59 protein-coding genes are annotated in these 55682 nt (G+C 71.6%); 23 read left to right on the top strand and 36 right to left on the bottom strand.

Translation table 11 applies throughout. The features are described 5' to 3' along the window. Nucleotides 1-11: 11 nt before the first annotated feature. The 4 genes from E1284_RS01180 to E1284_RS01195 all read right to left on the bottom strand — a co-directional run bounded on the left by E1284_RS01180 (nt 12) and on the right by E1284_RS01195 (nt 3344). The gene (locus tag E1284_RS01180; RefSeq protein WP_165965078.1) at nt 12-671 is read right to left on the bottom strand and encodes a DUF47 domain-containing protein; all 660 of its coding nucleotides are present in this window, start codon (nt 669-671) and stop codon (nt 12-14) included. Next, nucleotides 668-1648, bottom strand: a complete 981-nt coding sequence (locus tag E1284_RS01185) for an inorganic phosphate transporter (RefSeq protein ID WP_131936077.1) — start codon at nt 1646-1648, stop codon at nt 668-670. The genes E1284_RS01180 and E1284_RS01185 overlap by 4 nt, the downstream gene beginning before the upstream one ends. Beyond that, nucleotides 1645-2640 carry a Gfo/Idh/MocA family protein gene (locus E1284_RS01190; protein ID WP_131936079.1) on the bottom strand — a complete coding sequence of 332 codons (996 nt, stop codon included), beginning with the start codon at nt 2638-2640 and terminating at the stop codon, nt 1645-1647. Before E1284_RS01190 ends, E1284_RS01185 begins: the two co-directional genes overlap by 4 nt. Nucleotides 2641-2870: 230 nt before the next feature. Continuing rightward, complete coding sequence (locus E1284_RS01195; protein WP_131936081.1) at nt 2871-3344, bottom strand: CBS domain-containing protein; 474 nt, start codon at nt 3342-3344, stop codon at nt 2871-2873. Between the two features lie 115 nt (nt 3345-3459). On the opposite strand from E1284_RS01195, the gene E1284_RS01200 reads away from it, so the two are divergent. Together E1284_RS01200 and E1284_RS01205 are read left to right on the top strand one after the other, a co-directional pair. After that, nucleotides 3460-4485 (top strand): SDR family oxidoreductase, encoded by a 1026-nt coding sequence (locus E1284_RS01200; protein ID WP_131936083.1) that lies wholly within the window; start codon nt 3460-3462, stop codon nt 4483-4485. Nucleotides 4486-4519: 34 nt separating this feature from the next. Then, nucleotides 4520-6325: a thiamine pyrophosphate-requiring protein gene (locus tag E1284_RS01205; protein ID WP_131936085.1), complete on the top strand. Its 1806-nt coding sequence runs from the start codon at nt 4520-4522 to the stop codon at nt 6323-6325. 16 nt (nt 6326-6341) lie between these two features. On the opposite strand, the gene E1284_RS01210 is transcribed toward E1284_RS01205, so the two are convergent. From E1284_RS01210 to E1284_RS01230, 5 genes are all read right to left on the bottom strand, one after another. Beyond that, a complete protein-coding gene (locus E1284_RS01210) occupies nt 6342-6944 on the bottom strand; it encodes an LOG family protein (RefSeq protein ID WP_243714183.1) in 603 nt (200 codons plus the stop codon). Between the two features lie 16 nt (nt 6945-6960). Continuing rightward, on the bottom strand, nt 6961-8622 hold the full coding sequence (locus E1284_RS01215) for an ABC transporter permease (protein WP_131936087.1): 1662 nt from the start codon (nt 8620-8622) through the stop codon (nt 6961-6963). Beyond that, nucleotides 8619-9527 carry an ABC transporter ATP-binding protein gene (locus tag E1284_RS01220; protein ID WP_131936089.1) on the bottom strand — a complete coding sequence of 303 codons (909 nt, stop codon included), beginning with the start codon at nt 9525-9527 and terminating at the stop codon, nt 8619-8621. Before E1284_RS01220 ends, E1284_RS01215 begins: the two co-directional genes overlap by 4 nt. Then, entirely contained in the window at nt 9517-10182 is a 666-nt protein-coding gene (locus E1284_RS01225; RefSeq protein WP_131936091.1) for a TetR/AcrR family transcriptional regulator, read from the bottom strand. Before E1284_RS01225 ends, E1284_RS01220 begins: the two co-directional genes overlap by 11 nt. A gap of 93 nt (nt 10183-10275) precedes the next feature. Then, nucleotides 10276-11343, bottom strand: a complete 1068-nt coding sequence (locus tag E1284_RS01230) for a S1C family serine protease (protein ID WP_131936093.1) — start codon at nt 11341-11343, stop codon at nt 10276-10278. A 192-nt stretch (nt 11344-11535) separates the two neighbouring features. Between E1284_RS01230 and E1284_RS01235 the strand changes: the two genes are divergently transcribed. Then, a complete protein-coding gene (locus E1284_RS01235; protein ID WP_131936095.1) occupies nt 11536-12051 on the top strand; it encodes a nitroreductase family protein in 516 nt (171 codons plus the stop codon). A gap of 51 nt (nt 12052-12102) precedes the next feature. Here E1284_RS01235 and E1284_RS01240 read toward each other — a convergent pair whose 3' ends face one another. The 7 genes from E1284_RS01240 to E1284_RS01265 all read right to left on the bottom strand — a co-directional run bounded on the left by E1284_RS01240 (nt 12103) and on the right by E1284_RS01265 (nt 17682). Then, entirely contained in the window at nt 12103-13836 is a 1734-nt protein-coding gene (locus E1284_RS01240) for a heterodisulfide reductase-related iron-sulfur binding cluster (RefSeq protein WP_207923485.1), read from the bottom strand. A gap of 283 nt (nt 13837-14119) precedes the next feature. Next, complete coding sequence (locus E1284_RS01245; protein WP_131936099.1) at nt 14120-15253, bottom strand: enolase C-terminal domain-like protein; 1134 nt, start codon at nt 15251-15253, stop codon at nt 14120-14122. Between the two features lie 93 nt (nt 15254-15346). Then, nucleotides 15347-15718: a peptidoglycan-binding domain-containing protein gene (locus E1284_RS01250; protein WP_131936101.1), complete on the bottom strand. Its 372-nt coding sequence runs from the start codon at nt 15716-15718 to the stop codon at nt 15347-15349. Nucleotides 15719-15770: 52 nt separating this feature from the next. Next, on the bottom strand, nt 15771-15941 hold the full coding sequence (locus E1284_RS41135; protein WP_165965079.1) for a hypothetical protein: 171 nt from the start codon (nt 15939-15941) through the stop codon (nt 15771-15773). Nucleotides 15942-16116: 175 nt separating this feature from the next. Continuing rightward, nucleotides 16117-16464, bottom strand: coding sequence for a hypothetical protein (locus tag E1284_RS01255; protein WP_131936103.1), 348 nt, complete (start codon nt 16462-16464; stop codon nt 16117-16119). 10 nt (nt 16465-16474) lie between these two features. After that, nucleotides 16475-17422: a hypothetical protein gene (locus E1284_RS01260; protein ID WP_131936105.1), complete on the bottom strand. Its 948-nt coding sequence runs from the start codon at nt 17420-17422 to the stop codon at nt 16475-16477. Nucleotides 17423-17472: 50 nt separating this feature from the next. Beyond that, entirely contained in the window at nt 17473-17682 is a 210-nt protein-coding gene (locus E1284_RS01265) for a helix-turn-helix domain-containing protein (protein ID WP_165965080.1), read from the bottom strand. Between the two features lie 237 nt (nt 17683-17919). On the opposite strand from E1284_RS01265, the gene E1284_RS01270 reads away from it, so the two are divergent. Both E1284_RS01270 and E1284_RS01275 read left to right on the top strand, forming a co-directional pair. Then, nucleotides 17920-18432 carry a helix-turn-helix domain-containing protein gene (locus E1284_RS01270; RefSeq protein ID WP_131936109.1) on the top strand — a complete coding sequence of 171 codons (513 nt, stop codon included), beginning with the start codon at nt 17920-17922 and terminating at the stop codon, nt 18430-18432. Between the two features lie 108 nt (nt 18433-18540). Further along, nucleotides 18541-19284: a hypothetical protein gene (locus E1284_RS01275; RefSeq protein ID WP_131936111.1), complete on the top strand. Its 744-nt coding sequence runs from the start codon at nt 18541-18543 to the stop codon at nt 19282-19284. A 38-nt stretch (nt 19285-19322) separates the two neighbouring features. Here the strand turns inward: E1284_RS01275 and E1284_RS41140 are convergent, their stop codons facing one another. The 5 genes from E1284_RS41140 to dapE form a co-directional block, all read right to left on the bottom strand. Continuing rightward, nucleotides 19323-19496, bottom strand: a complete 174-nt coding sequence (locus E1284_RS41140; RefSeq protein WP_165965081.1) for a hypothetical protein — start codon at nt 19494-19496, stop codon at nt 19323-19325. Next, the gene (locus tag E1284_RS01280; protein WP_131936113.1) at nt 19493-19675 is read right to left on the bottom strand and encodes a hypothetical protein; all 183 of its coding nucleotides are present in this window, start codon (nt 19673-19675) and stop codon (nt 19493-19495) included. The genes E1284_RS41140 and E1284_RS01280 overlap by 4 nt, the downstream gene beginning before the upstream one ends. Before the next feature lie 301 nt (nt 19676-19976). Continuing rightward, nucleotides 19977-20543, bottom strand: a complete 567-nt coding sequence (locus E1284_RS01285; RefSeq protein WP_243714184.1) for a hemerythrin domain-containing protein — start codon at nt 20541-20543, stop codon at nt 19977-19979. A 127-nt stretch (nt 20544-20670) separates the two neighbouring features. After that, nucleotides 20671-21429, bottom strand: a complete 759-nt coding sequence (locus E1284_RS01290) for an LOG family protein (RefSeq protein ID WP_131936265.1) — start codon at nt 21427-21429, stop codon at nt 20671-20673. Between the two features lie 41 nt (nt 21430-21470). Beyond that, nucleotides 21471-22547, bottom strand: coding sequence for a succinyl-diaminopimelate desuccinylase (gene dapE / locus E1284_RS01295; RefSeq protein ID WP_131936117.1), 1077 nt, complete (start codon nt 22545-22547; stop codon nt 21471-21473). A 29-nt stretch (nt 22548-22576) separates the two neighbouring features. Here dapE and E1284_RS01300 point away from each other — a divergent pair, with 29 nt between their 5' ends. Beyond that, the gene (locus tag E1284_RS01300) at nt 22577-23251 is read left to right on the top strand and encodes a 4'-phosphopantetheinyl transferase family protein (protein WP_131936267.1); all 675 of its coding nucleotides are present in this window, start codon (nt 22577-22579) and stop codon (nt 23249-23251) included. Between the two features lie 93 nt (nt 23252-23344). Here E1284_RS01300 and E1284_RS01305 read toward each other — a convergent pair whose 3' ends face one another. Further along, nucleotides 23345-24181 carry a 2,3,4,5-tetrahydropyridine-2,6-dicarboxylate N-succinyltransferase gene (locus E1284_RS01305; RefSeq protein ID WP_131936119.1) on the bottom strand — a complete coding sequence of 279 codons (837 nt, stop codon included), beginning with the start codon at nt 24179-24181 and terminating at the stop codon, nt 23345-23347. A gap of 44 nt (nt 24182-24225) precedes the next feature. Here E1284_RS01305 and E1284_RS01310 point away from each other — a divergent pair, with 44 nt between their 5' ends. From E1284_RS01310 to E1284_RS01320, 3 genes are all read left to right on the top strand, one after another. Next, complete coding sequence (locus tag E1284_RS01310) at nt 24226-25143, top strand: hypothetical protein (protein ID WP_243714185.1); 918 nt, start codon at nt 24226-24228, stop codon at nt 25141-25143. A gap of 65 nt (nt 25144-25208) precedes the next feature. Beyond that, nucleotides 25209-26387 carry a glycosyltransferase family 4 protein gene (locus E1284_RS01315; RefSeq protein WP_207923487.1) on the top strand — a complete coding sequence of 393 codons (1179 nt, stop codon included), beginning with the start codon at nt 25209-25211 and terminating at the stop codon, nt 26385-26387. Then, complete coding sequence (locus E1284_RS01320) at nt 26366-27634, top strand: MFS transporter (RefSeq protein ID WP_131936121.1); 1269 nt, start codon at nt 26366-26368, stop codon at nt 27632-27634. The genes E1284_RS01315 and E1284_RS01320 overlap by 22 nt, the downstream gene beginning before the upstream one ends. Nucleotides 27635-27672: 38 nt before the next feature. Here E1284_RS01320 and E1284_RS01325 read toward each other — a convergent pair whose 3' ends face one another. Genes E1284_RS01325 through E1284_RS01340 form a run of 4 tightly spaced genes read right to left on the bottom strand, consistent with a single transcriptional unit; the run spans nt 27673 to nt 31282 of the window. Beyond that, on the bottom strand, nt 27673-28656 hold the full coding sequence (locus E1284_RS01325; RefSeq protein WP_131936123.1) for a sulfate/molybdate ABC transporter ATP-binding protein: 984 nt from the start codon (nt 28654-28656) through the stop codon (nt 27673-27675). After that, nucleotides 28656-29444 carry a sulfate ABC transporter permease subunit gene (locus E1284_RS01330; protein WP_131936125.1) on the bottom strand — a complete coding sequence of 263 codons (789 nt, stop codon included), beginning with the start codon at nt 29442-29444 and terminating at the stop codon, nt 28656-28658. Before E1284_RS01330 ends, E1284_RS01325 begins: the two co-directional genes overlap by 1 nt. Next, the gene (cysT, locus tag E1284_RS01335; RefSeq protein WP_207923488.1) at nt 29437-30273 is read right to left on the bottom strand and encodes a sulfate ABC transporter permease subunit CysT; all 837 of its coding nucleotides are present in this window, start codon (nt 30271-30273) and stop codon (nt 29437-29439) included. Before cysT ends, E1284_RS01330 begins: the two co-directional genes overlap by 8 nt. A 4-nt stretch (nt 30274-30277) precedes the next feature. Further along, nucleotides 30278-31282 (bottom strand): sulfate ABC transporter substrate-binding protein, encoded by a 1005-nt coding sequence (locus E1284_RS01340; protein WP_207923489.1) that lies wholly within the window; start codon nt 31280-31282, stop codon nt 30278-30280. 185 nt (nt 31283-31467) lie between these two features. On the opposite strand from E1284_RS01340, the gene E1284_RS01345 reads away from it, so the two are divergent. Beyond that, nucleotides 31468-32013 carry a pyridoxamine 5'-phosphate oxidase family protein gene (locus E1284_RS01345; protein ID WP_131936129.1) on the top strand — a complete coding sequence of 182 codons (546 nt, stop codon included), beginning with the start codon at nt 31468-31470 and terminating at the stop codon, nt 32011-32013. 62 nt (nt 32014-32075) lie between these two features. Here E1284_RS01345 and E1284_RS01350 read toward each other — a convergent pair whose 3' ends face one another. Together E1284_RS01350 and E1284_RS01355 are read right to left on the bottom strand one after the other, a co-directional pair. Then, on the bottom strand, nt 32076-32555 hold the full coding sequence (locus tag E1284_RS01350; protein ID WP_131936131.1) for a carboxymuconolactone decarboxylase family protein: 480 nt from the start codon (nt 32553-32555) through the stop codon (nt 32076-32078). Beyond that, the gene (locus E1284_RS01355; protein ID WP_131936133.1) at nt 32552-33631 is read right to left on the bottom strand and encodes an NAD(P)H-dependent amine dehydrogenase family protein; all 1080 of its coding nucleotides are present in this window, start codon (nt 33629-33631) and stop codon (nt 32552-32554) included. The genes E1284_RS01350 and E1284_RS01355 overlap by 4 nt, the downstream gene beginning before the upstream one ends. A 173-nt stretch (nt 33632-33804) precedes the next feature. On the opposite strand from E1284_RS01355, the gene E1284_RS01360 reads away from it, so the two are divergent. Continuing rightward, complete coding sequence (locus tag E1284_RS01360) at nt 33805-35436, top strand: GMC oxidoreductase (RefSeq protein WP_131936135.1); 1632 nt, start codon at nt 33805-33807, stop codon at nt 35434-35436. 60 nt (nt 35437-35496) lie between these two features. Here E1284_RS01360 and E1284_RS01365 read toward each other — a convergent pair whose 3' ends face one another. Beyond that, complete coding sequence (locus E1284_RS01365) at nt 35497-36843, bottom strand: hypothetical protein (protein WP_131936137.1); 1347 nt, start codon at nt 36841-36843, stop codon at nt 35497-35499. A gap of 180 nt (nt 36844-37023) precedes the next feature. Here E1284_RS01365 and E1284_RS01370 point away from each other — a divergent pair, with 180 nt between their 5' ends. After that, nucleotides 37024-37917 (top strand): DMT family transporter, encoded by an 894-nt coding sequence (locus tag E1284_RS01370; protein ID WP_131936139.1) that lies wholly within the window; start codon nt 37024-37026, stop codon nt 37915-37917. Next, nucleotides 37914-38783 (top strand): DMT family transporter, encoded by an 870-nt coding sequence (locus E1284_RS01375; RefSeq protein WP_131936141.1) that lies wholly within the window; start codon nt 37914-37916, stop codon nt 38781-38783. The genes E1284_RS01370 and E1284_RS01375 overlap by 4 nt, the downstream gene beginning before the upstream one ends. On the opposite strand, the gene E1284_RS01380 is transcribed toward E1284_RS01375, so the two are convergent. Then, nucleotides 38761-39792 carry an MGDG synthase family glycosyltransferase gene (locus E1284_RS01380; protein ID WP_243714186.1) on the bottom strand — a complete coding sequence of 344 codons (1032 nt, stop codon included), beginning with the start codon at nt 39790-39792 and terminating at the stop codon, nt 38761-38763. The two genes, E1284_RS01375 and E1284_RS01380, sit on opposite strands and share 23 nt — an antisense overlap. Nucleotides 39793-39856: 64 nt before the next feature. Here E1284_RS01380 and E1284_RS01385 point away from each other — a divergent pair, with 64 nt between their 5' ends. After that, nucleotides 39857-40567 carry a polysaccharide deacetylase family protein gene (locus tag E1284_RS01385; RefSeq protein ID WP_131936145.1) on the top strand — a complete coding sequence of 237 codons (711 nt, stop codon included), beginning with the start codon at nt 39857-39859 and terminating at the stop codon, nt 40565-40567. 76 nt (nt 40568-40643) lie between these two features. On the opposite strand, the gene E1284_RS01390 is transcribed toward E1284_RS01385, so the two are convergent. Continuing rightward, nucleotides 40644-41114 carry a GNAT family N-acetyltransferase gene (locus E1284_RS01390; RefSeq protein ID WP_131936147.1) on the bottom strand — a complete coding sequence of 157 codons (471 nt, stop codon included), beginning with the start codon at nt 41112-41114 and terminating at the stop codon, nt 40644-40646. A gap of 490 nt (nt 41115-41604) precedes the next feature. Here E1284_RS01390 and E1284_RS01395 point away from each other — a divergent pair, with 490 nt between their 5' ends. From E1284_RS01395 to E1284_RS41145, 7 genes are all read left to right on the top strand, one after another. After that, nucleotides 41605-42240: a sporulation delaying protein family toxin gene (locus E1284_RS01395; protein WP_131936149.1), complete on the top strand. Its 636-nt coding sequence runs from the start codon at nt 41605-41607 to the stop codon at nt 42238-42240. A gap of 91 nt (nt 42241-42331) precedes the next feature. Then, nucleotides 42332-42907: an SdpA family antimicrobial peptide system protein gene (locus E1284_RS01400; protein WP_131936151.1), complete on the top strand. Its 576-nt coding sequence runs from the start codon at nt 42332-42334 to the stop codon at nt 42905-42907. Next, the gene (locus E1284_RS01405) at nt 42901-43866 is read left to right on the top strand and encodes a sporulation-delaying protein SdpB family protein (protein ID WP_131936153.1); all 966 of its coding nucleotides are present in this window, start codon (nt 42901-42903) and stop codon (nt 43864-43866) included. The genes E1284_RS01400 and E1284_RS01405 overlap by 7 nt, the downstream gene beginning before the upstream one ends. A 22-nt stretch (nt 43867-43888) precedes the next feature. Beyond that, nucleotides 43889-44803, top strand: a complete 915-nt coding sequence (ccmA, locus tag E1284_RS01410) for a heme ABC exporter ATP-binding protein CcmA (RefSeq protein WP_131936155.1) — start codon at nt 43889-43891, stop codon at nt 44801-44803. A gap of 98 nt (nt 44804-44901) precedes the next feature. Further along, nucleotides 44902-45603, top strand: coding sequence for a hypothetical protein (locus tag E1284_RS01415; protein ID WP_131936157.1), 702 nt, complete (start codon nt 44902-44904; stop codon nt 45601-45603). Between the two features lie 28 nt (nt 45604-45631). Then, nucleotides 45632-45850: a hypothetical protein gene (locus E1284_RS01420; RefSeq protein ID WP_131936159.1), complete on the top strand. Its 219-nt coding sequence runs from the start codon at nt 45632-45634 to the stop codon at nt 45848-45850. 24 nt (nt 45851-45874) lie between these two features. Further along, nucleotides 45875-46150, top strand: a complete 276-nt coding sequence (locus E1284_RS41145) for a hypothetical protein (protein ID WP_165965082.1) — start codon at nt 45875-45877, stop codon at nt 46148-46150. Nucleotides 46151-46426: 276 nt separating this feature from the next. Here the strand turns inward: E1284_RS41145 and E1284_RS01425 are convergent, their stop codons facing one another. After that, entirely contained in the window at nt 46427-48010 is a 1584-nt protein-coding gene (locus E1284_RS01425) for a serine/threonine-protein kinase (protein WP_131936161.1), read from the bottom strand. A gap of 10 nt (nt 48011-48020) precedes the next feature. Continuing rightward, on the bottom strand, nt 48021-51140 hold the full coding sequence (locus tag E1284_RS01430; protein ID WP_131936163.1) for a type I restriction endonuclease subunit R: 3120 nt from the start codon (nt 51138-51140) through the stop codon (nt 48021-48023). A 481-nt stretch (nt 51141-51621) separates the two neighbouring features. Between E1284_RS01430 and E1284_RS01435 the strand changes: the two genes are divergently transcribed. Further along, nucleotides 51622-52347 carry a GNAT family N-acetyltransferase gene (locus tag E1284_RS01435; protein ID WP_165965083.1) on the top strand — a complete coding sequence of 242 codons (726 nt, stop codon included), beginning with the start codon at nt 51622-51624 and terminating at the stop codon, nt 52345-52347. 396 nt (nt 52348-52743) lie between these two features. After that, the gene (locus E1284_RS01440) at nt 52744-53601 is read left to right on the top strand and encodes an amidohydrolase family protein (protein ID WP_165965084.1); all 858 of its coding nucleotides are present in this window, start codon (nt 52744-52746) and stop codon (nt 53599-53601) included. Nucleotides 53602-53696: 95 nt separating this feature from the next. Here E1284_RS01440 and E1284_RS43905 read toward each other — a convergent pair whose 3' ends face one another. The 3 genes from E1284_RS43905 to E1284_RS01455 form a co-directional block, all read right to left on the bottom strand. Then, a complete protein-coding gene (locus E1284_RS43905; protein WP_207923491.1) occupies nt 53697-53804 on the bottom strand; it encodes a DUF397 domain-containing protein in 108 nt (35 codons plus the stop codon). 124 nt (nt 53805-53928) lie between these two features. Then, on the bottom strand, nt 53929-54135 hold the full coding sequence (locus E1284_RS01450; RefSeq protein ID WP_341770361.1) for a DUF397 domain-containing protein: 207 nt from the start codon (nt 54133-54135) through the stop codon (nt 53929-53931). After that, a complete protein-coding gene (locus E1284_RS01455) occupies nt 54132-54944 on the bottom strand; it encodes a helix-turn-helix domain-containing protein (protein WP_131936169.1) in 813 nt (270 codons plus the stop codon). The genes E1284_RS01450 and E1284_RS01455 overlap by 4 nt, the downstream gene beginning before the upstream one ends. Nucleotides 54945-55682 lie beyond the last annotated feature (738 nt).

Genomic DNA, 55682 nt, shown 5'->3' on the forward strand with positions numbered 1-55682 from the left:
GTGCGGGGTGGTCAGTGACTGCGTTTGAGCATCGCGTCCGAGAGCGCGTCGGCGGCGTCGCCCAGGCGCCGCCCCACCGCGTCCAGCCGGTCGAGCAGCTCGCGCCTGCGCAGGACGTCGATGTCGAGCGGGCCGGCGAACAGCCGCGCGAGCGCGGCCTGCCGGTTCTCCCGGACGCGGTTGCCGGCCTTGCGCGCGCCCAATGCCGCGATCGTGACGGCGGCGGGCTCGGCGAGGACCTTCCGGACGGCGGCGTCGAGGGCGGTCAGCCCCTCCAGCACCGCCTCCAGCGGCGGGACGGCGAAGCCGAGTCCGGGCGGCCCGAACATGTCGGCCTCGCGGACGAAGTCGCGGAGGTTGTCCAGGACGTCGTCGACGGAGCGGGAGAGCCGGTAGAGGTCCTCCCGGTCGATGGGGGTGGCGAGGACGCCGCGCAGCATCGCGGCGAGCGCGGCCCGCTCGGCGTCCCCGGCGTGCTCGATCTCGGCCATCCGGGCGCGGGCCGCCGCGGAGGGGACCCGCCCGGCGGCGAGCTCGCGGGCCAGCTCGGCGCCGTCGCGGGCGGCGCTGACCTGCCGGGCGACCTGCCCGATGACCCGGTCGCCGGACCGGCCGCGCAGGTCGTCCCAGACGAGCCTCAGCCGGCGCGCGGGGCGGACGGCGGCGCTCACAGCGTCCTCACCGCCAGGCCGCCGAGGACGCCCCCGGCGAACGCGAGCGGGAGGGTGAACACCCAGGCCGCGCCGATGCCGAGGACGTTCTGCCAGCGCACCCGTGCGGCGCCCTCGCTGGCGGCGACGCCGACGACCCCGGCCGTGACCGACTGGGTCATGCTGACCGGCGCGCCCGCGATCGAACTGGCCGCGACGGACGCGGCCGCCGCCGCCTCGGTGGAGACGACGTGCAGCGGCCGGGCGAGCACGAGCCCGCGGCCGAGCCGCTCCCCCACCCGGTGGACGGCGCTGAGCGCGCCGGCGCAGAACACGACGGCGATCGCGATGAGCACCACCGGGGTGGGCTGGACGGGCCCGATCGCGCCGAGCCGCCGGGTGGACACGACGTGCCGCGCCACGCTGACGACGGCGAGCATCTTCTGCCCGTCGTTGGCGGCGTAGGCGGCGCACTGGGCGCTGTAGGCGAGGACGTGCGCGGTCCGCACGGCGCCGGGCATGCCGGTGAAGGACGGGATCCGCCGGGAGGCGAGCCCGAGCGCGTAGCCGACGGACGTGCCGACGAGCGGGGCCGCCGCGCCGATGGCGAGGACGAGGGCGAGGCCGCGCCAGGAGACGTCCAGCCCCATGCCGAGCCCGGCGCCGCCGATGCCGCCGACGATCGCGAGGGTCAGGCTGGTCGGCAGCCCGCGCCGCGACAGCGCGGCGACGACGGCGAGCGCGACGGTCACGCCGAGCAGGAAGGCGAGCGCGCCGCGCCGGTCGCCGAGGTCGGTGAGCCCTTCGGTGAACGTCCGCGCGACCGCGACCGTCCACTGCGGGACGAGCACCAGCGGCACGAGCACCAGCGCCAGCAGCAGCGGCCCGGACGATCGGGGGTAGCGGCCGCTCAGCCCGAGCAGGGCCGCGCCGTCGTTGACCCCGGTGACCCAGACGAAGGCCAGCGCCACCGCGGCGAACGCCACCGCCCAGATCATCGCAGCTCCGCCAGCGCGACCCGGCGGCCCTCGTGCAGCGACAGCGTGGCGGCCTCGGCGACGAGGAACGCCTCCAGCGCCTCGTCCACGGTGCAGGGGCTCGGCGCGTTGCCCTTCGCCACCTCTAGGAACGTTCCAATCTCGTTCGCGTAGGCGGGGTCGAAGCGCTCCTGGAAGTCGGTCCACGGGTCGCCGGAGGGCCAGTCGACGCCGGGCTCGGCCGACCGGAGCGGCGCGCGCTCGTCCAGCCCGACCACCCAGGTGGCGTCGGTGCCGGCCAGCTCCATGCGGACGTCGTAGCCGGCCCCGTTGTACCGGGAGCCCTGCAGCGTGGCGATCGTCCCGTCGTCCATCTCCAGGACGGCGGCGCTCGTGTCCACGTCGCCGGCCGCCGCGAAGCACGCGTCGCCGCGGTTGGCGCCGACGGCGGTCACCGCCTCGACCTCGCGGCCGGTGACCCAGCGCAGGATGTCGAAGTCGTGGATGTGGCAGTCGCGGAAGATCCCGCCGGACGAGCGGACGTACTCGGCGGGCGGCGGCGCCGGGTCCGCGGTGACGAGGTGGACGCGGTGCAGCGCGCCGAGGCGCCCGTCGAGGACGGCCCGGCGCGCCGCCGTGTAGCCCGCGTCGAACCGGCGCTGGAAGCCGATGTGCACCGGGACGCCGGCCTTGGCGGCGCGGTCGCGGACGGCCAGCGTCGTGCTCAGGTCGGGGGCGACGGGCTTCTCGCAGAACGCGGGGACGCCCGCGTCGCAGGCGCGCCCGAGCAGCTCGGCGTGCGTGTCGGTGGGGGTGGCGATCACGACCGCGTCGAGCCCGGCGGCGAGCACGGCGTCCGGGTCGCCGGCACCGGCGCCCATCGGCCCGGCGAGCGCCGCGGCGCGCCGGACGTCGGCGTCGCCGATCAGGAGGGCGTCCACCTGGGGATGCCCGCCGAGGAACCGGGCGTGCCACGCCCCGATCCGCCCCGCGCCCAACAGTCCGACCCGCATGGTGCCTCCCAAGACCCGTCCGATCGGATGGCGAGTTCACCGGGTGGACCGATGGCGGACACCGGCCGTTCACCTTCTCGTCATCTTCATGTGGCTTGAGGCACATTTGTAGCCCGAGCCGGACGGGCAGTCAATACTTTGTTCTTACATCTAGACGTTCTGACTTGATGTCATCGCAACCTGAAACCGCGCCGGCGGCGCGGTGCGGGAGCGGGTCCGGCGGGTCGGGGTCAGTCGTCGCCGGGCGCGGGGAGGAGGCGGCTCAGCAGGTGGGAGGCGGTGACGACGCCGATCACGGCGCCCTTGCCGGGGTGCCGCGCGTCGTCGGTGACCGCGACCACGGGGCTGCGGGCGCCCGCCATGGCGCTCGCGATCTCCATCACGGTGGCGTCCGGGCCGACGACGGGGAGCGGCATCGGCTCGTCCTCCAGCAGCTCGGCGACGGTGCGGCCGGTGAGCCGGGCGGCCAGCCGGTCGGCGTGGCGCTCGTCGTAGACGCGGGCGAGCGTCGGGTCGTCGCGCACGTGCGGCGGGACGATCCGGGACAGCAGCCGCGAGCCGGGGACCACCGCGACCGCGCGCCGCCGCCCGTCCACCACGACGAGGCCGGGCAGCCCCTGCGCGGCCACGAGCCGGGCGGCGTCCAGCGCGGAGTCCGCGGGCGTCACGGTCGGGTACTCGGCGGCGAGGTCACGGGCGCGCACCCCACGACGGTAGCGGAGGCCGCCCGCAGGGCGCCCGGCGGCGGGCCGCCGCGTTACAGAGCCCTTGCTGCGGGCAGTGGGTCTCTGTACCGGATCCGGCCGCCGTGGGAGCGTGATGAAACACAAGATCGGCAAGGACAGCGTCGTCGTGCTCACCGGTGCCAGCGGCGGCATCGGCCGGGCCGCCGCGGTGGCGTTCGCCCGGCGCGGCGCGCGGATCGCGCTGCTGGCGCGCGGCGAGAAGGGCCTGGACGGCGCCGCCGCCGACGTGGCCGCGGCCGGCGGCCGGGCGCTCCCCATCAGCGTCGACATGGCCGACATGGACCAGGTGGAGGATGCCGCGCGGCGGGCCGAGTACGAGCTCGGCCCCATCGACGTGTGGGTGAACGTGGCGTTCTCCTCGGTGCTGGCACCGTTCTGGGAGATCGAGCCGGCGGAGTTCGAGCGCACCACCGAGGTCACCTACCTCGGGTACGTCAACGGCACCCGGACCGCGCTGCGCCGGATGATGCCGCGCGACCGCGGCGTCATCGTCCAGTGCGGGTCGGCGATGGCCTACCGCGGCATCCCCCTGCAGAGCGCCTACTGCGGCGCCAAGCACGCCATCAAGGGCTTCCACGAATCGCTGCGGACCGAGCTGATGCACGAGGGCAGCGGCGTGAAGGTGACGATGGTGCAGATGCCGGCGGTCAACACCCCGCAGTTCGACTGGGTCCTGTCGCGGCTGCGCAAGCGCCCGCAGCCCGTCCCGCCCATCTACCAGCCGGAGGTCGCGGCGGACGCGCTGCTGTACGCCGCCGAGCACCCCGCGCGCCGCGAGTACTGGGTCGGCGCCAGCTCGGTCGGCACCATCCTCGGCAACAAGCTCGCGGCCGGCCTGCTGGACCGCTACCTCGCGCGGACTGGCTTCGCGTCGCAGCACACCGACGAGGACGCGCGTCCAGGCCGCCCGGCGAACCTGTGGGAGCCCGCCGACGGCCCCTCCGGCGAGGACCACGGGAGCCACGGCCGGTTCGACGAGCGGGCGCACGGGACGAGTCCGCAGCTGTGGGCGGGGCAGCACAAGTACCTGGTGGGGGCCGCGACGGCCGGTGCCGCCGCTGGTGCGGCGGTCGGCGCGGCGAAGCTGCTGCGGCGCTGACGGGCACGACGACATCACGACGAAGGAGAGATCAATGGCGCAGCAAGTGGCCGACTACGTCCTCCAGCGGCTGACCGAGTGGGGCATCGAGCGGGTCTACGGGTACCCCGGCGACGGCATCAACGGGATGCTCGGCGCGTTCGACCGCGCCGAGGGCAGGCCCGAGTTCATCCAGACGCGGCACGAGGAGATGGCCGCGTTCATGGCCTGCGCGCACGCCAAGTTCACCGGCGAGGTCGGCGTCTGCACGGCGACGTCCGGTCCCGGCGCGATCCACCTGCTGAACGGGCTGTACGACGCCAAGCTGGACCACCAGCCGGTCGTCGCGATCATCGGGCAGCAGAAGCGGCTCTCCCAGGGCACCCACTACCAGCAGGAGGTGAACCTGGAGAACCTGTTCTCCGATGTGTCGGAGTACTGCCAGATCGTCATGGAACCCGGGCAGATGCGGCACGTCATCGACCGGGCGTTCAAGACGGCGCTGACCACCCGCGGCGTCGCGACGATCATCATCCCGGAGGACGTTCAGGAGTCGGAGGCGGTGCCCTCGCCGCCGAAGGAGCACGGCGCGGTGTACTCCAGCGTGGGGTGGAGCCAGCCGCGCGTTCTGCCGAACAAGGAGGAGCTGCACAAGGCCGCGCGGATCCTCAACGAGGGCAAGAAGGTCGCCATGCTGGTCGGCCAGGGCGCGGCGAACGCGCACGCGGAGCTGATCGAGACCGCCGAGCTGCTCGGCGCGGGCGTCGCCAAGGCGCTGCTCGGCCGCGAGGTGCTGCCGGACGACCTGCCGTTCGTCACCGGCCCGATCGGGCTGCTCGGCTCCAAGGCCAGCGATGAGATGATCATGAACTGCGATGTGCTGTTCATGATCGGCACGAGCTTCCCGTACGCCGAGTGGCTGCCGGACGAGGGCAGCTGCAAGGGCGTCGAGATCGACATCGACGGCCGCATGATCGGCATCCGCTACCCGATGGACGCGCACGTCGTCGGGGACGCCAAGGAGACGCTCAGGGAGCTGATCCCGCTGCTGGAGCGCAAGAAGGACCGGTCCTGGCGCAAGGAGATCGAGGAGAACGTCCGCACCTGGAACACGGTGATGGCCAAGCGCGCCGGGCAGAGCTTCGAGGGGAAGATCAACCCGCAGGCCGTCGCGCACGAGGTGTCCCCGCTGCTGCCGGACGGCGCCATCCTCACCGCCGACTCGGGGTCGGCCACCAACTGGTGGGCCCGGCACATCAAGCTCCGCGACGGGATGCAGGCGTCGCTGTCGGGGACGCTCGCCACGATGGGCCCCGGCGTCCCGTACGCGATCGCCGCCCGGTTCGCGTTCCCGGACCGCCCGGTCATCTGCTTCGTCGGCGACGGCGCGTTCCAGATGAACGGCATGAACGAGATGCTCACCGTCAAGCGGTACGCCGACCGGCTGGCCGGCTCCCCGCCGCTGGTCTTCGCCGTGTTCAACAACCAGGACCTCAACCAGGTCACCTGGGAGCAGCGCGCGATGGGCGGCGACCCCAAGTTCAAGGGCTCGCAGCACATCCCGGACTTCGAGTACGCCAAGTACGCCGAGCTGTGCGGCCTCAAGGGCATCTACTGCGACAAGCCGAAGAAGGTCACCGACGCCTGGAAGGAGGCCCTCGCCAGCGACCGTCCCGTCGTGATCGAGTTCGTGGTGGACGACGAGATCGCCCCGATCCCACCGCACATCATGAAGGACCAGGCGAAGAAGGCGGTCAAGGCCGGCCTCAAGGACCCGCAGAAGATCGGCATGGCGGCCCGCGGCTTCCGGCAGAAGCTCACCGACATGTACGAGAACATGCCGGGCCGCAAGCACGACTGACCGGCGCGGCGGCCGGCTAGAGCTGGGTCTCGGCGTAGTCCCCCGGGGAGAACTCGATGCGGGGCTGCGCCCGCTCCAGGAGGTCGAACGCCTCGGGGACGGTGGCCGTCCAGCCGATGGCGTCCCAGATCTTGGGACGGGCGAAGCCCTGCTCGGTGAGCCCGACCATCAGTTCGCGGAGCGGCTCGTACACACCGGTCGGGTCGAGGATGACGACGGGCTTCTCGTGCATCGCGAGGACCCGGGCCGTCCACACCTCGAACAGCTCCTCCAGCGTGCCGATGCCGCCCGGCAGGATGAGGAACGCGTCGCTGCGCCGGTCCATCTCGCCCTTGCGGGCGCGCATGTCCGGCGTGACGATCAGCTCGTCGTTGTCCTCGTCGGAGATCTCGACGCTGACCAGCCCCTCCGGGATCACCCCGACGGTCCGGGCGCCGCCGGCCCGCGCGGCGCGGGCGACGGCGCCCATGCACGACACCTGGGCGCCGCCGCTGACCAGGCTGTGGCCGCGCCGGGCCAGTTCGGCACCGGTCTGCGCGGCGAGCTCGACGTAACGGCGGTCGATCGTGCCGCTGGACGAGCAGAACACGCAGACGGCGAGGGATTTCGAGGTCGTCACCCGGCAATTTTACGGGTCAGCGCGCCGCGAGGTCCCGGTGCCGCAAGCCCGCCAGCCCGGCGGCGGCGAGCACGGCCGTGACCGCCACCAGCCAGAGCACGGGCGCCGCCGCGAACGACCCGCCCGGCAGCTTCGGGATGTGCGTGAACGGCGAGACGTCCAGGGCCCACTGCTCCAGGCCGAGCGCGGCCCCGAACAGCGTGACCATGGCGCAGGCGCCGACGGCCGTCCAGGACCCGCCCGCCGCCAGGCCGGGGACCAGCCCGAACAGCGCCAGCGCGATCGCGGCGACCAGCCAGACGGCGGGCAGCTGCGCCAGCGCGGCGCCGAGGACGCGCGGTACCTCGCGGCCGGGGTCGCCGGTGTCGACGCCGTGCGCCACCCCGGCGGCGAGGCCCGCCACGGTGAGCGCGGCGACCGGGCCGAGCAGGGAGAACAGCAGGTGGCTCGACGCCCAGCGCAGCCGTCCCGTCGCGGTGGCGAGCAGCGACTCGGCGCGCTGCCCGGCCTCCTCGGTGCGCAGCCGCAGCGTGGCCGACACGGCGTAGGCCGCCGCGAACAGGCCGAGCATGCCCATCACCGAGGCGAAGTAGGCGTCGGTGATGCCGCTCTTGCCACCCAACCGGGCGAAGACCTCCCCCAGGTCGGGGTTGTCCTCCACCATCTCCCGCACCCCGCCCGCGACCGCGCCGTAGACAATGCCGAGCGCGAGGAAGCCGGCGAGCCATCCGTAGAGCGGGCGGCTCTGCAGCCGCCAGGCGAGCCCGATCGGCCCGGACAGCCGGGCCGTGGCGTCGGCCCGCCCGAGCCTCGGCGGCAGCACGCCCGCGCCGACGTCCCGGCACGCCGACAGCCTGCCGGCGGCGGCCATCAGCACCGCGACGAGCGCCACGACCAGCGCGAGCGTCCACCAGCGCTCCCCGCCGTAGGCGCGGATCCGGTTGATCCAGCCGAACGGCGACAGCCAGCCGAGCCAGGACAGCGAGTTCCCGGCGCCGCCGACGTCGGCGGCCATCCGGACCGCGAACGCGCCGCCGAGCGCGGCGAGCGCCGTGCCGCGCGCGGTGCCCGCGCTCTCGCCGAGCTGCGCGGTGACGCCCGCGACGGCCGCGAAGACGCAGCCGCCGGCGGCCATCTGCAGGCCGAAGGCCAGCGAACCGGCGACGGGCAGGCCCTGCCCGGCCAGGCCGGCGGTGAGCAGGGCGGCGAGGACGAGGTTCGCCGCGAACGTGACGATGAGCGCGGCGGCGAGCGCCGCGCCGCGCCCGGTGACGGTGGCGCCGAGCAGCTCGCGGCGGCCCGCCTCCTCCTCGGCGCGGGTGTGCCGGACGACGGTGAGCGCGCTGATCAGCCCCACCACGACCGGGATGAACCCGGAGCGCTGCGCGATGATGCTGCCGAGGTCGGTGCCGTACATCGGCCCGTAGAGGGCCAGGAACGTCGGGTTCGTCCCGGTGGTCAGCGCGTACTGCAGCCGGTCGGCGGCCTCCGGGTAGAGGCTCTCGGTGGCGCCGACGAAGCCGAGCGGCAGCACCGCGATCCAGACCAACCAGGCGGGCAGCAGGATCCGGTCGCGGCGCAGGATCAACCGGATCAGCCCGCCGGTCCCGGTCAGCGCCGTCAGGCGTGTCCTTTGCGGGGGGACGACCCCCCGCGCCCCCCGGTTCGCTTCGCTCATCGTGCGGCCTCCTGCAGCTCGTCCTTGTAGTGCCGCAGGAACAGCTCCTCCAGCGTCGGCGGACGGCTGACCAGGCTGCGCACGCCGATGCCGGTCAGCACGCGGAGCGCCGCGTCGAGCTGCGGGGTGTCCACCTCGAACGTGACGGTGTTCCCGTCGATCTGGACGTCGTGGGCGCCGGGCAGCGCGAGACCGTCCGGCGGCGCGGCGAGCTCCGCGTGGATCGACGTGCGGGTCAGGTGCCGCAGTTCGTCGAGCGTGCCGGACTCGACCGCGACGCCGCTGCGGATGATCGTGACGCGGTCGCAGAGCGCCTCGACCTCGGACAGGATGTGGCTGGACAGCAGGACGGTCCGGCCCGCGCGCCGCTCCTCGCGGACGCACTCCTGGAAGACCTCCTCCATGAGCGGGTCGAGACCGGAGGTCGGCTCGTCCAGCAGCAGCAGCTCGGCGTCGGACGCGAGCGCGGCGACGAGGCCGACCTTCTGCCGGTTGCCCTTGGAGTAGGCGCGGCCCTTCTTGCGCGGGTCCAGCTCGAACCGGTCGAGCAGTTCGGCCTTGCGGCGCGGGTCCATGCCGCCGCGCATCCGGCCGAGCAGGTCGATGACCTCGCCGCCGGACAGGTTCGGCCACAGCGTCACGTCGCCGGGGACGTAGGCGAGCCGGCGGTGCAGCTCCGTCGCGTCCCGCCAGGGGTCGCCGCCGAGCAGCCGGACGGTGCCGGCGTCCGCGCGCAGCAGGCCGAGCAGGACCCTGATGGCGGTCGACTTCCCGGCGCCGTTCGGGCCGAGGAAGCCGTGCACCTCTCCCTGCCGGACGGTCAGGTCGAGACCGTCCAGCGCGCGCGTCCGGCCGAAGCTCTTGACCAGGCCGGATACGGATATCGGGGGCGTGTCAGCGGTCACCGGTACTCCTTGTGGGGGGCTGCCCGCCGGCGGCGAGCATGGTCTTCAGGGAGGCGCGCGCCTGCTCGACCAGTTCGGGCGACATGAGGTCGTCGCTCAGGACTTCCAGCGCCGCGAGCGCCATCCGGGGGTAGCCCTCGGCGGTGAGCGTGTCGGCGCCGAGGGCCCGGGACAGGTGCTCGTGCAGGACGACCATGCCGACGCTCATCGCCGTCATGACGGTGGCGTAGGCGTGCAGGTCGTCGGTCTTGGGCGTGTTCATGCCCGGAGTGCCGCGCCCGAGGATGTCCTCGGAGAAGGCGACCGCGTCGTCGAAGAGCGTGTTCGCCGCCTCCGAGCCGTCGGTGAGGGAGCGGGCCAGGTACCGCTGGACGGGCAGGGCCGTCCGCATGGCGATCGCCAGGAAGCCGGGGTCGCCCATGCCGCCGCTCAGGGCCTCCTGCTTGGTCTCGCGGATCACCGCGATGACGTGCTCGTCGCACGCCTGGCGCAGCGCCTCCTTCGTCCCGAAGTGGTGCTGCACCAGGGCGGGCGAGACCCCCGCCGCCTTGGCGATGCCGCGGATGGTCGCGCCCTTCACCCCGTGCTCGGCGAACTGCAGCATCGCCGCGTCCCGGATGCGGGCCCGGCCGGTCAGGTCCTCGTTCCGCTCCATCCACCCCGCCTGTACGCATGTTCAGTAGCCTGTACAGTCGTACACTGTACCTCTGTACAGGCCACCGTCAAGCGGTGCGGACCGGCCGGCGGGTCACCCGCCGCCGGGCAGCTCCCCGAGCGTCACCTGGACGGTCTTCTTGGATCCGTCCTGCTTCTGGATCTCGACCTTGACCGTGTCGCCCGGCTTGAGGTTCGCGAGCACCGACGACAGCGCCGTCTGGTCGGGCGTCGCGGTGCCGTTCACCGCCAGGATCAGGTCGCCCGCCGCGATGCCCGCCTTGGCGGCGCCGCCGCCCCGCTGGACCTCCACGACGGCGACCGCGGAGCGCTGCCCGCTCTGCGGGTCGACGATCGTGCGGACCGTCACGCCGAGCGCCGCCCGCCCCGAGTTCGACACCTTCCCGCTCTGGATGAGCTGCGGGACGATCATCTTGACGGTGCCGCTCGGCGTCGCGAACCCGATGCCGGCCGCCTGCCCGCCGACCGACGGGTCCGACGCGGCGGCCGTCGGGATGCCGATCACCTGCCCGCTCAACGTGACCAGGGCCCCGCCGCTGTTGCCCGGGTTGATCGCCGCGCTGGTCTGGATGGCGTCGGCGATGGTGGAGCCCTGGAAGTCGCCCTCGCCCTTGGTGGACACCGTCCGGTGCAGCGCGGAGACGATCCCGTTCGTCACGCTCCCGGACAGCCCCAGCGGGTTGCCCATCGCGAGGACGATCTGCCCGACCTGCGCCTTGCCCGAGTCGCCCCACGACGCCGGCTTGAGGTTCCCGCCGTTCACCTTGAGGACGGCGAGGTCGTCGGCCGCGAACGCGCCCACGAGGTCGGCGCTCAGCGTGGCGCCGCCGCTGGACGACGTCACCTGGATCTTGTTCGCCCCGGCGACCACGTGCGCGTTCGTGACGATGTGGCCCTGCCCGTCGTAGACGACCCCGGACCCCTCCGCCCGGTCGGTCTGGATCTTCACCACCGACGGCAGCACGGCGTCCACGACCTTCTCGTACTGCTGCTGCAGGTCCGCCGCCGACCCGGACACCGGCGCCGACGTCCGCGCCGTCGTCGACGCGGCGTTCTCCGCGTCCCCTCCGCTGCACCCCGCCAGCGCCAGCATCCCCGCCACCGCCACCGCGCAGGCCCTGACCTTCGCGTTCCTGTCCACGCTCCACCTCCAGAGTGGACAGTTCCCCCCGTCCGGGAATCAGCCGCCGAAGAGGTCACGTTTTTGCCTCACCATGCCCCGCCCGCGCCGCCCCGTTCGCCGCGGTCGTCGCGGTCGGGATCGTGTCCGGGGCGGTCCTGGCGGCGGTCTGACCGGCCGTTTCACCGGCGGGGCGGCGGGTACCCGGGCGGCGTGGAGACTTGGGAGGCGCTGACATCGCGGCGCAACGTGCGGACCTACACCGACGAGCCACTGGCGAAGGCGGACCTCGACCGGATCCTGGAGGCGGGGCGCCGGGCACCGTCCGCGAGCAACTGGCAGCCGTGGGACTTCGTGCTCGTCACCGACCGGGAGACGCTGCGGGAGCTGTCCGGGGTGTGGCAGGGCGCCGGGCACATCGCCGGCTCCGCGGCGACCATCGTCCTCGTCGCGCCGGTCCAGGACGACCCCGCCCAGCGCGACCGGATGCGGCTCGACATCGGCCAGGCCACGATGGCGATGATGCTGGCCGCCGCCGACCTCGGCATCGGCAGCGGGCACGCCGCCGTGTCCGACCAGCAGCGCGCGCGGGAACTGCTCGGCATCCCCGGCGACCGGATCTGCGCGCTGCTGATCGCGCTCGGCCGTCCCGCCGGCCGTCCGCTGCGGCCCGTCAAGCGGCCGGACCGCAGGCCGTTCGACGAGGTCGTCCACGTGGGCCGCTGGTAGCGGCGGTCACGCCTCCTCCCCGGGCGGCCGGACGGCCCGTGTTCGCGAGGGTCACATGCGCCTCGTCCCGGGGCGCCGCAGGGCCAGCCCGATTCCCGCCGCGGTGACCGCACCCGCGCCGACGGCCGCGCCGACGCGGGCCGCGCGGCGGGAGAGCGGCGGCGCGGGCCGGCCGGCGCGCCGCGCCTTCTCCGGCCTGCCCCCGATCGGGCCGCCGCTCTCGCCGGCGAGCTGCATGAGCTGCGCGATGTGCAGGGCGCGCCGCCCGGTCTTCGCGTGCTCGATCTGCGTCTTGCAGGAGAAGCCGTTGGCGACGATGGCCGTGCCGTCATCGGCGTCCCGGACGGCGGGCAGCAGGGCCTGCTCGCCGCAGTCCATCGAAATGCCGTACTTGCCGTTCTCGAACCCCCAGGACCCGGCGAGACCGCAGCAGCCGCCCTTCAGGCTCTCGGTCTCCAGCCCCATCTGCTCGAGGACCTTCTGCTCCGGGTCGATGCCGCCGGTGGCGCGGTGGTGGCAGTGGCCCCACAGCAGCGCCTTCCCACCGCCGGGCAGTTCCGGCGGGCGGATTCCATAGGTCTGGAAGAACTCGGCGAAGTGGTGCGCGTGCTCGGCGAGCCGGGCGGCGTCGTCGTCGTGGGGAAGGAGCTTGGTGAGCTCGTCCTTGAAGACGGCGAGGCAGCTCGGCTCCATCCCGACGACGGGCGTGCCGGCCCGGACGTGGGGGCGCAGGACGTCCAGCACGTTGTACAGGTAGCGCTCGGCCATGTCGAGGAAGCCGTAGTCGTACAGCGGCCGGCCGCAGCACACGTGCGTCTCCGGCATGACCACCTTCCAGCCGGCGGCCTCAATCGCCTCGACGCACGCGACGCCGACGTCGGTGTGGAAGTGGTTGTTGAACGTGTCGGGGAACAGCACCACCGGCCGCCCGTACGGGTTGGTCGTACCGCCCCGCTCGCGGAACCACTGCTGCAGCGTCATCGGCGCGAAGCGCGGCAGCGGGCGCCTGCGGTCGATGCCCGCGACGAGCTTCGCGAGCCGGGCGAGGCCGGGCGTGTGGGTGGCGAAGTTCACGGCCTCCGGCATGCGGGACGCGAGCCGGGACGCCTGGTCGATGAACCCGAACGCGTACGCGTACCGGGGACGCCACCGGCGCACCGACTTGTAGTGGTGGTACAGGAACTCGGACTTGTACGTCGGGATGTCGACGTTGACCGGGCAGTCGTTCGTGCAGCCCTTGCAGGCCAGGCAGAGGTCGAGCGACTCCGCGACCTCCTTGGACTGCCAGCCGTCGGCGCCGAGCTGGACGAGCAGCCACGCGCCGCCGTCCTGGAGCGGCAGCTCTTGGATGTCGGCGATGTTCTTGCCCTGCCGGCGCTGGTCCTCGATGAGCTGGTCGTCGAGCGCCTCCAGCCCGATCGGCCGGAACTTCTCGACGATCTCACCGGTGTGCTCGGCCGCGTCGGCGATGTCGGCGTACTCGACGACGACGAGCGTCCGCTGCAGCAGCGCCGGGGTGAGCAGCAGCACCGCTTGCAGGGCGGTCGCGCACGTGCTCTCCGTGCCGCACAGCGCGCGGGCGACGTTGAACCCCTTCTCCGGCAGCAGCTCGTCCAGGTTGAATCCCGACACGCGGCGCGGCATCTCGGCCACCGAAGGGAATCCGGCGCGGATCGCGTCCGCGTACCGGTCCCGCAGGTCGCGCAGGTCGCGCAGCGCCGCGTAGATCTCGCCCTTGCGGCCGCCCGCCGCGATGATGGCGTCGAGGTCCTTCTCCTCGTCCACCCCGACCCAGAACCGGTCGCCGCCGTAGGTGACGACCTCCAGGGCGTGGACGATCGTTGGCGTACATGGCCTTCGGCCCGGCGTCGAAGCGCACCTCCCCCTCGACCGCCTTCTCCAGCGCGCGGGCCAGCTTCCGGACCTGCACCACCTGCCGGCCGCGCGGCGGCCCGGGGGCCGCGGGCACCGTCTTCGCCGGCACCTGCCGCGTCTCGGCCACATGCGTCTTCGCCATGTACGTCGCTCCGATCGTCGTTCGTTCGCCGGGCCCGCCGGGCGGGCGCCGCTAGGCCCGCGGGCGGGCGCCGTGCACCCGGTACCGCTCCGCGTCGTCCCACTTGACCTCCAGGCCGAGGCCCGGCCGGCCGGGCGCGGGGCGGAGCGCGCCGTCCGCCGGGCTGAGGTTCCCGTCGAAGAGCAGGTGCTCCACGCGGACGTGGTCGTGGAAGTACTCCAGGTGGCGGAGCCGCCGCACCGCGCAGAACGCGTGCGCGGACACCGCGGGCGCGCAGTGCGCCGACAGGTCGATCTGCCGCGCCGCCGACATCCCGGCGATCTGCAGGAGGCCGGTGACGCCGCCGCAGCGGGTGACGTCGGCCTGGAGGCAGTCGACGGCCGGGCCCTCCAGCAGGTCGGCGAAGTCCTTCAGGACGAACCCGTACTCGCCGGCGGCGATCTCGGTCCGGCCCGGCCCCTGCTCGCGCACCTGCCGCAGCCCGGTGGTGTCGTCGGAGGACACCGGCTCCTCGAACCAGCGGACGTCCCACTCGTCGGCGAGCCGGCGCGCCCAGTACAGCGCCTCCTTGCGGGTCAGGGCCCCGTTGGCGTCGGTGAACAGCTGGGGCGCGGCGCCGATCGCCTCGCGGACGGCGGTGAGCCGCCGCGGGTCCTCCTCCGGCCGCCGCGAGATCTTCAGCTTGACGCGCGGGATGCCCTGCTCCACCCAGCCGGCGAGCTGGGCGGTGAGCCGGTCCAGCGGGTAGTTCGTGAAGCCGCCGCTGCCGTAGACGGGCACCCGGTCGTGGAAGGCGGGCAGCACCGTGGCCAGCGGAAGGCCGAGGAGCCTCGCCTTCAGGTCCCACAGCGCGATGTCGACGGCGGACACGGCCATCGCCCCGACGCCGGGACGCCCGGCGTTGCGGATCCCGGCGAACATCCGCTCCCAGGTCGCGGCCGGGTCGAGCGCGCCGGCGCCCCGGGCGGCCGGCGCGAGCTTCGACTCGATGAACGCGGCGACGGACGTGTCGCCGTAGGTGTAGCCGATCCCCGTCTCACCGCCGGCGTGCGCCTCGACCAGGACCATGGTCGTCGAGGCCCAGCGGAGCGTGCCGTCCTCCTCCATGCCGTCCGGCCCGTCCGTCGGCACCTCGAACGCGTGGACGGTGACGCCCTCGACCTCGACCTCGGCGCTCGCTCGCATCGCCCCTCCCTTCCACGAGCGTCTACTACCGCGGAGGGAGGGGCCGAAACGAACGGGCGGACCCGGCCGGCCCGCGGGCCGGCCGGCGGCGGATCACTCCCAGGTCGCCGCCCACGTCGAGGCGTCGATCTCGCCGTCGTCCGGAATGCCCGCGCGCTGCTGCAGCGACTTGGCGACCTTGCTCGACCGCGGCCCGTACCAGCCGTCGACGCGCAGCGTGTACCCCTTCTTGCACGCCTGCCGCTGCCACTGCTCGACGTCCATGCCGTGCATGATCGGCATGCCCGGGCCCTCGTACTTCAGCGTCCGGCGCGGGAACGCCGGCATGCCCTTCACCAGCTGGACGATGGTGCGGCGCGGCCGGCGGTGCTTGCCGCCGAGCCCCCGCTGCAGCCAGGGTGCCCACTGGATCGGCGCGGCGTACTCGGCCGCCGCGCCCGTCGTCCCCATCACGTCTTGACTCATCGAATCCACCGTTCGTCTTCTCTCTGTGCCGATGTCGGGCGCGATCCGCGGGTCAGCGCGGTGCCAGGCAGGGTCCCGGCGACGCGGCCAGCCGGGACATTTCGACGCCGATCACGATCGCGCCGATCAGGGCCAGCGCGATGACGCACACGATGACCGCCAGTTCCGTCCAGACCCGGGAGCGTCCGGGGAGGGGCGCGATCTCGGGCTCGTGCAAGGTCATGTCTCAGTTCCGTCTCTGTCGCACGCATGGGTGATCGAATGAATGGCCGGCGGCCACGCCCGGGTGGCCGGCGTGGCCGCCGGCGGCGGCGGATCTCCTCCCCCATCCGAGACCCGCCGCAGGAGGTCGTCCCCTTCCCCCCACGGCGGGGGACGACATGGACTTCGGCAGTCGCTCAGCGTCCGTCCCAGCTGTGCAGCCGGACGACGCGGCGGAGCTGCTCGGCGTGCGCGCCGGTGTCGTCGCGGGACAGCGACTCCCAGCGCTTCGCCAGGTCGTAGCAGGCTTCGGTCAGCGAGCGGTGTTCGCGGCGGGCGGCCGTCCCGAGCGCCTCGGCCCGGTGCCGCGCCGCCACCGCCTCGTCGCGCTGCGAGGCGATGAGCCGGACGGCCTTCTCCGCCCGGCCGAGCTGCGCGATCGTCTCCGACGCCTTCCAGGACATCCGCCGGCGGCGCCGCACGGCGTACGCCAGCAGGCCCAGCATGATCGCCGCGACCAGTGCGGCGGCCTGTTCACCACTCACCGCGTCCACCTCACATTCCGGCGGCGCTTCTGGACCGTCCGCTCCGCCGCACCAGGGACACCACGCCCCCGGCGCGCGACTGGGCCCGCGCCGGCTCCCGTTGGGGGGTCTGGTGTCCGGGGGGTTGCTGGACGGCCGCGTCCTGCGCGTCGCCGTCCTGCATGTCCGGGTCCTGCATGCCCGGGTCCTGCATGTCCGGGTCCTGCGCGGCCGCGTCCTGCACGGCCGCGTCCTGCGCGTCGGCGTCCCGCAGGCCGAGGCCCGCCAGGTCGGGGGCCGGCCTGTGCGTGTCCGGCGCGTCCGCCTCATCGGCGGGCGGCCAGGCCCGGACCGCGAGGACTTCGTCCAGCAGCGGCCACGCGCTGGGGACGCCGTCCTCGTCGAGGAGGGTGAGCTGCCCCCCTTCGACGGAGCTGAGCAGGCCGGTCTCGTGGGTGCCGTCGGCGTTGTCCACGCGGACCTGGCGGCCCATCAGGGAGGCGAGGGCGCGGGGGACGCCGACCGGGACGTCCGGTTCCGGCATGAGGGGCGGCGGCGGGGCGCCGGTGCGCGCCCGCTCGTCGGCGTGCAGGGCGACGACGTGCGCCGCCGCGTACAGGGCGCGCATCGACTCGGCCAGGTGCCCGAACTGGGCGGCGGAGGCGTCCGCCGGCAGCGCCATCCGGATGCTGCCGATCGCGAGGCCGAGCCCCTCCTCCTCGCCGGCGACCTCGCGGATCTCACCGGGCGACGGGATGGGCGCGGCACCGTGCGCGATCGTCAGCAGGAACTTGGCCTCGGCGGCCAGCCCCTGGTGCCGGTGCAGGACCTCCATCACCTGGAAGGCGGCCTTGCGGTGGTTCTCGAGTTCCTCGTGGGCCCGTTCGATCGCGACCTCGTGCTCGGCGACGGACGCGGCGAGGCCGTTGATGGTGCCCTGACTCAGCCAGTTCACGGGAGAGGGTGGTGCGGTGCTCATGTGGCGTTCCTTCTGCGGGGCTTCGTACGGGTCTCGGCACCCGTGGGAGATCAGTTCGACCGATCCCAGCGTTCGGCCGGCTCGACCGGGCACGCCCCCATGTCCTTGATCGCTTCAAGGTCCTCATGGGCGAACCGGAACAGGCGCTTGCCGTAGCGGCGATGCGGTATCTCTCCCCGGCTCGCTGCCCGGACGAGCCAGTCACGGGTGAACGACGTGATCTCTGCGGCTTCCTGCGGTGTGTACAGAAGCCGTTCCATGGGGATCTCGCTGCCTGGAGAGCTTGACATGACCGGAAGCGTAACGCATCTCAGCGCGTCGTGCAGCTTCAAGACGCGTTTTAACCATGCCATGTGTTGTTCGATGCATTCCGTTGTGCAGGCATCCGATGCAGGGGCCCCAAAACGCGTTACGACTCGTCAAAGTCCGTTTTGCTCCGCTACACTTACGCACCGTGTCAGGCCGTCACCCCGCGACACGAGAAGGAGCCTGATCACGTGGACGACCTCGACGACATGGACGACCTCGGCCACCCGCCGGAGGCGTGGCGGAGACTGGGACAGATCGTCCGGCAGCGCCGGATCGAACTGGGCTTCGGCTCCCAGGCCAGCCTCGCCGCGGAGGGCGGCCCGTCGCTGTCGGTGGTGAACAAGATCGAGACCGGGCGCGGCAGGGACTACACCGACCGCGTCATCATCCCCCTGGAGGACCGTCTCGGCTGGCGCCGCGGCAGTTTCCGCACCATTCTCAGCGGCGGCGACCCCGTATGCGTGGACGCCTCCGCGCCCGCACCCGCCACGCCGGCCGCCGAGCACACCCATGACGGGAACTATCCCGAGGAGGTGGTGGGCGACCCGTTCCTGCGCTTCATCTGGGACGCCCCCGAATCGCTCGCCGACGACGAGGACAAATGGGCCGCCGTGACCGGCGTCCTGCTGAAGCGCATGCGGCCGATGCCGAGATCTCTCGATGTGCAGTCCGACCGCCAGCAGAAGGCCGACAACATATAGCGTCGGTTACCGGGTAGCAGGCGAACCTGCCATCCAGTTTTTCTGTCTGAGCGGTCGTGCTGCCGGGGGCGCGGAACGACGCGGATGACGCGATCGGGAGACGACGTCATGGATGTTCCTGATGAACAGCGCCTCAAAGAGACCATCGACCGTCTGACCCGCGAGAACGCCAAACTGCGCACACAACTGGCAGTGGCGCAGCAGTGGAACCCGCCCCTCGACCTGGAACACGCGTTCCAGGCGGCACGGGGCTGGCAGTGCCTCGCGGTACCTCTCATGCCCGAAAAACCGACGCTCATTCTCATCAGCGGAAGCAAAGCCGGAAAGGACGGCATCGAGGAGGAGGACGAGGCGGGCGAGGTATGGCGCCATCTGCAGACCGCCGCCGCGCCGCGCGGCCGCATCGGCCCGTTCGCGCGCGCCAGGATGCCCAGCCGCCTGCTGGGCTACCTGCGCGAACAGAGCGGCCGCACGATCATCGTGCTCAACCGCGACCTGCGCCGCGGGCAGGTGTCGCGGGCCGCGCGAATGCTCCGGGAGGGCGCAAAGAAGGGCCGCACCGCCCGGCTGTTAGAACTGTCCGCCATTCCGCTTCTGAGTCTGTGCGCGCTGTTCCACGGCGACATGGCCAAGAGTGCGGTCGGAATCTCGGCCGCGGCCGCCGCGGGCCCGGCCGCGACTATCATACTTCCGGCCGCGGTGGCATCAGCGATAAGTCCGAATCTGGACGCGCATACGATAACCATCCGGCCGCAGCCGCCGTCGCACAGCAGATCCATCGATAGGCCGCCGATGTGGCCTCCCGATCCGGACGCCGCCATGGACCCGGGCGGCATGGATCCGTCGCGCTGATAAAAAAGGCGACCGATCGACCGAGGTGTTCGCTTCTTTCACTCCGCGTGCTTCTCGCACGACGGGGTGTTGATATTAAAACCGACCGGGCCCCGCTCGTCCATCCGCGCGTCCAGCACTTCTCCGCGCAGGACCGCGGCGGTGGAGCTCTCCAGGAAGAGGCGGACACCCTCGGTTTCGACCCCCGCTCCGCCCCGCCGGGCACCGCTCACTCGAAGTCGTCGGGGCTGAGATCCTCCATCTGGCCGCCGCGCCCCTCCGGGGAGTCGGGCCTGAACTCCCCCGGATGCACCTCTTCCGCCGCCGCGGCCGGCATCGGAAAGGCCCCGTGCCCCTGCTCGTCCGGCTCCCGCCGGCCCTCGTCGGCGCCGCCGGTCGTCCGCTCCGTCATGATCCGTCCCCCCTTTTCGGCTGTTCAGGGCCGCCCTACCCGGCCGCGCCCCCGTCACACGCCCGGCACCGTCCGGGCGCGACGGCGTGGGTCCATCTCGGGCCCGGCGACGCCTACGAGCGCACCGACGGGGCCGTCCTGCGGGAGATGCCGCACCTCATCTAGGGCGTCGAGCAGCACATCCGCGACCGCGCCCGGACCGACTGGGCCGGCCCCGCCGACCACCGCCACGGGGAGGCCGACCACGGCCGGTTCCTGCTCGCGCCGCTGGCCGAGGCGAGGGAGGCGATCCTGCGCCGCCTCAGCCGAGGTGCCGGCGGGTGACGTTGCGGATGGCGTCGCGGGCGCGGTCGGCCACGGCCGCGAACGGCCCGGCGATCACGTTCGCGGGGGCCGACTCGAACCCGACGTGCGGATGGGTGGGCGCCACGGCCTCGGCCGCCCGCACGGCCATGGCCATCCGGTGGCGCTCCTTCTCCGACGACAGCTCCCGGATGCGGGGGAACTCCTCCGCCTCCTCCTGCCGGGCGTGGTCCATGACGGCGAGGCGCAGGTCGCCGAGCCGCCGCGCGAACCCGGACTCCCCGGTGCCGAAGTACTCCAGGTCCGACAGGAGCTGCTTGGCCTGGTTCTCCTCGGTGAGGCGGGCGCCGACCACCTCCGGGCCGTCGGCCAGGTGCCGCCGCGCGAACGGGTGGACGATCTCCTCCTCGGCCGTCTCGTGGACGGCGAGGAGCCGGCGCAGCCGGTCGAAGGCGGCGGCCCGCTCCTCACCGACGGCGCCCTCGACCTCGTCGAACAGGCGCCGGATCTCGCCGTGCTGCGCGATCAGCAGATCCACGACGTCACGGGGCTTGTCGTCGCTCACGTGGTCATCCCCCTTCACGGCCGAGCGGGCCCCACTCGGCGTCGGCGTCGCGTCCAGCGCCATGGAAGCGCTCTTCCCCGTCGAGCGGGTTCGATTCGCCGATCTCGGCGGCCGCGGCGGCCGGGGGTCACTCGGTGGCGGCCTGGCGGGCCTCCTCGGCCTGGGCGCGGGCCTCGATGATCTCCTGCTCGGCGCGGGTGTGGCCCTCGACGATGATCCGGACGACCTCCTCCGGGTCGTCGGTGAGGTGGATCAGGTCGATGTCCTGGGGGGAGATCTTGCCGCTGGGCAGCATCGACGTCTTGACCCAGTCGAGCAGGCCGCCCCAGAACTCCGTCCCGACGAGGACGATCGGGAAGCGGGTGATCTTCTTGGTCTGGACGAGGGTGATCGCCTCGAACAGCTCGTCCAGGGTGCCGAAACCGCCCGGCAGCACCACGAACGCCTGCGAGTACTTCACGAACATCGTCTTGCGGACGAAGAAGTAGCGGAACTCCAGGCCGATGTCGATGTGGTCGTTGAGCTTCTGCTCGAACGGCAGCTCGATGCCGAGGCCGACCGACAGGCCGCCGCTCTCGTCGCAGCCCCGGTTGGCCGCCTCCATGATCCCCGGGCCGCCGCCGGTGATGACCGCGTAGCCGGCCTCGTGCAGCCGGGCGCCGATGTCGACGCCGAGCTTGTACTCCGGGGAGTCCGGCTTGGTGCGGGCGCTGCCGAACACGCTGACCGCCTTCGGCAGCTCGGCCAGCAGGCCGAAGCCCTCGACGAACTCCGCCTGGATGCGCAGCACCCGCCACGGATCGGCGTGCACCCAGTCGGCGGGGCCGCGAGCGTCCAGCAGCCGCTGGTCGGTGGTGGTCTTCGGCACGGCCCGGCCGCGGAGCATGGCCGGTCCCTGGCGTCGCGACGGGGAATCCGCGTTCAGAGTCATGGAGCCACGGTAGTGGGACCGGCCAGCCACGTGCGCATACGTTGCTCGCACTCGCCGATCGCAGATGCCTCCACGTACTCGTCCCTCGTGTGGGCGAGCGTGGGCTCACCGGGCCCGTAGTTGACGGCCGGGACGCCGAGTTCGGCGAAGCGGGCGACGTCCGTCCAGCCGAGCTTGGCGCGGACCTCGGCCCCGGTCGCGGCGACGAACGCGGCGGCGGCCGGGTGCGTCAGGCCCGGCCGGGCGGCGGACGCGGCGTCGGTGACCGTCACCTCGAAGCCGTCGAAGATTCCCCGGACGTACGCCTCCGCGTCGGCGACCGACTTGTCGGGCGCGAACCGGTAGTTCACGGTGACGACGCATTCGTCGGGGATGACGTTCCCGGCGACGCCGCCGGAGATGAACACCGCGTTCAGGCCCTCGTGGTACTCGAGGCCGTCCACAACCGGCCGCGACGGCTCATAGGCGCGCAGCACGTCGAGGATCCGCCCGGCCGCGTGGATGGCGTTCGACCCCATCCAGGCCCGCGCGCTGTGCGCCCGCTCCCCCGTCGCCCTGACCTCGACCCGCAGCGTCCCCTGGCAGCCGCCCTCGATCTGCCCGCCGGTCGGCTCCATCAGCACGGCGAAGTCGCCCGCGATCAGCTCGGGGCGCGCCGCCGCCAGCTTCCGCAGCCCGTTGCGCTCGGCCTCGATCTCCTCGCACTCGTAGAAGACGTAGGTGATGTCGCGGTTCGGCTCGGGGACCGTCGCGGCGAGCTTCAGCGCCACGGCGACGCCGCTCTTCATGTCCGTGGTGCCGCACCCGTAGAGCCTCCCGCCCTCCATGCGGGACGGCAGGTTGCCGTTCAGCGGGACGGTGTCGAGGTGCCCGGCCAGCACGACCCGCTCGGCGCGGCCCAGCCCGGTACGGGCGACGACGTTGTTCCCGACCCGCTCCACCGCCAGGTGCGGGAGCGCCCGCAGCGCCTCCTCGACGGCGTCGGCGAGGGGCCCCTCCGCCCCGCTGACCGACTCGATGTCGACGATCGCCGCCGTCAGCCCCACCACGTCCGAGAACAGATCAAGCCCCATGCCCAAGTCCTATCATCACGGGTGTGGAGATGCTGGAGTGCGCCGTCCGCTGGGCGGTCCCCGTGGACGAGCCCCCGATGCGCGCCCTGCTGGACGACCGGGAGCGCGAGCGCTACGACCGGTTCCTCCGCGCCGAGGACAAGGCCCGCTTCGTCACCGGCCGCTTCCTCGCCCGGACCGTCCTCGCCGACGCGGTCGGCCTGGCCCCGGAGAGCATCCGGTTCACCACCGACTGCCCGCACTGCGGCGGCACGCACGGCAAGCCGCGGCTGCCCGGCAGCGGACTCGACTTCTCCCTCTCCCACTCCGGTGACCGCGTCGTCATGGTGCTCGCCGAGGGCGCCGAGGTCGGGGTGGACGTGGAGCGGGAGAGCGACCGCGACATCGACCGCCTCGCCGAGATGGTCCTCACCCCCGCCGAACGCGAGGCGCTCGCCGCCATGGGCGACCGGCGGCGCGGCTTCCACGCCTACTGGTCGCGCAAGGAGGCCCTGCTGAAGGCCACCGGCCATGGCCTCGCCGCCCCGATGACGGCCATCCACGTCTCGGCCCCCGACGACCCGGCCGAGGTCATCGCCTGGGACGACGACGCCGCCGTCTCCCCCGTCCGCCTCACCGACCTGACCCCGGGCCCCGGCTACGCCGCCTCCGCCGCCGTCCTCACCGACCGCCCCCTCAAAATCACCGAAACCCGCTTCGACTGACGCGGCCGCGATGTCGGCGGGGCATGGCAGGTGGTGCGCGTCATGGGGCCGGAAGGCAGCGCGCCCCACCGACAGGGGCGCGCGCCCGTCGCCTCAGGTGTTGATGCCGTGGTCGCGGAGGATGTCGTTCAGGGACGCCTTGTCGTGGCGCTGCCCCTCCTCCAGCCGCTTCAAGATCAGCACGGCGGGCAGCCCGAACGTGCCGCCCGGGAACTCCTTGTAGCGGGTGCCGCCGACGGCGACGCACCAGTCCGGGATGCGGCCGCGGCTGATCTCCTCGCCGGTCTCGACGTCGATGACCGGCATGGACGCCGACAGGTTCGTGCCGGAGCCGACGACGGCGCCCTTCCCGACCCGCGCGCCCTCGACGATCATCGAGCGGCTGCCGATCATGGCCTCGTCCTCGATGATCACCGGCTTGGCGTTCGGCGGCTCCAGCACCCCGCCGATGCCCACACCGCCGGACAGGTGGACGTTCTTGCCGATTTGCGCGCACGAGCCCACGGTCGCCCACGTGTCGACCATCGTCCCGGAGTCGACGTAGGCGCCGATGTTGGTGAAGGACGGCATCAGCACGACGCCGGGCGCGAGGTAGGCGCCCCAGCGGGCGATGGCGCCGGGCACGACGCGGACGCCGTCCAGCCGGCTCTTCAGCGGGATGCGGTCGTGGTAGCGGAAGTCGCCCACCTGGGCCCGCGCCATGCCGAGGACCTTGAAGCTCAGCAGGATCGCCCGCTTGGCCCGCTCGTCGACGAGCACGTCGTCGGTCGCGGGGTCGATGCGGGCTACGCGGGCCTCGCCCGTGTCGATCTGGTCGACGGCGGCCACGATGGCGGCGCGGGCGTCGGCGTCGTCCGGGGTGAGGTCGGCGCGCCGCTCCCACAGCTCGTCGATCACTCCGGAGATCGGGCTGGTGAACGTTTCGGTCATGCCTCATGAGCTTAGTGGGACCGAACTCCCGGTACCTTCTTCGCGTGGCTGTTTGGGCGAGGTTGAAGGAGCGCCCCGGAGAGGGGTCGGACGACGGCGGCCGCCGCCGCGGCCTGCACTGGGCCGTGGGCCTGGCCGTCTTCGTGATGCTGGCGGCGGTCGGCGGGTTCGTGCTGTACGACCGGGCGCGCCCGTATCTGCACGGGTCGGGCTGCGAGGTGCGGACGAGCCAGGGGACGATGCCGCTCGACCTGGAGCAGGGCGCCAACGCCTCCACCATCGCCGCGGTCGCGTTCCGCAAGCGGCTGCCGGAGCGGGCGGCCGTGATCGCCTACGCGACGGCGATCCAGGAGTCGCACATCCGCAACCTGCCGGGCGGCGACCGGGATTCGGTCGGCATGTTCCAGCAGCGCCCGTCGCAGGGCTGGGGAACCCCGGACAAGCTCCGCGACCCCGTCCTCGCCACCAGCAAGTTCTTCGACGCCCTGGTGAAGGTAAAGGATTACCTCGACCGCGACCTGCACGACGCCGCGCAACTCGTCCAGCGCAGCGCGGACGGCACCGCCTACGCCCAGCACGAGCCGGACGGCAAGCTGCTCGCGACGGCGTTCACCGGCCGTGAGCCGGCGACGGCCCGCTGCTGGTTCCCGCCGGACAAGAAGACCGCCTCCCGCCGCCCGGAGGCGATCCTGGAGATGCGCCGCGCGTTCGGCAGCCGCCTCAAGGTCGCCGGCCCGAGCCCGCTGACCAAGGGCGCGAAGTCCGACCCGGACTCCTGGAACGCGGTGACGGCGTCGAGCCCCCGCGAGGGCTGGGCCGTCGCCTCCTGGGCCGTCACGCACGCCCAGGTCTACGGCCTGACCGAGGTCCGCTACGCCGGCAAGCACTGGCAGTCCGACGCCGGCCACGACGGCTGGACCGAGGACGGGGACGCCCCGAAGGACGCCGTCATCGTCAAGTGATCCCCAACGCGCGCGATACGCGCGCGCGTTGGTTGGAGCGCGTCTGTGCGGGAAGTCGTTGACGCATGGAGATCCCGCGGACCTTGGTGCTCACCGGGCACTTCCCCCCGGAGCCCGGTGGCGTGCAGACGTTCACGTGGGAGCTGGTGCGGCGGCTGCCGGCGGAGCGGGTGGTCGTGGTGGCGCCGGCGCGGGAAGGGGCGGCGGAGTTCGACGCGGGGCTGGACTTCCCGGTGGTGCGCAGGCACGGCTACCTGCTGTTCCGCGGGTTGCGGCGGCTGGTGGCGCGGCACCGGATCGAGGCCGGGTGGATCACGGCGGCGGCGCCGTTCGGGATGTACGCGCCGCTGGTGCGGGCGGCGGGGGTGCGGTGGCTGGTCGGGTCCGCGCACGGGCAGGAGCTCGGCTGGTTCCGGGCGCCGCCGACGCGGGCGGCGCTGCGGGCGGCGGTCCGGTCGTTCGACGTGCTGACCCACCTGTGCGAGGCGACGCTGCCGGAGGTCGCGGGCGCGGTCGGGAACCGGACGCGGCTGGTGCGGCTCGCTGGCGCGGTCGACACGGTGCGGTTCCGGCCCGGACTGGACGGGTCGGCGGTGCGGCGGCGGCACGGGCTCGGCGGCGGCCCGGTGGTGCTGAGCGTCGCCCGGCTCGTCCGGCGCAAGGGCCACGACATGCTGATCCGCGCGTGGGGCGACGTGGTGCGGCGGCGGCCGGACGCGCGGCTGGTGATCGTCGGGGACGGCCCGATGCGGCACCGGCTGCAGGAGATGGCGGACCGGTCCGCGCCGGGCACGGTCACGCTGGCGGGCCCGGTGTCCGCCGCCGACCTGCCCCGCTACTACGCGGCCGCCGAGGTGTTCACGCTGCCGTGCCGGGACGACCGGCGGGGGCTGCAGACCGAGGGGCTCGGCCTGTCGGTGCTGGAGGCGTCGGCGGCGGGCCTGCCGGTCGTGGTCGGCCGGTCCGGCGGCAGTTCCGCATCGCTGATCGACGGGCGGACGGGTGTCCTGGTGGACGCGACCCGCCCGGACGAGCTGGCGCTGACCCTGCACCGGCTGCTCGCCGCCCCGGAGCGGTCCGCCGCGATGGGGGCGGCCGGACGCGCCTGGACCTGCGAGAACTGGAGCTGGGACACGGCCGCCGCGCGGCTCGCCGCCCTGCTGTCGGACGCTCCCCGGCCGGATCCGACGTCGCGGTGCGCGAGACCGGGGATGGAGCCCGCATGGGACTCAAGGAGCAACTGAGCCGCCGGGACTTCCGGCGGCTCATCCTCGGTCAGACGGTCTCCTCGTTCGGCGACTGGATGGGCACGCTCGCGCTGATGTACTTCGTCCTGGAGCTGAGCGGCTCCACGACGGCGGTGGGCGGGGTCCTGGTGCTGCGGCTGCTGCCGTCCGCGGTGGGCGCGCCGGTGGCGGCGCGGGTGGTGACGCGGTGGCGGCGGCGCGGCGTGATGCTGAAGTCGGACCTGATCCGGACGGGCATGGCGCTGGCGCTCCCGCTCGCGCCGTTTCTGTGGTGGGTGTACTTCTGGGCGTTCCTGATCGAGGTCGTGGGGCTGGTGTTCCTGCCCGCCCGGGACGCGGCCATCCCCTTCCTGATCGAGGACGACGAGGACGAGCACGACACCGCGACGCTGGAGATGGCCAACGGCATCACGATGGCGACGTCCTACGGGATGATCCCGATCGGCGCGGGCGCGTTCGGCCTGCTGCTGTGGCTGTCGGGCATGGCCGGCTGGGAGGGCCACTGGCGGTACGTCGTCGTCTTCTGGCTGGACGCGGTCACGTACCTGATCTCCTACTTCGCCATCCGCTCGATCCCCGACCTCGGCCCCGGGCCGGTCGAGAAGCGGCGGATGGAGCACACCGAGCGCGAGTCGCAGGGCGGCTTCTTCAAGGCGCTCAAGCTCCCGGTGGTGCGCGGGGTCCTGCCGGGGGTCGCGGTCGTCGCGCTGGGCCTGGGCGCGCTGTTCTCGCTGGGCGTGGTGTTCGTGAAGAACGTCCTGGACGCGGGCGCGGTCGGGTTCGGTGTGCTGGTGGTGCTGTTCGGGGTGGGCGCCCTCGCCGGCCTGCTGGTGATCCACCGCAAGGCGGGCGACCTGATGACGCAGATCAAGCTGGGCACGGCCGCGCAGGGCATCGTGATCGCGCTGATGGGCGGGCTGGGGTCGATCACGTGGTCGTTCATCGGCGCCGTCATCTTCGGCGCCGCCGCGACGAGCGCGCTGGTCGGCGGCATCACCTACCTCCAGGAGTCGCTGAGCGGGGTGGAGCGCAACCTGGCGCTGACCGCGTTCCACGCGGTGCTGCGGTTCGGGCTGGCGCTCGCGGCGCTGCTGTCGGGCGCCGCCGCCGACCTGCTGAAGGAGGCCGGCGCGGCGCCGCTCGGCCTGGCGCCCGGCCAGTTCGTGCTGGGGGCGTCCGGCCTGGTGGTGCTGGCGGGCACCTTCCTGATCCGCGCGCCCGCCACCGCGCGGACGTCGAGCTGAAGGGCCGGCCCTTCCGCAACACCGAGGAGGGCCGGCCCTCAACCTGACGCGGGGACGGCGGCGGCCTCGGCGGCGGGCCGGACGTGCACCTCCGCGCCCGGCTCCGCCGCCAGCCTCCGGGCGGCGTCCCTGGTCAGCTGCGCCCAGGAGACGTCCTCCCCGCCCGGGCCGCCCGGCCCGCGCACCCGGAACTCGACCCGCACCTCGAACCCGAGCCGCACCACGCGGGTGACCACGGCCGGGACCGTACCGGGCCCCGGCTCGGCGGCGACCTCGACGTCGTGGGGCCGCAGCAGCCGGCCGCCGATCTCGGTGACCGGCCCGAGGAAGCGCATCACGAACGGGCTGGCCGGGTTGTCGTAGATCTCGTCGGGCGGCCCGGCCTGCTGGACGGCGCCGTCGGCGAGCACCACGATCGAGTCGGCGACCTCGATCGCCTCCTCCTGGTCGTGGGTGACGAACACGGTGGTGACGTGCACCTCGTCGTGCAGGCGGCGCAGCCAGGCCCGCAGCTCCTTGCGGACCTGGGCGTCGAGCGCGCCGAACGGCTCGTCCAGCAGCAGCACCTCGGGGTCGACGGCGAGGGCCCGGGCGAGGGCCATCCGCTGCCGCTGCCCGCCCGACAACTGGGCCGGGTACCGCCCGGCGAACCGGTCGAGGTGGACGAGGTCGAGCAGCTCCCCGACCCGCCGCCGGATCTCGTCCTTGGGCCGCTTGCGGATCTTCAGGCCGAACGCGACGTTGTCGAACACCGTCAGGTGCTTGAACGCGGCGTAGTGCTGGAACACGAACCCGACGCCGCGGCGCTGCGGCGGCGTCGACGTCGCGTCCCGGCCGGAGATCAGCACCCGCCCCGAGTCGGGCGTCTCCAGGCCCGCGATGACGCGGAGCAGGGTCGACTTGCCGCCGCCGCTCGGGCCGAGCAGCGCGGTCAGCGAACCGGACGCGATGCCGACCGAGACGTCGCGCAGCACCGGCGCGTCCCCGAACGACTTGCTCACATCGCGGATCTCGATCGCCATCAGGTGCCGTCCTTGGGTCGCAATAGCCGGGTCGCCAGCAGGCTGGCGACCGCGATCGCCGCCAGCGCGAGCGCGGCGGCGTACGAGGCGTGCACGTCGAAGTTCTCGAAGCGCTCCTCGACGAACAGGGTCAGAGTCTGGGTGTGGTCGACCGTCCGGCCGGACACCACGGCCACCGCGCCGTACTCGCCGAGCGCGCGGGCCAGCGAGAGGACGATGCCGTAGCCGAGGGCGGCGCGGATGCCCGGCAGGGTGATGCGGCGGAACGTCTGCCATCCGCCGGCGCCGAGCGTCCGTGCGGCCTGCTCCTGCTCGTCGCCGAGCTCCTCCAGGACGGGCACGACGGCCCGCACCACCAGCGGCAGGCAGACGAACACCGTGGCCAGCACCATCCCCGGCGTGGAGAAGATGATCTGGATGCCGCGGCCCTCCAGCCAGCCGCCCACCGGGGTGAACGCGCCGTACACCAGGACCAGCGCGAGCCCGACCACCACCGGGGAGACCGACAGCGGCAGGTCGATCAGCGCGCCGAGCAGCCGCCTGCCCGGGAAGCGGTGCCGGACGAGCAGCAGCGCGGCCAGCACCCCGAACAGCGTGTTCGCGACGATGGCCCACCCGGCGACCACGGCCGTGACCTGGAAGGCGTGCAGGGCCGAGTGGGTGGTGAGCGCGTCGACGAACGCGCCGAAGCCGGCGTCGAACGTCCGCCAGGCGATCAGCCCGACCGGCACGATCAGCAGCAGGGCCAGGTAGGCCAGCACGATCAGGCGCAGCGCGTACTTAGCCATGGCGGGCCCCCCAGCGGCGGACGAGGTCGATCCCGAGCAGGAACACCAGCGACAGCACCAGCAGCGCGGTCGAGGTCGCCGCCGCGGCGGCGGTGTTGTCGCTCTCGATCTGGCCGAAGATGTGCACGGCGGCGACCTGCGTCTTGAAGGGGACGTTCCCGGAGATCAGCACCGTCGACCCGAACTCGGAGACGGCGCGGGTGAAGGCCAGCGCCGTCCCGGTCAGCATCGCCGGGACCAGGTTCGGCAGGATGATCCGCCGGAAGACCGTCCAGTCGCCGGCGCCGAGCGAGGCCGCGGCCTGCTCCATCTCCCGGTCCAGCTCCAGCAGCACCGGCTGGACGGTCCGCACCACGAACGGCAGCGTCACGAACAGCAGCGCCACGACGACTCCCGCGCGGGTGTAGGCGAGCGAGACGCCGAGCGGGCTGTCGGTCCCGTACAGGGTCAGCAGGACGAGGCCCGCGACGATGGTCGGCAGCGCGAACGGCAGGTCGATCAGCAGGTCGACCAGGCTCTTGCCGGGGAAGGAGTCGCGGACGAGCACCCAGGCGATCAGCGTGCCCATGACCAGGTTGATCAACGCCACCACCAGCGAGGCGGCGACGGTCAGCTTCAGCGCTGCCCACGCGTCCGGGGTGGTGATCGCGTCCCAGAACGCGGCGGGGCCCTGCGAGGTCCCCTTCCACAGCACGGCGCCGAGCGGGATCAGCACCACCGCGCTCAGGAAGATCGTCGCCGTGCCCACGCCGACCGCCGTGCCGCCCCAGGAGGGCGGGGTGATCCGGCGGCCGGGCGCGGCAGCGGCCTTCTCGGTCGTCGTGGTCAAGGACCTAGCCCTCCACCGTGACGCCGACGGCCTTCTCGACATCGGCCATGATGCCGCCCTTCGGGTCGAAGAACTCCTTCTTCACCTTCGGCCAGCCGCCGAGGTCGGCGATCGTGAAGAGCCCGGCCGGGGCGGGGAACTCCTCCGCGCCGGGGACGCCGTCCGCGACGGGGCGGTACCCGTTCTCGACGAAGATCTCCTGCGCCTTCCTGCCGTGCAGGAACTTCAGGAACGCCCGCGCCTCCGCCGGGTGCGCGCTCTTCCTCGTCACCGCGACCGGGTTCTCGATCAGGATGGTCGAGTCGGGCACGGTGTAGTCGAGCGGCTGGTCGTTCTGCCGCGCGAAGATCGCCTCGTTCTCGTAGGCGAGCAGCACGTCCCCCTTGCCGCCCGCGAAGGTCTGCAGCGACTTGCGGGCGCTGGAGTCCTGCACGGGGACGTTCTTGAACAGCGCGTGCAGGTAGGCGGTACCGGCGGCCCTGTCGGCACCCTTGGCCGCCTTGGCGCCGTACCCCGCCATGATGTTCCACTGCGCCCCGCCCGAGGTGAACGGGTTCGGGGTGATGACCTGGACGCCCGGCTTGACCAGGTCGTCCCAGGACCTGATGTTCTTCGGGTTTCCCTTCCGGGTGGCCAGCACGACGACCGAGTCGGTGACCATCCCCTTCTCCGGCCCGCTGTTCCAGTCGGCGCCGACCAGGCCGGCGTCCACCAGCCGGGTCATGTCGGGCTCCAGGGAGAACGCGACGATGTCGGCCTTGAGGCCGGACGCCACCGCCCGGCTCTGCTCACCGGACGCGCCGAACGACTTGGTGAACGTGACGCCCTTGCCCTCCGGCGTCCTCTGGTACTCCTTGATGATCGCCTCGTAGGCGGCCTGGGGCGTGGAGTAGGCCACCAGCGAGAGCCGCACCTTCCCGCCCGCGTCCGCCGACCCCCCGCAGGCGGCCGCCCCCAGGGCGACGGCGGCCAGCCCCAGTACGACCCCTGTCCCGCGCACGCGCATCATCACTACCCACCTTTTCCTACATGTTTGGTGGGATAAGCATGTTATATCGGGACGCCGCCGTCAAGACGTACCGATGCGCCGAGAAACCCCGACAGAGGATGTCAGGGTTCGAAGGGACCATGGATTCACCGGTCGACGCCGACAGCGGGCGTGGACCGAGCCCCATAGACGGACGAGGAGCCTCCATGCGCGAAACACCAGAAGATCTCGAAGAGCTGCAGGCCCTGCTGGACGCCTCCCTGTCCCGCGCCTCCTCGCATCTCCGCTCGATCATCAGCACCGAGCGGACACTGACAGCGGAGCAGCTCACCGGGGTGCTCACCGGCATGTGCACCCTGGCCCTGTCCACCGTGACGGCGAAGGGCGAACCGCGGATCAGCGGCGTGGACGGGCACTTCCTGCACGGCAAGTGGCACTTCGGTACGGCGCGCGACGCCGTGAAGGCCCGCCACCTGGCCGCCCGCCCGGCCGTCAGCGCCGCGCACATGCGCGGTGAGGAGCTGGGCGTGTTCACGCACGGCACGGCGGAGATCCTCAATCCGCAGCACGGCGAGCCGGCCGCCGACTGGCCGGATCTACTCGCCTACTTCAAGGACTTCTACGGCGCCGACGCCTTCGACTGGGACAACGACGTGGTCTACTACCGGCTGCATCCGCACTGGATGAGCGTCTACGCGTCCGACATCGGCAAGCTCACCGCGGAGGCCCGTGCCGGGCTGGATCGCTCCTGATCCACGGCACCATCGACGCGGCCAGGGCCCGGGAAGGGGCGACTCCCCGGGCCCTGCCGCCGTCAGAGCTTGGGCAGCATGCACATGGCGTCGAGGCCGAGGACGTGGTTGAGCCGGCCGAACGCCAGCCAGGAGCCGATGCACATGCTCAGCTCCACGATCTCGGCCTGGGTGTAGTGGGCCGTCATCCGGTCCCAGAACTCCTCGTCCAGGCCGTGGTGGTCGAGGGCGTACCGCTCGGCGTACTCGGCGGCGAGGCGGGTGCGGTCGTCGAAGCGGTCGGTGGTGCGCCACTCGGCGACCGCGCCGGCGAACTCCTCCTCGACCTTCTCGCCGTCGCGGTCCGTCCGCCAGTCGAGGCAGAACAGGCACCCGTTGATCTGCGCGATGCGCAGGCGGGCCGCCTCGAACTCGCGGAGCCCGAGCGTCGTGTGCGCGTACACGGCGAGCGACAGGTTGGACGCGGCGGGGCCGATGCCCGGCACCATCTCGCCCCACGCGTACTGGATCGGGTCCTTGCCCTCGGGGATGTCGAGGTTCATCGGGCGTTCCTCCCGAGCTTGCCCACGGCGGGACGCAGCGGGACGTCGAGCGCGTCGTAGAGTCCGGGGCCGGCGTCCACGAGCCAGTCGATGGCGCCGACGAGGCGCCCGACCGCGGTGGCGTTGCCGCCCGCCGCGCGGTTGCCGTGCTCGTCGGTGGCCTCGACCGTGACCTCGATGCGCGGGTCGCCCTCGATGATGACGCGGTGGGCGCCGTCGCCGTCCGGCGGCGCCGGCCAGTCGGGCGCGCAGGATGCGTGGATGCGGGTGACGTGCTCGACCACGATGCGGGGCTCGCCCCCGACGATGCCCTGCACCTCGAACCGCACCGCACCCTGGGTACCCTTGTCGAAGTCGCCCATGGACGCGGTGGTGATGGTCTCCTCCAGCGGCCGCCGCTCCACGGTCTCGCGGACCTCGTCCAACTCGACGCCGAGCGCCCGTGCCATCAGCCGGACCTGCCCGCCCCACACCATGGTCGGGACGGTCGCCGCGAGCATCGGCGGCTCGTAGTCCATGGGCTGACCCATGCCGACCAGGTAGCGGACGGAGTCGGGCTGGTCGTAGGTGGTGTAGTCGAAGATCTCCTGGCAGCGGACGACGTCGACGACGCCGCCGAGCCCGCTGATCATCAGCGGCAGGACGTCGTTGCCCCAGCCCGGGTCGACGCCGGAGACGAACAGCGAGCCGCCGCCCTCGGCGACGGCGTCCAGCACCGCCTCCCGCATCTCGGGCGGGGCGTTGCGCTGGTCGTAGAGCGCGTACAGCGCGGGCGTCACGACCACGGCCCCGGCCCGGATCGCCCGCAGGATGTCGGCGAGGGCGTCGTCCGGGCGGATGTCGCCGGACGCCGCGTAGACCACCGCCTGCGGGCCGGTGCCGAGGACGGCGCCGATGTCGGTGGTCGCGGCGACGCCGAGGCCGCGGCCGAGGCCCGCGAGATCGCCCGCGTCCCGTCCGGCCTTGCCCTCGTCGTGGACGATCACGCCGGTCAGTTCGAGTGCCGGATGGGCGTCGACGGCACGCAGGGCCAGCCGGCCCACGTTGCCCGTGCCCCAGACGATCACGGAGATCATGCGCGGAATGTAACAAAGCCCGGCCGGAAAGCCAAGCAAGCACTTGGTTAACAGCCCGTGACCTGGCAACACTCGTGCGTAATGGTTCGTAAGTTACTTTTGCGTAGCTAGTGACTTCCCTCGCCCGCCGATATAGAACCTGTTCCAGTCTCAGCGAGAGTGAGGGAGGTCACATGACCGACTCCGCCATGCCCATGGGGAGACCCGGCGGCATGTCACGTCGCGGTTTCATTGTTGGAACCGGTTCCATTCTGGGTCTCGGGCTGCTGGGCGGCACCGCCGCGTCCACCGCCCGGGCGGCCGGCCCGATCGGCGACGGGGCGCACGTCCCGGCCCTGATCATCGGCACCGGCTACGGCGGCTCCGTCGCCGCGCTCCGGCTCGCCCAGGCCGGCGTCGACGTGCACATGATCGAGATGGGCCAGGCGTGGGACACGCCCGGCTCGGACGGCAAGATCTTCGCCAACACCCGGTCGCCCGACTACCGGTCCTTCTGGCTGCGGACCCGGACCAAGCAGCCGCTCAGCAACTTCCTCGGTTTCCCGATCGACAAGGACGTCCCCCGCTACACCGGGATCCTGGACGCCGAGGACTTCGCCGGCATCACCGTCTACCAGGGGCGCGGCGTCGGCGGCGGCTCGCTCGTCAACGGCGGCATGGCGGTCACGCCGAAGCGCTCGCGGTTCAGCGGCGTCCTCCCGTCGGTGAACGCCGACGAGATGTACAACAAGTACTACCCGCGCGCCAACGCCGGCCTCGGCGTCAACGAGATCGACCGGGCCTGGTTCGACTCGACCGACTGCTACCAGTACGCGCGGGTCGGGCGGAAGCAGGCGGGGCGCTCCGGGTTCGAGTGGGTGTACGTCCCGAACGTCTACGACTTCGACTACATGGAGCGGGAGGCGGCCAACACGGTGCCGCGGTCGGCGCTTGCGGCGGAGATCCTCTACGGCAACAACTACGGCAAGAAGTCGCTGCAGCAGACCTACCTCGCGCAGGCCAAGGCGACCGGCAAGGTGTCGATTTCACCGCTGCACAGGGTCACGTCGGTGACGCCCGCGTCCGGCGGCGGCTACACGGTCTCGATCGAGACGCTCAACACCTCCGGCGACGTGACCGGGACGAAGACCGTGCGGGCCGACCGGGTGTTCTTCGCGGCCGGCAGCGTCGGCACCAGCAAGCTGCTGGTCAAGCTGAAGTCGACCGGCGCCCTGCCGAACCTGAACGGCGAGGTCGGCAAGGGCTGGGGCGACAACGGCAACGTCATGTGCGGCCGCGCCAACCACATCTGGGACCCGACCGGCAGCCTCCAGTCGTCCATCCCGACCGGCGGCATCGACAACTGGGACGCCGGCGGGGCGTTCGCCGAGGTCGCGCCGCTGCCCACCGGGATCGAGACGTGGGCCTCGTTCTACCTGTCGATCACCAACACCCCGCACCGGGCCGAGTTCTCCTGGAACGCCGCGGCGGGCCGGGTCGACCTGAACTGGCAGACGGCCTGGAAGCAGACCAGCATCGACATGGCCAAGTCGATCTTCGACAAGATCAACAGCAAGGAGGGGACGATCTACCGGACCGACCTCTTCGGCGCCTACAAGATCTGGGGCGACCACCTCACCTACCACCCGCTCGGCGGCGCGGTCCTGAACAAGGCCACCGACAACTACGGCCGGCTGCGCGGCTACTCCGGCCTCTACGCCATCGACGGCTCGCTCATCCCCGGCAACACCAGCGTCAACCCGTTCGTGACGATCACCGCACTCGCCGAACGCAACATCGAGAACATCATCGACACCGACCTGTAGCGGCGCGCTGACGGTATCCGGCCACGGGCGCGTGTGGCCGGACTCTCATCCCGTCCGGGCTCATGACGGGCACGGGTCGAACAGCCGCCGCGTCCCCGTCCCGGCCGCGTAGGCCGCCGGGTCGCTGAACCGGCACCCGTAGTCGGCACGCGCCACCACCCGCGGCCGCGTCGTCACGTCGCCCGCCGGGCGCCTGCCGGTGTCGATCCAGCGCACCAGGTCGTCCCAGGCCGTCCCCGCCTCGGCGGCGGAGAACTCGCAGTGCTGCGCGGTCCGGATCGCCCGCTGGACGAGCAGCCGCGACCGGTGGTTCCGCGCCACCTCGGACGCGTAGACCTGCTCCATCGAGAACGGGACGAACATGTCCCCCAGCCCGTGCAGGCTGAGCACCGGCACGTGCGGCCGCCCGTTGATGCGCGGCACCTGCGACAGCCGGTTCGACAGCCGCGCCGGCAGGTTCTCGGCCGGCACCCGCTGGACGGTCCCGTTGACGTCCACCGGCTCGTTCGGCCGGTAGCGGGTGAACAGGTTCGTGGCGAGCTGCCCCGGTTCCTCCGCCAGCGTCGCGCCCGGCGTGGATGGGGTGGCCAGGGTGAACGGGAAGTCCTTCCAGAGCGCGAACGACTGCACGGCGCCGGGACGCGTCCCGCCCGTCCGGTCGATGACGATCGACCGGAACTGCTTGCCGCGCGCGTTGGCCGTGTCCGGTCCGCCGGGCCGCAGCGCGGTCAGGCCGAGCGCGGCCTCGATCTTGGGGACGGTCACGGTCGCGTACTGGTCCGTCACCGGGTACTCGCGGACGCCGGCAAGGTCCTGGGCGACCACGTTGTAGTCGAGGAAGAAGTCGAACAGTTCGTCGTCGCCGAGCACCCCGCACATCGGCAGCGCGCCGTCGTAGTAGCCGGGGAACTGCTCGAGCGAGCGCCCGATGATGTGACCGCCCATCGACACGCCGACGATGATGCGCTGCCTGGGCCGTCCCGCCTTGGCGGCGAACAGTTCGGCGAGGTCGCGCGTGCTCAGCACCCCGGCCCGGACGTCGTAGCCGTTGTCGTAGTAGGACGACGCCGCCCAGGCGTAGCCCTGGTCGAGCAGGCGCTGCCGCAGCCCGAACGGCGGCGGCCCGACCGTCAGTACGAACCCCTGCCCGGCGTAGCCGTGCGCGTAGAGGGCGAGCTTGCCGTTCCAGTGCGGCGGCACCTCGATGTCGTACGCCGCGTGGTGGTGGACGCCCTGCAGCACCCGCGACGCCTCCCCGCGCACCTGGACGGGCGCGAGCACCGGATTGTCGATCGTGTATCCGGGTAGCGGCTGGTCATCGGGGGTTTGGCCGGCCTGGGCCGGGCCTGCGGGGACCAGCGCGGCCAGGACGGCCGCGGCGAGGACGGTGAGGGCTCGGATGCGCATGGTGCTCCTCTGGCCGGCGCGCACTGCCTACCGGCGCATTACATACCGTCCGGTCGGTTTGTGGAATGCCGGAGACCGGATCCGGTCTCGCCCGGCCGGCCGCGGGGCGCCCGGTTGCGCCGGACGCCGCCGGGTAGGTGCGGGTCCGGACGAATCAGCCGGGGGAGATCGTGGATTCCGATGAGCATTCTCGGCATGGCCATCGCGGTGGTGGCCGCGGGCTTCATCGGTCTCGGCTTCGTGGCCCAGCAGCACGCCGCGTTCCGGGAGCCGCTGGAGGAGATCCTGCATCCGCGGCTGCTGCTGGACCTGCTGCGCAGCCGGCTGTGGCTGACCGGCATCGCCTCGATGATCACCGGTCAGATCATCTTCGCGTTCGCGCTGAACATGGCCGACGTCGCCGAGGTCACGCCGGTGCTCACCGTCAACCTCATCTTCGCGCTGTTCGCCGCGCACGTGATCTACCGGGAGCGGCTCGGCCGCAACGAGTGGCTCGGGGCGCTGCTGCTGACCGGCGGCGTCGCGCTGTTCCTCGGGATCGGGGTGCCGCACGGCGGCTCCCTGCCCGGCGTGCACTCGCCGCGCTGGCTCGCGGGCGGGGCCGTGCTCGCCCTCGTCGTGCTGTGCGCGGCCGGCGGCCTGCACCGGGACCTGCGCGTCCGCGCCATGCTGCTGGCATGCGGCGCCGGGCTGCTCTACGGGCTCCAGGACACCCTGACCCGCAGCGTCCTGCTGGTCTCCGACGAGGGCTTGTCCCGCACCCTCGTCACCTGGCAGCCGTACGGAGTGGTCCTCATCGGGGCGCTCGGGCTGCTGTTCGCGCAGAGCGCCTTCGACGCGGCGCCGCTGCGGATCTCGCTGCCCGCCACCACCGCGGCCGAGCCGCTCACCGGCATCGCGCTCAGCATCGTGATCTTCGGGGAGCGGGTGCGGCTGGAGGTCTCCGACCTCGCCCTGGAGACACTCGGGCTCGCCGCGATGGTCGGCGGCATCATCGTCCTCGGCCGGTCGCCCTACCTCGGCAAACCCGGCGAGCGCGCGGCCGCGCCGCCTGACGGCGTGGAGGCCCGGTGATCCCCGTCGTGCTCGCGCTGCTCGCCGGCGCCTCCAACGCGCTCGCGTCCGTGCTGCAGCGGCGGGTGGCCAAGGCCGCGCCCGACTCGGACGCCTTCAAGCCCGCGCTCATCCTGGACCTGCTGCGCAGCCCGCTGTGGCTCGGCGGCATCGGCGCGCTCATCGCCGCCTTCGTGCTGCAGGCGGCGGCGCTGTCGATGGCGGGGCTGTCGCTCGTCCAGCCGCTGCTCGCCGTCGAGCTGCCGTTCACGATGATCCTCATCGCGCTGCTGCCGCCGCGCGGGCTGGACCGGGTGCCGTGGACCGCCGTCATCCTGCTCAGCGCCGGGCTGGCCGTGCTGCTGGCCGCCCTCTCGCCGGACGAGGGCTACCACGTGCCGACCACCGCCGCGTGGATCATCGCGGCGGTCGGCACGGTCGGCTGCGTCGCCGGCCTCATCGCGCTCGCCTGGGTCGTCCCCGGGCCCGTCCGCGCCATCCTGCTGGGCATCTCCACGTCGGTCGGGTTCGCGCTGACGGCCGCGTTCATGAACACCGCGACGCGCCAGTTCGAGCGCGGCGTCACCATCGCCTTCACGTCCTGGCAGATCTACGCGATGGCCCTCGCGGGCCTCGCCAGCCTCTTCCTGCTGCAGAACGCGCTGCAGAGCGGCAGCCTCGTCGCCGTGCAGCCCGCCCTGACCATCTCCGACCCCGTCGCCAGCATCATCCTCGGGGTCTACCTGTTCGGCGAGGACGTCCAGGGCGGGCCGTGGGTCGTCCTGGAGGTCGCCGGCATGGGGCTGATCCTCCTCGGCAGCATCGGCATCGCCCGATCCCCGCTGCTGCACGAGGAGCACGACGTCAGCCGAGCGCGGCCCGGATGACCCGCTCGGCGGGGACGGCGTCGAACAGCGCGGCGGCCCGGCGGGCCCGCGCCGCCCGCACCGCCTCGTCCTTCAGCCGGTCCAGCGCCTCGATCAGCTCGCGTGGCGAGCGGGCGTAGCAGCTCAGCCCGTCGCGGGCCATCGCCGCGGCGCCGTCGCGGCCGTGCCCGGCGATCGGCCGGTAGGAGACCACCGGCAGCCCGCACGCGAACGCCTCCCGGCAGGTCAGCCCCGCCGCGTTGTCGATCAGCGCGTAGGCGCCCGCCATCAGCTCCGCCATGTCGTCCCGCCAGCCGAGCGCGGGCCCGTAGACCCGCTCCCGCAGCCGCTCGTTCCGCCCGCACAGCACCACCGGCACGTACCGGCCGGACGCGGCGAGGCCCTGCGCCGTCTCCACGACCCGCCCGACGCCCCAGGCGCCCGCCGAGATCAGCACGATCCTGTCGTCCGGCCGCGCCCCGGCCTCCTCCCGCAGCCGGTCGCTCGCGCCGCGCGCCCGGCGGAACTCGCGCCGCACCACGGGCGCGTACACGCCGGCGTGGCGGCCCGTCCGCTCCATCACCGTCCGCGCGGCCTGCTCGTCGGGGCACAGGTAGCGGTCGTTGCCCGCGTGCAGCCACATCCGGTGGACGGCGAAGTCGGTGACCAGCACCAGCGACGGCACGGTGAGCCGCCCCGAGTCGCGCAGCCGCCCGGCCGCCTGCGCCGCGAGGTGGAACGTCGACACGACCGCGTCGGGCGGCAGCTCCCGGATCCGCGCGTCCAGCCTCCGCGCGATCAGCGCGGTGAGCGGCGACGAGGGCGGCGGGCGGCGGGACACGAAGAACGCCCGGTAGATCCCCTCGTACAGCCAGGGCGCGGACCGGACCATCGCCTCGTACATCCTCCGCAGCCCGTGCCCGAGCCGCATCGGCACGAGGTCGAGCACGTCCAGCACGGACGCCTCGACGTCCTTCGGCGCCATCCGCCGCGCCAGCTCGTCGGCGACCGCGTCATGCCCGGCGCCCATGCCCGCTGTCAGAATTAAGAGTCGTTTGCCCATGTGTTGAGATCCCCCCGGTGAAAATGTCTTCATGTCCCGCCGCGTGCCCGCCGCCCTGACCGCCGCCCTGCTGGGTCACGCCCTGCCCGCGGCGACCTGGCTGTCCCCGGTCCGCCGGCTGACGCCCCGCATCGCCGGCCGCGGCGGCCCCCGCCACGTGGCGCTCACCCTCGACGACGGCCCCGACCCCTCGTCCACGCCCCTCTTCCTGGACGAACTGGCCCGCCTCGACTGCCGCGCGACGTTCTTCGTCCTCGGCACGATGCTGCGGCGCACCCCGTCGCTCGGCCGCCGCATCGTCGCGGAGGGCCACGAGATCGCCGTGCACGGCTGGCACCACGACAACGCGCTGACGACGCGTCCCGGCCGGGTGACCGGCGAGATCCGGGACACGGTGCACCTCGTGCAGGACGTGTGCGGCGTGACCCCGTCCTGGTACCGGCCGCCGTACGGGGCTCTGAGCACCGAGGCGTGGGTGGCGGCCCGCCGCAACGACCTGCGGCCCATCCTTTGGACGGCGTGGGGGAAGGATTGGACGTCCTCCTCCACCCCGTCCTCCGTGCTGGAGACCCTGGCACCGGGCCTCAAGGGCGGCGCGACGCTCCTCCTGCACGACAGCGACGTCACTTCGGCACCCGGCGCCTGGAAGTCCACCCTGGGCGCCCTACCCGAGGTCGTACGGCGGTGCCGCGCGGCCGACCTGACCGTCGGCCCCCTGCGCGACCACGGAGTGCACCCGTAACGACCGCTGTCACACGGCTACTACTCCCCCGGCATCCGTCCTCTATGTGGCGCGACCAGCCGTTTCTGCATCCCTGTCAGTGCGAGGCACCACCGAGCCGCTTCGTCATGAAGACGCTGTTCGGGTCGGGGCGGTAGTCGGCGAAGGGTGCGCAATACTCGAACCCGAACTTCTCGTAGAGCCGCCGCGCCGGGAGGAAGAAGTCGTCGGACCCCGTCTCCAGGCTCAGCCGGGCGAACCCCATCCGCTCGGCCTCGGTGATGACGTGCCCGAGCAGCCTCGACGCGATACCGCTCCGCTTGCGCGCCGGAGACGTGCGCATCGACTTCAACTCGCCGTGGGCGGCGTCCAGCCTCTTGATCGCCCCGCAGCCCACGACGACCTCCCCGTCCATCACCGTCCAGAACGTGACGTCCGGGCTCCGCAGCGCGTCGAGGTCGAGCGCATGCTTGCTCTCCAGCGGCGTAACAGAACGCATCTGCCGGACGTGCTCAGCCAGGAACTCCGCGATCTCCGCCCCGGACAGGTCGTCAACGACGATTCTCATCTCACTCACCCACGCCATTCTCCGCTGACGGCAGATCGTCGATCTCGATCGGACGCGTTCAGGGTGACCGCCGTCCGCATCCGGTCAGGACGGGGGACCGATGGCGGCCGCGGCGGCGCCTACCGAGGGCGTCCAGTTATTGGCGCTCTGTAAATCAGTACTGATCACGAGCCGGCCACTACACGAGCAGTCATGGACCGATACATCGCCCACTTGACCGGCGACCCACTTTGCCAAAGTTTTGCTTATTGACTGCACATTGACACTGCACTGACGAGTTGCCATAGTTCACTCGGCTAAGTGATCGAGGAGGTGATGCGCAGGAGAGGCCCAGTCCATAGATACGCGCGTTGCGATCTAATGGTGAAGCCCTGGAGAGCCAGTGCAAGTCTCCAGGGCACCGTCAATTCACCATCGCAGCGGCGCGACGTTGCCACCAGCTCCCCTCTTCAATGCTGGCGTGCTCCGGCGCGTCCCAGAAGGAGAGAAAATGCAGACAGCGAAACTGCGCAGGAGTCACCTGGCGAGCGCCTTAGCGATCGCCACTTCGGTCACCGTGCTCGCCGGGGCCGCACCCGCCATCGCGAGCCCCGACCAGGCGGCCCGGCCTGCCACCGTCCAGACCGCCCGGTTCTCGGGAGAGGACCTGTTCCGGGGACTGTTCTTCGGACAGGGCCCGGTCGCGACGACGTTCCCGGACATCACGCACCAGCAGCAGGCGCGGGTGCGCACGGACGTCGTGAACGAGCTCGTGAGCCTCATGAGCGAGAGCGACCCGGCGTTCTTCTCCCGGTTCGCCGCTGACATCCGCAGTGGTGACCGGTACCGGATCCGCTCGGCGCTCTTCACCGCGCACGACCTTGCGGACAGCAGCGCCCGCGCGGCGGCCGGCCGCACGGCCACGGCCGGCTCCACCACGGCGAAGGGCCCCTGCGGCTGGACGGCCTGCGCCGACGTCGTGGCCGCGGCCGAGGTCGCGATCGTCGTCATCGCCGCCGCGGTCGCGGTGGTGGAGGTGGCGGTCCAGACGCCCGACAGCGCGTTCCAGGAGGGCGCGTCGAGCGGAAGCCAGCCGCTGGCGCTGGACATCTGGGTCAACGCGATCGCCAAGGACCTGCGCGCCTGACCCGCCGGTCCATCACACCCCGCGCCCAGGTGGAGGGGCCGGCCCCCGCCCGGCTCCTCTGCCGAAGGTCCTCTTCCGCTGGAGACGAACCATGTCCGACACTCCCGCAGACTCCTCGCGAAGCCTTCGCCTCGCCGGCCTGTTCGGATTGGCGGTCGCGCTGTTCTGGGTGGTCATCGGCGCCTACTCCGTGAAGTCGGCCCTCCCGCCGACCGCGCTTTCGCTGCCCCATGAAAAAGAAATGAAGTTATCCGCGCTCCAGACTGTGCCGCAGGGGTGGGCGTTCTTCACCATATCTCCGCGCAGGCCCGTCTACTTCGCGTACCAGCACACTGCGCGAGGCTGGGAGAGTGCACTGCTCAGCCCGCACTCCCGCCCGCGCAACGCGTTCGGGCTCGACCGGCTTTCCCGCGCGCAAGCGGCGGAACTGGGAGTTCTGCAATACCAACTGCAGGACAAAGACTGGTACGCGTGCAATGGCCGCCCAATCGACGCCTGTCTTGCCGCCGCGCCGGTCCCGCGCACCATTCACAACGCTCAACCGCACCCGGTGACCTGTGGGGACGCCGCCCTGGCCGAGCAGGAGCCCGTCCCCTGGGCGTGGAGCCGCGACACCCATCAGCACTGGCATGTGCTCAAGGTGGCCAGGGTGATGATCAGATGCTGACGCGAGCAGGACGGTTCGCCCTCGCCCATTCCGCGGCCGTGCCGTGGACGAACGTGTACGGCGTCGCTCGGACGAGTCTGGCGTTGGGCCTGGCTGCCACGCTCATCTTCTCCGACACCGGCAGCGTCTTCTTTCCCACGGTCGAGATCCCCCAGCGGATCCTGTGCTCCGGCGCCGCCCGAGCCGGCCTCTTCTGCGTCGCCGGCGCCGGTCACCTGGAACTCGCACGCTGGGCGGGAGTCGCGATCCTGCTCGTCACCGCCACCGGCATCTGGCCGCGCGTGACCGCGGTGCCGTTCGCCTGGGTGGCGTTCAGCTTCGCCGCGACATCGCGGATCCCCGACGGCGGCGACCAGATCACCGAACTGCTGAGTCTGATGCTGATCCCCGTCTCTCTGACGGACGCGCGGCGGACCCACTGGGACCCTCCCCCCGCCCCGGAGTCCACGGCGTCTTGGGCGAGGATTCTGGCCTGGTCCGCGCTCTTCGTGATCCGGTTGCAGATCGCCGGGGTCTACTTCCAGGCGGCGGTGTCGAAACTCGGTGTACGGGAGTGGGCGGACGGCACGGCGCTCTACTACTGGATCAATGCTCCGTCCTACGGCGCGTCGGGGTGGATCCGGTCGGCCTTCGAGCCGTTCCTATGGAATCCGTGGTTCGTCGCCCTCCTCACCTGGGGTTCGCTCGCCGCCGAGTTCGCCATTTTCCTCGGCCTGTTCCTGCCGCAGAAGAAGCGCCGCTGGCTGCTGCTGGAAGGACTGCTCTTCCATCTCGGCATCGCGGTCGTGATGGGACTGGTCAGCTTCTTCTTCGCGGTCGCCGCGGGGCTGGTCCTCTTCCTCTGGCCGGTGGATCGCCCGGTGCGGTGGCCGGACCGGTTTCGCCGTCCGGTGCGCGACCGCGCGTTTGAGACCGGCGGCACCGCGGGAACCACTATCGAGCCCGCGGAGGTCACGTGACGGGAGCAGGAACGTGACGGCGATGGCCGAGCCCAGGCCCGTCATCGATCTCCGGTGTGTCTCCGCCGGATACGGCGGCCCGGTCATCGTGCGCGACGTCTCGCTGCGGCTGACGCCCGGAGTCACCGCACTCGTGGCGGGCAACGGCGCGGGCAAGACCACGTTGCTCAGGGTGTGCGCCGGGATCCTGCCGCCGGAATCCGGGGCCGTCCGCACACTGGGCGCGAATCCGTACTCGGACGCGGCGGTCCGGAGAAGGATCGGCTATCTCGCGCACCGTCCGGCGCTCTATCGGAATCTGACCGTCCGGGAGAATCTGCTCTTCTGGGGACGGCTGTACGGCCTGCGGAAAGAAGATGCTGCGAACGGAATCCGCGAAGTGGCCGCCGCCCTGGAACTCGACGAGTTGCTGCCGGTCCCGGCGAGAAGGCTGAGCCGGGGCCAGCAGCAGCGGGCGGCGATCGCGCGGGCGCTGCTGGGCGAACCCGAGCTACTGCTTCTCGACGAGCCCACGGTCGGGCTGGACCAGTACTGGCATGGCGCCTTCATCGCACTCGTACGCGACTTCGCCCGGCGCGGCGGATGCGTCCTGCTGGCCAGTCACGATCCACGCGACTTCGCCGGAGCGGATCGCGCGCTGACCATCCGGGACGGAACGCTGGGGGACCATCCGGACTACCTTCCCGGCACCGGCGACGCCGCCGTGTCCGTCGTGACCGACGGCCCCATCGCGGGGTCCATCGGCCAGTGGGAGTACCGGGTGGATCCGGACGACCCGAACCGTGCGACGGTGCGGCTGCACCACCATGCCGAGCTGATCGTGCTGACGGACAGGCTGATCAGGGACGGCCTGACGATCCTGCGGGTGGAGAACATGGCGGCCGTGCCGCCGCCGGCACGGCTGCCCGGCGCCTCCCGGGAGGGCCGGAGCGTATGAGGGAGCCCACGTCCGCGCCCGCACTGCTGCACGCCTTCCTGTGGCGGACCTGGCACGAGCTTCGCTGGCGTCTCATCGCCCCGCCGCTGGGATACGCCTTGCTGATCATGACGCTCATCGGGCTGGCCGCGAGCTACCCGGAACGGCTCAACGGCGCCGATCACATGGCGCGTCTCGGGGTGCGGAACCTCGGGGCCGGCGACCGGCACGCGGCCGTGGCCGTGGGACTCGCGTTCGGGCTCATGCCGCCACTGATCGCGACGCTGACGGCGAGCGTGGCGGCCAAGAACGTCCGGAACATCGTCGGCGCGGAGCGTGCGGCCGAAACGGTCGAGGCGATCCTGGCCGCCCCGGTGCGCCGTTCCTCGCTCCTGGCCGCGCTGCTGGGCGCCGGTCTGACCATCACGGCGGTCACCTGGGCGCTCATCACCGGTCCGGTGCTGGGAGCGGGAGCGGTGCTGCTCCTGGCCGCCGATCTGCGGCTGGCCGTTCCAGCCGGCTACCTGACCCTCGCCATCCTGACCCCGCTGCCGCTGGCCGCGCTCGGAAGCGGAGTCGTGATGGCGCTGGCGCTGCTGGTCCCGCAGGCCACCGATCTGCGGCTCGGATTGTCCGGGAACTGGCTTCCGCGCATCGGCGCATTGCCGGCGCTGCTCCTCTTCCTCATCGTCGCGTGGTTCCCGGACATCGATATCGCGCTCGCGTTCGCCTGCTCCGCGGCCGTGGCCGGTACCGCCGCGCTCGTGAGCTTCGGCTGGCTCGCCTGGAAATTCAACCCGACCATTCTGCTGGAAAAGTGAAGAAACGATACGGAGGAGTGTGCGACACATGCCCTACTGGCGGATAGCTCAGTGCGCGGATGGACATCTCTTCGAGACGCCGTTCGTTCCTGGGGTCTCCTTGAAAGCCCTGCGACTGGGCGGCGGACGGCTGCAGCGATGCCCGGTGGGCAAGCACTGGACGACGGTACGCATGGTCGACCAGGCCTCGGTCACCGCCGAGCAGCAGGAAGAGGCGCGGCGGCACCGGACCACGCCCATCCCCTGAGACCACAGAGCGAGAGGAGCGAACATGCGCTGGATCAGCGCCCTGGTTCTGGCCGCGGCGTTCGTCTCAGCCGGCCTGACGGGCACGGCATCGGCCTCCTCGGCCGCGTCGAAGTCCGCTTGGGCTCCGCCGCCCGGATACACCTTCGAAGCGTCGTACCTCGGCGGGCAGGACGCCTGCGACCAGGTCGGCCGATCCGGAACCTCCGACGGCCGCTGGAGCGACTACGTCTGCCACGAGGAAATGCGCAAACTCGCTGACCTATGGCTCCTGTTCGGCGACCTCTATGTAAAGCAATGAGCCCCACCGACCACATCGGTGTTGAGCCCTGGAGTCGTCCCCCGCCGCTCAAGGTCGGTTACGGGAGCCAGAGGTCGGGGCCGAGTCGCTTCAACCGAGTGCGGCGGGCCGGGTAGTCGGGCATGGCTCGCCCGGGCCTCAAGGGCGGCGCGACGCTCCTCCTGCACGACAGCGATGGCGGCGCTGAGCGCAAACCTGTCGCTGCCGCGCATCTCTCATGCCCCGACCGGGCCTGTTCTCGGGCGCGTACAACGTCCGTCCGCCGCCACAGGGCGGCTATCCGAGCAGCCGCCGCAGCCGTGCCAGGTAGGCGTCCAGGTCGGCCAGCATGGTCGCGGCCTCGTCCGGCCGGTACCGCTGGACGGCGTCCCGCATCCGCGCCTCCGCATCCCCGAGCCGGTCGCGGCGCCTGCCGGCCGCGTACAGCCGCATCAGCGAGGCGAGCGCGTCGAGGTGGCGCTCCACGGCGGGCTCGTCGGACGGATCGAACGCGGCGCCGGCGACATCCTCGAACGCCGCCACGGCACCGCTGATGTCGCCCAGTTCGTCCCGGCTCTGCGCCAGGTAGTAGCGAGCGATCTGCGCGTCGTGGTCGTCCGGCCCGAAGCGCTCGGTGTAGTACCGCTCGACCTCGGAGAACAGGGCGGCGGCCTCGGTGTGGCGGCCCGCGATGAACTTGGCACTGGCGAGCCGGAACGCCATCTCGTTGGCGAGTTCGGGGTCCCCCGCACGCATGCGCGCGTCCTCGAGGAGGTCGAGCGCCTCCACGACGAGGTCCTCGCCCAGCAGGGCCTCCACGCGGGCGCCGATCTCGTCGATCTCGTGCTCGGTGAGCGCGGCGGCGGGAGGCGGCGCCGCGGCGGCCGGGGCGGCCGGGGCGCGGGCGGCTGCCCGGCGGCGGACGCGGCCGCCCAGGGGGCGGACGAACGGCAGGCACGGGTCGAGGTCGGCGATGTCGGCCGGGAACCCCTCCGGTCCGGGACGGGACGCGAACGGCAGCAGCCGCTCATAGACCTCGGCGGCGTCCGGCCGACCCTCGGGTTCTTTGGCGAGCATCGCGACAAGGAGGTCCTCGATCTCCTCCGGGACGTCCGGCCGCGTCGCCCGGATCCGCGGCGGGTCGGAGTGGACGTGGTGCCACTGGTGCGACCGTGCCCCGGACTCGGCATACGGCGGCCGTCCGGTCAGCACCTCGAACACCACGCAGGCGAGCGCGTACACGTCGGACGTGGGTCCGATCGTGTTGCCGAGCGCCTGCTCCGGCGACATGTAGGGCGGAGTGCCGACCGTCATGCCGACCTGGGTGAGGCGCGGGTTGTCGCCGGAGCCGAGCAGCGAGGCGACGCCGAAGTCCAGGACCTTCACGATCCCGCCGGGGGTCAGCATCAGGTTGGACGGCTTGACGTCCCGGTGGACGACGTCGTGCCGGTGCACCTCGTCCAGTACCGAGGCGATCTGCGCGCCGATCGCGGCGGCCCGCGCCACCGGAAACGGCTCACTCTCGTGGTCGGTCTCGTCGATGAGCGTCTGCAGTTCGCGGCCGTGCAGCAGTTGCATGGCGATGAACAGCCGCCCGTCGGAGACGCCCGCGTCGTACACGGCGGGGATGCCGAGATGCTCGATCGCGGCCGTCGTCCGGACTTCGCGCAGGAACCGCTCGCGGCGGATCTCCAGCGCCTCGGCGCGCGGCCACAGCTCGGACGGGCGCTCGTCGAGCATCATCTTCACGACGACGCGGCGCCCGCCGAGCCGCTCGTCGTAGCCCTCCCAGACCTCGCCCATGCCGCCGGCCCCGATGGGGGCGCGCAGCCGGTAGCGGCCGGCGACGACCCGCCCGCCCGCCTCGTCGGCGTCTCCCATGGCACGCACGCTACTCGGGAGAAGTGCCGCGAGTCCGGCGAATCTCGGCGGCCCGTTCGGCCGTGGCGCGGCGCTGCGCCTCCCGCCGCACCGGCCGCCGGATCATGTCGTAGGCCTGCCGCTTGGCGACCTGCTTGAAGAGCCGGTTGACCCGCTCGTCCTCGAAGTAGCGGACGAGCAGCGCGTCGTTGGACGTCGCCTGGTCGATCATGATGCGGTCGGCGTCCTTGTCGACCTCCCGCTCGAACACCTCCCGGGAGTTGTTCAGCGCGACCGCGGCGAGCTGCGGGTCCTCGGCGACCGCCACCGCGAACTGGCCCGCGATGATCTTGTCGGCGGTGGACAGCCCGGTGCCGTACTCGTCGTTGATCTGCTCGATCAGCTCGGCCAGTGTCAGCTCGTCGGGATCGGCGGACGGGCCGGGCGCGCCGCCCAGCAGCCCCGGCACCTCCCGTTCGCCCGCGGCCTCCAGCCGCAGTTCGGCCTCGTCCTTCTTCTCGATGCGCAGGTGGCTCGGCTCGACCTCGCCGACGTCCACCGCTGCCTCCTGACCGCGCGGCGGCAGCTTGTTCAGCAGGAACCGCCCGTACTGGTACAGCAGTTCCAGGTCGTCGTCGTTGTAGCCGATCACCTGGGACAGCCAGCCGTAGGAGCGGACGAAGTCGCTCAGCGCACCCCGGAACGCCTCGGCCTTGTCGGGTTCCTCCGCAGTCAGGGCGGTGAACCGGTCGACGGCCGGTTCCAGCCACCGGTACAGCTTCCCGTGCGCCTTGATCAGCTCGCGCTCGTCGGCGGCCTTCGCCCGCTCGGCGCTGAGCGCCTCGAAGAAGCGCCGCATCTCCGACTCGACGAGCAGCCGGTAGGCGTGCACCTCCCGCTCCTTGGCGTACAGGAGGTCGGGGTCGGTCGGCTCGCTGATCGTCGTCTCGTAGAACGGCTGGAACGCCGCCAGGATGTCCTCCGGCCTGTTGGCGAAGTCCATGACGAAGAGGTCTTCCTGCGTCTTGCCCGGGTGGGTGCGGTTCAGCCGCGACAGCGTCTGCACGGCGGCGACGTCCGCGAGCGGCTTCGCGACGTACATGGTGGTGAGGAGCGGCTGGTCGAAGCCGGTCTGGTACTTCTCGGCGGCGACGAGGATGCGGTACTCCTGCTTCGGGACCGTCCCCGCGCGCTTGTCGTCAACGCGCGTGTACCCGAACCGCGCCGGAAGCTCCCGCTCGGGGAACCCGTTCAGCTTGGCCTCGGTGTACTCGGGGCCGTCCTCCTCCAGCCGCAGCGCACCGGAGAACGCCACGAGCGTCCCGCAGTCGGTGAAGCCGCGCTCGTCCACGTACGTCCGGATCGCCTGGTAGAGCTTCAGCGCGTCGGCGCGCAGCGGCGTCACCACCATGGCCTTCGCCCGCCCGCCGATCCGGGGCGCGGTGTGCGACCGGAAGTGGTCGACGATGATCTTCGCGCGGAGCGCCGTGGACGCCTCCGACCAGATCGCCTGCCGGACGAACTGCGCCTTCGCCTTGCGCGGGTCGACCATCCGCTCGGCCTCGTCGGCGGCGGCCTCCGACAGCTTGAAGTACGTCGCGTAGGTGACGTAGTTCTTCAGCACGTCGAGGATGAACCCCTCGTCGATCGCCTGCCGCATCGAGTACACGTGGACGGGCTTGTTCTTGTTCTCGGCGGCGTCGTACCGGCCGAACAGGTCGAGCGTCTTCTTCTTCGGCGTGGCGGTGAACGCGAACACCGACAGGTTGGGCTGCCGGCCGCGCGCCAGCGCCGCCGAGGTGAGCGGGTCGCCGGATTCGTCCACGGTCTTGGAGCCGAGCGCCTTCTTCAGCGCCGCGTTGTCCTCGCCGCCCTGCGACGAGTGCGCCTCGTCGATGACGATCGCGTACTTGCGCTTCGCCAGGTCGCGCACCTTGTCCAGGACGTACGGGAACTTCTGCTGCGTGGTGATCACGATCCGGGCGCGGGCGCCGGTGAGCGCCTCGGCGAGCTGCCGCGAGTCGGTCTCGATCCGCTCCACCACGCCCTGGACCTGCTCGAACTGGTAGATGGTGTCCTGGAGCTGCTTGTCCAGGACGAGCCGGTCGGTCAGCACGATGACCTTGTCGAACACCGGCTCGTTCGCGGCGTCGTGCAGCGTGGACAACCGGTGCGCGAGCCACGCGATCGTGTTGGACTTCCCCGACCCGGCCGAGTGCTCGATCAGGTAGTTCTCCCCCGCGCCCTTCTGCCGGGCGTCCGCGATCAGCGACTTCACCGCATGCCACTGGTGGTAGCGGGGGAAGATCAGCGGCTGCGTGTGCGCCGCGAACGGCTTGTAGGACGGCGCCTTGCCCGCCTTCGCGTCCGCGTCCTCCACGTGCAGGTACTGCTGGAGCAGTTCCAGGAAGTTGTCGCGCTGGAGCACCTGCTCCCACAGGTAGGAGGTCCGGTACCCGGTCTCGCCGGCGGGCGGGTTGCCCGCCGACCCGGAGTGCCCGGGCCCGTCCGATCCCTGGTTGAACGGCAGGAACCGCGTCTTGCCCCCGTTGAGGCGCGTGGTGAGGAAGACGAGATCGGTGTCGACGGCGAAATGGACGAGCGTCCGCCGCGCGAAGAACAGGGCCTTGGGGTCGCGCTCCCGGTACTGGCGGCGCGCATCGGCGACGGTCTGCCCGGTCGCCGCGTTCTTCAACTCGGCGGACGCCACCGGGATCCCGTTGACGAAGAACGCCAGGTCGACCGACTTGCCCGGCTCGTCCGCCGAGTAGTGGAGCTGGCGTGTCACGGTCAGCCGGTTGGCGTTGTAGTCGTCCAGGGCTCCCACGGCCAGCGTGTGGGCGGGCCGGAAGTAGGCGAGCCGGAACCGGATGCCCTTGTCCTTCACACCGACGCGCAGCACGTCCAGCGCACCTCGCGCGTCGATCTCCTTGCCGACCAGCCGTGCGAACGGCCGCGCCGGGTCGTCCCCGTATGCGCCGCGCAGCCGCTCCCACTCCTCCGGCTGCGTCCGCCCGAGGAACACGGCCAGCTCCGCCGTGTCGAGTCCCAGCTCCCGGTCGTAGTTCCCGGGCTCGCCCGGCGCCCATCCGTGCGCGATCAACGCACTCTCGACGGCGTCCTCGAACGTCCTCTCTCCGTACACCTTCACGCCCGCGACTCCCGTTCAGCGACCCTGTACCACCCGATACGGAGCATCCTACGCCGAGCGTGAGCGGTTCACCATGCGTTTCGCCATGTTGACACAGCTAACGCCCTCCGTCCGGACACCGGACGCTGGACGCGCCAGAAGATCCAGCCGTCCTTCCACCCGGAGTTACCGCGCCGCAAGAATCGAATTCACCGCGCGGATGCTTTGGACGCAGCGCCGGGCGCGCGGGCAAAGATCATTAATTCGGAGCCGAGGATCGCGTTAGGTTGAACGCTCCCCCATCCCGCCATCCGAGAAGCTGCCCTGCCGCCGGAAAGCAGCCGCTTCGACACTGACGCAAACAAAGCGGCCACGTCTACCGAGTGAGGTGACAGCACACCGACACAAGGCCAAGGACCCGGGGGATCCTATGACGGAACCGGAGCCCACCACCGGAGAACTCCTCGAATTTCACTTCGAGTGCCTCCAGGGAATGTACTTCTTGGAGCACCGGCGCACCGCCGCCGGAGCCCTCTTGTTCAGCTCGGACATCACGGACCCCTATTACAATTTCTACGCTCCGAATATCGTGACGGACGGCCTGGAGGTTCCGCCGGAGCATCTCGCCGAGTTCACCGATCGCGGTCGCGCACCGGCCGTCTACGCCGCGCCGGAGGTCGGCGGCACGGTACAGGTGCCCGAGGGGGCCGAGGTATGGGCACGGGACGCCTGGCTGATCGGTGACGCGGTCCGGCTTGCGGAGCGCACCGCCGGCCCCGGGAAGTCGGAGCTCTCCCTCGTCGGCATCGACCGCAGGGACGAGTACGTGGCGACATTCGCAACCGCCTACTCGGGCGACGCACCCGACGACCCCTACGGTGAGCTGGACCCGGCGTACGGGCAGAGTCTCCATCGTTCGTTCGAGGTCTCCTCGGGCGCCTATGAGAAGCACTATCTCTTGGCTTCTCAGGGAGGAGTTCCGCTCGGTGTCGCCTGCATGTTCGTCAAGGGCGGACTGGCCGGCGTCTACGGGGTCGGCACCGTCCCCGGGCACCGCCGAGCCGGGATCGGCACGGCCATGATGGCCTTCCTCGCCGAACTGGCCGTCGAGCGCGGGGCGCGCACCATGCTTCTGCAGACGGAGGCCGGCTCGCCCGTTCAACGCTGGTACGAACAGCAGGGGTACCGGCACGTCTTCACCGCGCCCTACCTGGTGGCGACCGGCTGAGTTTCAGTCTCGCCGGGCCTGCGCGGGCCTATCGGCAGAAAGGCCATGTGAGCATGCGGAGCCTGCACCTTCGAGCACTGCATGTCGTAGACGTGGAGGCTTGCGATGTGCTCAAGGACACGAGCATCACGATCACCGACGGGACCGTCTCCGCTGTGGGCGGGGAGGAGCCGCCCGGTGCCGAGGCGATCGACCTCACCGGCTGCTGGGCGACCCCCTCACTGGTGGACATGCACACGCACCTCACGTTCGACCCGCGCGCACATCGCCGTTCCCGTCCCGCGCAAGAGTCGACGAACGGCGTGCAGAACGCGTCCGATGACGATGAACTCATCGGTTTCGCGAGGGCGATGCAGAACCTCAGCGAAGCGCTCAGGAGCGGCATCTGCCTGGTGCGTGACGCCGGAGGACGAGAAGCGCCGCAAGCGCACCGTCGACCAGGACGCAGACGGTATTGCCGCCGAAGTCCTGTACCCAACGGTCGGCTTGTTCCTCTTGGAGCATGTCAACCGCGGGTACGCACAGACTGTCCTGAGCGTCTACAACCGCTGGCTGGCAGACGCGATCTCGGGGAAACAAGACCGCTACATCGGCTGTGGCGCCTCAAGTGCGCCGTCAAGTGAGAGCGCAGTCTCGACCATCATCGCGTGCAGGGAGATGGGCCTGTCCGGTGTGGTGCTCCCACTGCATCCGGGAGAGGGCGTGTACTCCGCCGCCACTTATGATCGCCTGTGGTCGGCCGCCGTGGACTCGGGGACTCCGCTGACATTCCACGCGCTTCCGTCGAGCAATCCCGCAGCCACCGGCGCGGCGCACGGCATCGGCCTCAGCGCTCCGTGGGACGCGCAAAACCTGCTTACCGACCTCGTCTTCGGCAGAGTGCTGGAGCGGCATCCGGATCTGCGCGTGGTCTTCGCGGAGTTCGACGCGGGATGGGTGCCCTACCTGCTCCAGCGCCTGGACCACTACTTCTTGCGCCACCGCCGGTGGCTCGCGATGGACACCGGCGTGCGGCGGCTTCCGTCCGAGTACGTCGCGGAATCGGTGTACTTCACCCTCCAGGACGACGATCTCGCCGTGACGCACGCCGCCGCCGGATTGAACCTGCTCTGGGGCAGCGATTTCCCGCACGCCGAATCGACATGGCCGCACTCACACGGGGTCGTCGAACGGCTCGGCCGGAACCTCTCCGAGGACGACGCTCGTTCGATCTTCGGCGGCTCCGTACTCGACCTGTACGGAGTGCGAGCGTGAACCCACCCTCGGCATCCACGTCAACTCGGTAGGCACTCTCGGGCCTCACGCCCGGTCGCGGGCGTGAGGCCCTCACGGCTGTCGCAGGGTGTCGTCTACCCGTCGCGCCGGCCCGCGCGGATGTCCCGCACCAGCGCCCCGAAGGCGGCCCGGTCGAAGGTCAGCATCGGCCCGTCCGGGTCCTTGGAATCCCGAACCGCCACGACGGAGACCCCGTCCCCACCGCCTCCGACGGAGCTGTCGCGCTCAGAGCACTGGGCGAACTCTCGCGCCAGTGGACGGACGACGGGGTAGGACGTACGTGCTGATGCGACCTCCCCGTGCTCGCTAGCGGTCGTACCGCCCGGCGCGGACGTCGTCCGCGAACGTGCTGAACGCCGCACGCCCGAACGCCAACTTCGGCCCGTCCGGGTCCTTCGAGTCCCGAACGGCAACTCCGCTCATGACCTCGGCCACCTCTACGCAGTCTCCTCCCGAGGAGTCACTGCGCGAGCTCTTACGCCAGAGTGCGGATGACAGATGCAATGTGCTCACGTGCTCTCCATGATCGTGCGGATCAGGTCTTCAGAGTCCTCCGCCGACAGTGCGGCAGACCTGATCTTATTGAAGAGCACGGTGAGTCTGCGCACCCTTACCTGGTCCGTGATCATTTGCCCGTTCCCGCCAGCCCCGTCCACGTAAACCACGTCAGCGCCCTCGTTGAACGAGAGCAACTGGAACCCACCACCTTGAAATACACGGGCCTTGGCGGGGATGACCTGGATCGAGAAGTTCGGCTCCGCAAACATATCGAGGAGTCGCTTGCACTGCCCTTCTCGTATGTCTCGATGAAGATCCCTGAGGACGGCCTCACGGATAAGCAGGAACAACAGGGGAGGATCCGCCTTCGCGAGGAGCGCCTGGCGCTCCATACGGACTGCGAGAAGTTGCTCCACCTTGTCCGCTCGCTGTTCGGCTTCAAAAACCATGCGAGCATGCTCCTCGGTCTGGAGCAATCCGGGGACGAGCAGTGGCGCGAAGATGCTGAACTGCGAAGCCTCGGGCTCCGCCTCGGCCAGCGGTCGAAAGCCGCTCGGTATCAACCCACGCTTCCGGGCCTCCATGTGCTTCTCCCACATGCGACGGAAGACGCCACCCAACTGGTAGTACGTGTCGAGGTCGTCGGCAAGGCCCTCGGACGGGGGCTTCTCGAAGGTCTCGACCTTGGCGATCCACTGGGGAGTGCAGCCCAGTGCCGCCCCAAGCTTGTTCCGTGAGAGACCGGACGCTTCGCGCCGGGCGCGCAACTCATGGACGAACATCTCCTGGTAGGCGGAAGGGTTGCTGTCGCGCGTGGGTGCCATCGGGTGTCTCCCGGGTGTCGGCCCGTCTGCTCGGGGGTGTCGCCTCACTGGCTCGGGTGCTCGCTGGGGGGTGAGCGGTTCGTAGCTCACAGTAACTCTTCCCTGCTTGGCTTTCTTTTGAAACGCCGAACCACATTGCAGGGAACCCGACCCGTGAATGATCAACAGCGCGAACGACTCCAGGAGAAATATCCCGCGTGGCACATCCGCCGGCCTCCGACGATGGAGTGCCTCGTGGCCACCCGCCTAGGCCGTCCCCTTACACAGCGGGAGATCTACTACGGCCTATGCGCAACCCTCGTTGAGGACACATATCAGCTGCTCAGCGATGCCCTAGCCGCCCAGCGGAAGATCGAGGACACCTTGTGATCTCCGCCCTGGCGATCGCAGGCGCCTCGCTCCTCGCGGTCTTGGCTGTCTGGATGCTGATCCTCTTCATCAGCACGGCGATCGCCGACCACGGCTACGTAGGCAAACACCGCTATGCCGACAAACCTTCACCACCTCGGCATCGCACGCCACCACGCACCTACCCCGCTCGACCCGCACAAGTCCGCCGATAAAGCTCGGAAGCCGCAAATGAACAAAGCGGGCAGATGGGAGTCAACTCACCGACTCCCCAGAACCACGTTCACCTGCGGCGTGTTGTTCTTATCAGCAGACGCATAAGAACAACACGCCGCAGGTGAACGGAACCGGCGGGCTGCGGACGGTCCGGCGGCTCCCCTCGACCGGCGG

Source organism: Actinomadura bangladeshensis (assembly GCF_004348335.1).
In the GTDB taxonomy this organism is placed as follows: Bacteria; Actinomycetota; Actinomycetes; order Streptosporangiales; family Streptosporangiaceae; genus Spirillospora; species Spirillospora bangladeshensis.

Coding starts and splice junctions, on each gene's coding strand:
- E1284_RS01185 (WP_131936077.1), bottom strand. CDS start 1,648: ATGATCTGGGCGGTGGCGTTCGCCGCGGTGGCGCTGGCCTTCGTCTGG.
- E1284_RS01190 (WP_131936079.1), bottom strand. CDS start 2,640: ATGCGGGTCGGACTGTTGGGCGCGGGGCGGATCGGGGCGTGGCACGCC.
- E1284_RS01200 (WP_131936083.1), top strand. CDS start 3,460: ATGAAACACAAGATCGGCAAGGACAGCGTCGTCGTGCTCACCGGTGCC.
- E1284_RS01205 (WP_131936085.1), top strand. CDS start 4,520: ATGGCGCAGCAAGTGGCCGACTACGTCCTCCAGCGGCTGACCGAGTGG.
- E1284_RS01215 (WP_131936087.1), bottom strand. CDS start 8,622: ATGAGCGAAGCGAACCGGGGGGCGCGGGGGGTCGTCCCCCCGCAAAGG.
- E1284_RS01225 (WP_131936091.1), bottom strand. CDS start 10,182: ATGGAGCGGAACGAGGACCTGACCGGCCGGGCCCGCATCCGGGACGCG.
- E1284_RS01245 (WP_131936099.1), bottom strand. CDS start 15,253: ATGCGAGCGAGCGCCGAGGTCGAGGTCGAGGGCGTCACCGTCCACGCG.
- E1284_RS01250 (WP_131936101.1), bottom strand. CDS start 15,718: ATGAGTCAAGACGTGATGGGGACGACGGGCGCGGCGGCCGAGTACGCC.
- E1284_RS41135 (WP_165965079.1), bottom strand. CDS start 15,941: ATGACCTTGCACGAGCCCGAGATCGCGCCCCTCCCCGGACGCTCCCGG.
- E1284_RS01260 (WP_131936105.1), bottom strand. CDS start 17,422: ATGAGCACCGCACCACCCTCTCCCGTGAACTGGCTGAGTCAGGGCACC.
- E1284_RS01265 (WP_165965080.1), bottom strand. CDS start 17,682: ATGGAACGGCTTCTGTACACACCGCAGGAAGCCGCAGAGATCACGTCG.
- E1284_RS01275 (WP_131936111.1), top strand. CDS start 18,541: ATGGATGTTCCTGATGAACAGCGCCTCAAAGAGACCATCGACCGTCTG.
- E1284_RS01280 (WP_131936113.1), bottom strand. CDS start 19,675: ATGACGGAGCGGACGACCGGCGGCGCCGACGAGGGCCGGCGGGAGCCG.
- E1284_RS01290 (WP_131936265.1), bottom strand. CDS start 21,429: ATGCTCCGCGGCCGGGCCGTGCCGAAGACCACCACCGACCAGCGGCTG.
- dapE (WP_131936117.1), bottom strand. CDS start 22,547: ATGGGGCTTGATCTGTTCTCGGACGTGGTGGGGCTGACGGCGGCGATC.
- E1284_RS01300 (WP_131936267.1), top strand. CDS start 22,577: ATGCTGGAGTGCGCCGTCCGCTGGGCGGTCCCCGTGGACGAGCCCCCG.
- E1284_RS01305 (WP_131936119.1), bottom strand. CDS start 24,181: ATGACCGAAACGTTCACCAGCCCGATCTCCGGAGTGATCGACGAGCTG.
- E1284_RS01315 (WP_207923487.1), top strand. CDS start 25,209: ATGGAGATCCCGCGGACCTTGGTGCTCACCGGGCACTTCCCCCCGGAG.
- E1284_RS01320 (WP_131936121.1), top strand. CDS start 26,366: ATGGGACTCAAGGAGCAACTGAGCCGCCGGGACTTCCGGCGGCTCATC.
- E1284_RS01325 (WP_131936123.1), bottom strand. CDS start 28,656: ATGGCGATCGAGATCCGCGATGTGAGCAAGTCGTTCGGGGACGCGCCG.
- E1284_RS01330 (WP_131936125.1), bottom strand. CDS start 29,444: ATGGCTAAGTACGCGCTGCGCCTGATCGTGCTGGCCTACCTGGCCCTG.
- E1284_RS01340 (WP_207923489.1), bottom strand. CDS start 31,282: ATGATGCGCGTGCGCGGGACAGGGGTCGTACTGGGGCTGGCCGCCGTC.
- E1284_RS01345 (WP_131936129.1), top strand. CDS start 31,468: ATGCGCGAAACACCAGAAGATCTCGAAGAGCTGCAGGCCCTGCTGGAC.
- E1284_RS01350 (WP_131936131.1), bottom strand. CDS start 32,555: ATGAACCTCGACATCCCCGAGGGCAAGGACCCGATCCAGTACGCGTGG.
- E1284_RS01355 (WP_131936133.1), bottom strand. CDS start 33,631: ATGATCTCCGTGATCGTCTGGGGCACGGGCAACGTGGGCCGGCTGGCC.
- E1284_RS01360 (WP_131936135.1), top strand. CDS start 33,805: ATGACCGACTCCGCCATGCCCATGGGGAGACCCGGCGGCATGTCACGT.
- E1284_RS01365 (WP_131936137.1), bottom strand. CDS start 36,843: ATGCGCATCCGAGCCCTCACCGTCCTCGCCGCGGCCGTCCTGGCCGCG.
- E1284_RS01370 (WP_131936139.1), top strand. CDS start 37,024: ATGAGCATTCTCGGCATGGCCATCGCGGTGGTGGCCGCGGGCTTCATC.
- E1284_RS01380 (WP_243714186.1), bottom strand. CDS start 39,792: ATGGGCGCCGGGCATGACGCGGTCGCCGACGAGCTGGCGCGGCGGATG.
- E1284_RS01385 (WP_131936145.1), top strand. CDS start 39,857: ATGTCCCGCCGCGTGCCCGCCGCCCTGACCGCCGCCCTGCTGGGTCAC.
- E1284_RS01390 (WP_131936147.1), bottom strand. CDS start 41,114: ATGAGAATCGTCGTTGACGACCTGTCCGGGGCGGAGATCGCGGAGTTC.
- E1284_RS01395 (WP_131936149.1), top strand. CDS start 41,605: ATGCAGACAGCGAAACTGCGCAGGAGTCACCTGGCGAGCGCCTTAGCG.
- E1284_RS01400 (WP_131936151.1), top strand. CDS start 42,332: ATGTCCGACACTCCCGCAGACTCCTCGCGAAGCCTTCGCCTCGCCGGC.
- E1284_RS01405 (WP_131936153.1), top strand. CDS start 42,901: ATGCTGACGCGAGCAGGACGGTTCGCCCTCGCCCATTCCGCGGCCGTG.
- ccmA (WP_131936155.1), top strand. CDS start 43,889: ATGGCCGAGCCCAGGCCCGTCATCGATCTCCGGTGTGTCTCCGCCGGA.
- E1284_RS01420 (WP_131936159.1), top strand. CDS start 45,632: ATGCCCTACTGGCGGATAGCTCAGTGCGCGGATGGACATCTCTTCGAG.
- E1284_RS41145 (WP_165965082.1), top strand. CDS start 45,875: ATGCGCTGGATCAGCGCCCTGGTTCTGGCCGCGGCGTTCGTCTCAGCC.
- E1284_RS01425 (WP_131936161.1), bottom strand. CDS start 48,010: ATGGGAGACGCCGACGAGGCGGGCGGGCGGGTCGTCGCCGGCCGCTAC.
- E1284_RS01455 (WP_131936169.1), bottom strand. CDS start 54,944: ATGGCACCCACGCGCGACAGCAACCCTTCCGCCTACCAGGAGATGTTC.